General features: G+C 40.4%; 61 protein-coding genes, 3 pseudogenes and 2 riboswitches (2 of these 66 running past the window's edge). Of the genes and pseudogenes, 17 read left to right on the plus strand and 47 right to left on the minus strand.

Features of this window, described 5'->3' with window-relative positions; translation table 11 throughout:
- The 8 genes from ACFX4I_RS00560 to ACFX4I_RS00595 all read right to left on the minus strand — a co-directional run.
- Positions 1–959, minus strand: partial view of a M42 family metallopeptidase gene (locus ACFX4I_RS00560; RefSeq protein ID WP_283932717.1) — the 5' portion only. 88 nt of this gene lie to the left of the window's left edge; 959 of the gene's 1047 nt are visible here — the first part of the coding sequence; its start codon is at positions 957–959; its stop codon lies beyond the left edge, outside the window.
- Positions 960–1051: 92 nt separating this feature from the next.
- Entirely contained in the window at positions 1052–1189 is a 138-nt protein-coding gene (locus ACFX4I_RS00565) for a hypothetical protein (protein WP_230303918.1), read from the minus strand.
- A gap of 30 nt (positions 1190–1219) precedes the next feature.
- Positions 1220–1408: a hypothetical protein gene (locus ACFX4I_RS00570; RefSeq protein ID WP_309519218.1), complete on the minus strand. Its 189-nt coding sequence runs from the start codon at positions 1406–1408 to the stop codon at positions 1220–1222.
- Positions 1409–1517: 109 nt separating this feature from the next.
- Entirely contained in the window at positions 1518–3281 is a 1764-nt protein-coding gene (gene opp4A, locus ACFX4I_RS00575; protein ID WP_309519217.1) for an oligopeptide ABC transporter substrate-binding protein, read from the minus strand.
- 19 nt (positions 3282–3300) lie between these two features.
- The gene (locus tag ACFX4I_RS00580) at positions 3301–4200 is read right to left on the minus strand and encodes an ABC transporter permease (RefSeq protein WP_370028930.1); all 900 of its coding nucleotides are present in this window, start codon (positions 4198–4200) and stop codon (positions 3301–3303) included.
- A gap of 22 nt (positions 4201–4222) precedes the next feature.
- Positions 4223–5188 (minus strand): oligopeptide ABC transporter permease, encoded by a 966-nt coding sequence (opp4B, locus tag ACFX4I_RS00585; RefSeq protein ID WP_230303920.1) that lies wholly within the window; start codon positions 5186–5188, stop codon positions 4223–4225.
- A 15-nt stretch (positions 5189–5203) separates the two neighbouring features.
- Entirely contained in the window at positions 5204–6130 is a 927-nt protein-coding gene (locus tag ACFX4I_RS00590; RefSeq protein ID WP_053534228.1) for an ABC transporter ATP-binding protein, read from the minus strand.
- The gene (locus ACFX4I_RS00595; protein ID WP_309519216.1) at positions 6108–7133 is read right to left on the minus strand and encodes an ABC transporter ATP-binding protein; all 1026 of its coding nucleotides are present in this window, start codon (positions 7131–7133) and stop codon (positions 6108–6110) included. The genes ACFX4I_RS00590 and ACFX4I_RS00595 overlap by 23 nt, the downstream gene beginning before the upstream one ends.
- 493 nt (positions 7134–7626) lie before the next feature.
- Here ACFX4I_RS00595 and ACFX4I_RS00600 point away from each other — a divergent pair, with 493 nt between their 5' ends.
- Entirely contained in the window at positions 7627–8262 is a 636-nt protein-coding gene (locus ACFX4I_RS00600; protein ID WP_377418348.1) for a Bax inhibitor-1/YccA family protein, read from the plus strand.
- A gap of 208 nt (positions 8263–8470) precedes the next feature.
- Here ACFX4I_RS00600 and ACFX4I_RS00605 read toward each other — a convergent pair whose 3' ends face one another.
- From ACFX4I_RS00605 to ACFX4I_RS00615, 3 genes are all read right to left on the minus strand, one after another.
- On the minus strand, positions 8471–9013 hold the full coding sequence (locus tag ACFX4I_RS00605) for an acyl-CoA thioesterase (RefSeq protein ID WP_283932716.1): 543 nt from the start codon (positions 9011–9013) through the stop codon (positions 8471–8473).
- Between the two features lie 133 nt (positions 9014–9146).
- Positions 9147–9635 (minus strand): M15 family metallopeptidase, encoded by a 489-nt coding sequence (locus tag ACFX4I_RS00610; RefSeq protein WP_377418724.1) that lies wholly within the window; start codon positions 9633–9635, stop codon positions 9147–9149.
- A gap of 125 nt (positions 9636–9760) precedes the next feature.
- Positions 9761–10252 (minus strand): DinB family protein, encoded by a 492-nt coding sequence (locus ACFX4I_RS00615; RefSeq protein WP_377418351.1) that lies wholly within the window; start codon positions 10250–10252, stop codon positions 9761–9763.
- A gap of 273 nt (positions 10253–10525) precedes the next feature.
- Here ACFX4I_RS00615 and ACFX4I_RS00620 point away from each other — a divergent pair, with 273 nt between their 5' ends.
- Positions 10526–12262 carry an ABC transporter ATP-binding protein gene (locus ACFX4I_RS00620; protein WP_377418727.1) on the plus strand — a complete coding sequence of 579 codons (1737 nt, stop codon included), beginning with the start codon at positions 10526–10528 and terminating at the stop codon, positions 12260–12262.
- A gap of 50 nt (positions 12263–12312) precedes the next feature.
- On the opposite strand, the gene ACFX4I_RS00625 is transcribed toward ACFX4I_RS00620, so the two are convergent.
- Entirely contained in the window at positions 12313–13014 is a 702-nt protein-coding gene (locus tag ACFX4I_RS00625; RefSeq protein ID WP_230302298.1) for a GDSL-type esterase/lipase family protein, read from the minus strand.
- 217 nt (positions 13015–13231) lie between these two features.
- Between ACFX4I_RS00625 and ACFX4I_RS00630 the strand changes: the two genes are divergently transcribed.
- Positions 13232–13738, plus strand: a complete 507-nt coding sequence (locus ACFX4I_RS00630; protein WP_230302297.1) for a GNAT family N-acetyltransferase — start codon at positions 13232–13234, stop codon at positions 13736–13738.
- A gap of 55 nt (positions 13739–13793) precedes the next feature.
- Here the strand turns inward: ACFX4I_RS00630 and ACFX4I_RS00635 are convergent, their stop codons facing one another.
- Entirely contained in the window at positions 13794–13991 is a 198-nt protein-coding gene (locus tag ACFX4I_RS00635; RefSeq protein WP_230302296.1) for an aspartyl-phosphate phosphatase Spo0E family protein, read from the minus strand.
- Between the two features lie 254 nt (positions 13992–14245).
- The gene (locus tag ACFX4I_RS00640) at positions 14246–14434 is read right to left on the minus strand and encodes a Fur-regulated basic protein FbpA (protein ID WP_076366955.1); all 189 of its coding nucleotides are present in this window, start codon (positions 14432–14434) and stop codon (positions 14246–14248) included.
- A 175-nt stretch (positions 14435–14609) separates the two neighbouring features.
- A riboswitch (SAM riboswitch) is annotated at positions 14610–14714 on the minus strand.
- A 158-nt stretch (positions 14715–14872) separates the two neighbouring features.
- Positions 14873–14978, plus strand: a riboswitch (TPP riboswitch).
- 88 nt (positions 14979–15066) lie between these two features.
- On the opposite strand from ACFX4I_RS00640, the gene tenA reads away from it, so the two are divergent.
- From tenA to thiE, 5 genes are read left to right on the plus strand one after another with little or no spacing between them, the layout of a single operon-like run.
- On the plus strand, positions 15067–15756 hold the full coding sequence (tenA, locus tag ACFX4I_RS00645; RefSeq protein ID WP_230302295.1) for a thiaminase II: 690 nt from the start codon (positions 15067–15069) through the stop codon (positions 15754–15756).
- Between the two features lie 15 nt (positions 15757–15771).
- Positions 15772–16293 (plus strand): energy coupling factor transporter S component ThiW, encoded by a 522-nt coding sequence (gene thiW / locus ACFX4I_RS00650; protein WP_063232144.1) that lies wholly within the window; start codon positions 15772–15774, stop codon positions 16291–16293.
- Complete coding sequence (gene thiD, locus ACFX4I_RS00655; RefSeq protein ID WP_377418355.1) at positions 16262–17062, plus strand: bifunctional hydroxymethylpyrimidine kinase/phosphomethylpyrimidine kinase; 801 nt, start codon at positions 16262–16264, stop codon at positions 17060–17062. Before thiW ends, thiD begins: the two co-directional genes overlap by 32 nt.
- 1 nt (position 17063) lies before the next feature.
- Positions 17064–17879, plus strand: a complete 816-nt coding sequence (gene thiM / locus ACFX4I_RS00660; protein ID WP_230302293.1) for a hydroxyethylthiazole kinase — start codon at positions 17064–17066, stop codon at positions 17877–17879.
- A complete protein-coding gene (gene thiE, locus ACFX4I_RS00665) occupies positions 17860–18492 on the plus strand; it encodes a thiamine phosphate synthase (protein ID WP_377418358.1) in 633 nt (210 codons plus the stop codon). Before thiM ends, thiE begins: the two co-directional genes overlap by 20 nt.
- A gap of 38 nt (positions 18493–18530) precedes the next feature.
- Here the strand turns inward: thiE and ACFX4I_RS00670 are convergent, their stop codons facing one another.
- Positions 18531–19736, minus strand: coding sequence for an MFS transporter (locus ACFX4I_RS00670; protein ID WP_377418361.1), 1206 nt, complete (start codon positions 19734–19736; stop codon positions 18531–18533).
- Positions 19737–20008: 272 nt separating this feature from the next.
- Here ACFX4I_RS00670 and ACFX4I_RS00675 point away from each other — a divergent pair, with 272 nt between their 5' ends.
- Both ACFX4I_RS00675 and ACFX4I_RS00680 read left to right on the plus strand, forming a co-directional pair.
- Positions 20009–21496, plus strand: a complete 1488-nt coding sequence (locus tag ACFX4I_RS00675) for an aldehyde dehydrogenase family protein (protein WP_230302290.1) — start codon at positions 20009–20011, stop codon at positions 21494–21496.
- Positions 21497–21855: 359 nt separating this feature from the next.
- Complete coding sequence (locus ACFX4I_RS00680; protein WP_283933052.1) at positions 21856–23088, plus strand: aminopeptidase; 1233 nt, start codon at positions 21856–21858, stop codon at positions 23086–23088.
- Positions 23089–23148: 60 nt separating this feature from the next.
- Here ACFX4I_RS00680 and ACFX4I_RS00685 read toward each other — a convergent pair whose 3' ends face one another.
- Genes ACFX4I_RS00685 through ACFX4I_RS00695 form a run of 3 tightly spaced genes read right to left on the minus strand, consistent with a single transcriptional unit; the run spans position 23149 to position 24337 of the window.
- On the minus strand, positions 23149–23892 hold the full coding sequence (locus tag ACFX4I_RS00685) for a tyrosine-type recombinase/integrase (protein WP_377418364.1): 744 nt from the start codon (positions 23890–23892) through the stop codon (positions 23149–23151).
- A 23-nt stretch (positions 23893–23915) separates the two neighbouring features.
- Complete coding sequence (locus ACFX4I_RS00690) at positions 23916–24161, minus strand: hypothetical protein (RefSeq protein WP_377418367.1); 246 nt, start codon at positions 24159–24161, stop codon at positions 23916–23918.
- The gene (locus ACFX4I_RS00695) at positions 24158–24337 is read right to left on the minus strand and encodes a recombinase family protein (protein WP_377418370.1); all 180 of its coding nucleotides are present in this window, start codon (positions 24335–24337) and stop codon (positions 24158–24160) included. The genes ACFX4I_RS00690 and ACFX4I_RS00695 overlap by 4 nt, the downstream gene beginning before the upstream one ends.
- Before the next feature lie 495 nt (positions 24338–24832).
- Between ACFX4I_RS00695 and ACFX4I_RS00700 the strand changes: the two genes are divergently transcribed.
- Complete coding sequence (locus tag ACFX4I_RS00700; RefSeq protein WP_377418373.1) at positions 24833–25033, plus strand: hypothetical protein; 201 nt, start codon at positions 24833–24835, stop codon at positions 25031–25033.
- Positions 25034–25037: 4 nt separating this feature from the next.
- On the opposite strand, the gene ACFX4I_RS00705 is transcribed toward ACFX4I_RS00700, so the two are convergent.
- Entirely contained in the window at positions 25038–25289 is a 252-nt protein-coding gene (locus ACFX4I_RS00705) for a hypothetical protein (RefSeq protein ID WP_057278949.1), read from the minus strand.
- Positions 25290–25873: 584 nt separating this feature from the next.
- Here ACFX4I_RS00705 and ACFX4I_RS00710 point away from each other — a divergent pair.
- Positions 25874–26041, plus strand: a complete 168-nt coding sequence (locus tag ACFX4I_RS00710) for a hypothetical protein (RefSeq protein WP_179086028.1) — start codon at positions 25874–25876, stop codon at positions 26039–26041.
- 122 nt (positions 26042–26163) lie between these two features.
- On the opposite strand, the gene cspC is transcribed toward ACFX4I_RS00710, so the two are convergent.
- Positions 26164–26364, minus strand: coding sequence for a cold shock protein CspC (cspC, locus tag ACFX4I_RS00715; RefSeq protein ID WP_010331195.1), 201 nt, complete (start codon positions 26362–26364; stop codon positions 26164–26166).
- A 300-nt stretch (positions 26365–26664) separates the two neighbouring features.
- Here cspC and ACFX4I_RS00720 point away from each other — a divergent pair, with 300 nt between their 5' ends.
- Positions 26665–26925, plus strand: a complete 261-nt coding sequence (locus tag ACFX4I_RS00720; protein ID WP_377418376.1) for a hypothetical protein — start codon at positions 26665–26667, stop codon at positions 26923–26925.
- Between the two features lie 41 nt (positions 26926–26966).
- On the opposite strand, the gene ACFX4I_RS00725 is transcribed toward ACFX4I_RS00720, so the two are convergent.
- The 3 genes from ACFX4I_RS00725 to ACFX4I_RS00735 form a co-directional block, all read right to left on the minus strand.
- On the minus strand, positions 26967–27581 hold the full coding sequence (locus ACFX4I_RS00725; protein WP_377418379.1) for a YdcF family protein: 615 nt from the start codon (positions 27579–27581) through the stop codon (positions 26967–26969).
- 90 nt (positions 27582–27671) lie between these two features.
- On the minus strand, positions 27672–28457 hold the full coding sequence (locus tag ACFX4I_RS00730) for a serine hydrolase (RefSeq protein ID WP_377418381.1): 786 nt from the start codon (positions 28455–28457) through the stop codon (positions 27672–27674).
- A 169-nt stretch (positions 28458–28626) separates the two neighbouring features.
- Complete coding sequence (locus ACFX4I_RS00735) at positions 28627–28794, minus strand: YezD family protein (protein ID WP_230302283.1); 168 nt, start codon at positions 28792–28794, stop codon at positions 28627–28629.
- Positions 28795–29314: 520 nt separating this feature from the next.
- On the opposite strand from ACFX4I_RS00735, the gene ACFX4I_RS00740 reads away from it, so the two are divergent.
- Positions 29315–30703 carry an amino acid permease gene (locus ACFX4I_RS00740; RefSeq protein ID WP_283932710.1) on the plus strand — a complete coding sequence of 463 codons (1389 nt, stop codon included), beginning with the start codon at positions 29315–29317 and terminating at the stop codon, positions 30701–30703.
- A gap of 40 nt (positions 30704–30743) precedes the next feature.
- Here the strand turns inward: ACFX4I_RS00740 and ACFX4I_RS00745 are convergent, their stop codons facing one another.
- The 16 genes and pseudogenes from ACFX4I_RS00745 to ACFX4I_RS00820 form a co-directional block, all read right to left on the minus strand.
- Complete coding sequence (locus ACFX4I_RS00745) at positions 30744–31718, minus strand: aldose 1-epimerase (protein WP_309519211.1); 975 nt, start codon at positions 31716–31718, stop codon at positions 30744–30746.
- A 220-nt stretch (positions 31719–31938) separates the two neighbouring features.
- Entirely contained in the window at positions 31939–32238 is a 300-nt protein-coding gene (locus ACFX4I_RS00750; protein WP_098371236.1) for a YxcD family protein, read from the minus strand.
- On the minus strand, positions 32226–32666 hold the full coding sequence (locus ACFX4I_RS00755) for a hypothetical protein (RefSeq protein ID WP_283933050.1): 441 nt from the start codon (positions 32664–32666) through the stop codon (positions 32226–32228). The genes ACFX4I_RS00750 and ACFX4I_RS00755 overlap by 13 nt, the downstream gene beginning before the upstream one ends.
- Before the next feature lie 210 nt (positions 32667–32876).
- Positions 32877–34280: a C40 family peptidase gene (locus ACFX4I_RS00760; RefSeq protein ID WP_377418384.1), complete on the minus strand. Its 1404-nt coding sequence runs from the start codon at positions 34278–34280 to the stop codon at positions 32877–32879.
- 524 nt (positions 34281–34804) lie between these two features.
- The gene (locus tag ACFX4I_RS00765) at positions 34805–35869 is read right to left on the minus strand and encodes a sulfate/molybdate ABC transporter ATP-binding protein (RefSeq protein ID WP_230302279.1); all 1065 of its coding nucleotides are present in this window, start codon (positions 35867–35869) and stop codon (positions 34805–34807) included.
- Positions 35870–35879: 10 nt separating this feature from the next.
- Positions 35880–36764 carry a sulfate ABC transporter permease subunit CysW gene (gene cysW, locus ACFX4I_RS00770; RefSeq protein ID WP_230302302.1) on the minus strand — a complete coding sequence of 295 codons (885 nt, stop codon included), beginning with the start codon at positions 36762–36764 and terminating at the stop codon, positions 35880–35882.
- An 11-nt stretch (positions 36765–36775) separates the two neighbouring features.
- The gene (gene cysT, locus ACFX4I_RS00775; protein ID WP_230302278.1) at positions 36776–37615 is read right to left on the minus strand and encodes a sulfate ABC transporter permease subunit CysT; all 840 of its coding nucleotides are present in this window, start codon (positions 37613–37615) and stop codon (positions 36776–36778) included.
- A gap of 70 nt (positions 37616–37685) precedes the next feature.
- On the minus strand, positions 37686–38714 hold the full coding sequence (locus ACFX4I_RS00780; protein WP_377418389.1) for a sulfate ABC transporter substrate-binding protein: 1029 nt from the start codon (positions 38712–38714) through the stop codon (positions 37686–37688).
- Between the two features lie 264 nt (positions 38715–38978).
- Positions 38979–39632: a nicotinate (nicotinamide) nucleotide adenylyltransferase gene (gene nadD / locus ACFX4I_RS00785; protein ID WP_377418392.1), complete on the minus strand. Its 654-nt coding sequence runs from the start codon at positions 39630–39632 to the stop codon at positions 38979–38981.
- Between the two features lie 67 nt (positions 39633–39699).
- Positions 39700–40029, minus strand: a complete 330-nt coding sequence (locus tag ACFX4I_RS00790) for a cyclase family protein (protein ID WP_377418395.1) — start codon at positions 40027–40029, stop codon at positions 39700–39702.
- Between the two features lie 72 nt (positions 40030–40101).
- The gene (kynA, locus tag ACFX4I_RS00795; protein WP_377418398.1) at positions 40102–40947 is read right to left on the minus strand and encodes a tryptophan 2,3-dioxygenase; all 846 of its coding nucleotides are present in this window, start codon (positions 40945–40947) and stop codon (positions 40102–40104) included.
- A 17-nt stretch (positions 40948–40964) separates the two neighbouring features.
- Positions 40965–42314 (minus strand): amino acid permease, encoded by a 1350-nt coding sequence (locus tag ACFX4I_RS00800; protein ID WP_377418401.1) that lies wholly within the window; start codon positions 42312–42314, stop codon positions 40965–40967.
- A gap of 69 nt (positions 42315–42383) precedes the next feature.
- Positions 42384–42599, minus strand: a pseudogene (locus ACFX4I_RS00805) (kynureninase); the annotation flags it as partial.
- A gap of 32 nt (positions 42600–42631) precedes the next feature.
- The gene (locus ACFX4I_RS00810; protein WP_377418404.1) at positions 42632–44146 is read right to left on the minus strand and encodes a carboxylesterase/lipase family protein; all 1515 of its coding nucleotides are present in this window, start codon (positions 44144–44146) and stop codon (positions 42632–42634) included.
- Between the two features lie 236 nt (positions 44147–44382).
- A complete protein-coding gene (locus ACFX4I_RS00815; protein ID WP_230302270.1) occupies positions 44383–44796 on the minus strand; it encodes a MerR family transcriptional regulator in 414 nt (137 codons plus the stop codon).
- Positions 44797–44880: 84 nt separating this feature from the next.
- Complete coding sequence (locus ACFX4I_RS00820; RefSeq protein ID WP_377418730.1) at positions 44881–46521, minus strand: SulP family inorganic anion transporter; 1641 nt, start codon at positions 46519–46521, stop codon at positions 44881–44883.
- A 547-nt stretch (positions 46522–47068) separates the two neighbouring features.
- On the opposite strand from ACFX4I_RS00820, the gene ACFX4I_RS00825 reads away from it, so the two are divergent.
- Positions 47069–47914 carry a nucleotidyltransferase gene (locus ACFX4I_RS00825; RefSeq protein WP_230302269.1) on the plus strand — a complete coding sequence of 282 codons (846 nt, stop codon included), beginning with the start codon at positions 47069–47071 and terminating at the stop codon, positions 47912–47914.
- A 169-nt stretch (positions 47915–48083) separates the two neighbouring features.
- Here ACFX4I_RS00825 and ACFX4I_RS00830 read toward each other — a convergent pair.
- From ACFX4I_RS00830 to ACFX4I_RS00855, 6 genes and pseudogenes are all read right to left on the minus strand, one after another.
- Positions 48084–48235, minus strand: a pseudogene (locus ACFX4I_RS00830) (IS1595-like element ISSpps1 family transposase); the annotation flags it as partial.
- Between the two features lie 9 nt (positions 48236–48244).
- Positions 48245–48396: pseudogene (locus ACFX4I_RS00835) on the minus strand (DUF6176 family protein); the annotation flags it as partial.
- Positions 48397–48897: 501 nt separating this feature from the next.
- Positions 48898–50307: a GH1 family beta-glucosidase gene (locus tag ACFX4I_RS00840; RefSeq protein ID WP_283932702.1), complete on the minus strand. Its 1410-nt coding sequence runs from the start codon at positions 50305–50307 to the stop codon at positions 48898–48900.
- A gap of 321 nt (positions 50308–50628) precedes the next feature.
- Complete coding sequence (locus ACFX4I_RS00845; protein ID WP_377418407.1) at positions 50629–51750, minus strand: NADH-dependent flavin oxidoreductase; 1122 nt, start codon at positions 51748–51750, stop codon at positions 50629–50631.
- A 21-nt stretch (positions 51751–51771) separates the two neighbouring features.
- A complete protein-coding gene (locus ACFX4I_RS00850) occupies positions 51772–52080 on the minus strand; it encodes an iron-sulfur cluster assembly accessory protein (RefSeq protein WP_230303648.1) in 309 nt (102 codons plus the stop codon).
- A gap of 109 nt (positions 52081–52189) precedes the next feature.
- The gene (locus ACFX4I_RS00855) at positions 52190–53176 is read right to left on the minus strand and encodes a Gfo/Idh/MocA family protein (protein ID WP_377418410.1); all 987 of its coding nucleotides are present in this window, start codon (positions 53174–53176) and stop codon (positions 52190–52192) included.
- Between the two features lie 205 nt (positions 53177–53381).
- On the opposite strand from ACFX4I_RS00855, the gene ACFX4I_RS00860 reads away from it, so the two are divergent.
- The gene (locus ACFX4I_RS00860; protein ID WP_283932700.1) at positions 53382–54167 is read left to right on the plus strand and encodes an SDR family oxidoreductase; all 786 of its coding nucleotides are present in this window, start codon (positions 53382–53384) and stop codon (positions 54165–54167) included.
- A 63-nt stretch (positions 54168–54230) separates the two neighbouring features.
- On the opposite strand, the gene ACFX4I_RS00865 is transcribed toward ACFX4I_RS00860, so the two are convergent.
- Both ACFX4I_RS00865 and ACFX4I_RS00870 read right to left on the minus strand, forming a co-directional pair.
- A complete protein-coding gene (locus ACFX4I_RS00865) occupies positions 54231–55451 on the minus strand; it encodes a multidrug effflux MFS transporter (protein WP_377418733.1) in 1221 nt (406 codons plus the stop codon).
- 261 nt (positions 55452–55712) lie between these two features.
- Positions 55713–56690 carry a 2-hydroxyacid dehydrogenase gene (locus tag ACFX4I_RS00870; RefSeq protein WP_377418414.1) on the minus strand — a complete coding sequence of 326 codons (978 nt, stop codon included), beginning with the start codon at positions 56688–56690 and terminating at the stop codon, positions 55713–55715.
- Between the two features lie 326 nt (positions 56691–57016).
- On the opposite strand from ACFX4I_RS00870, the gene ACFX4I_RS00875 reads away from it, so the two are divergent.
- Positions 57017–57335: the beginning of an MBL fold metallo-hydrolase gene (locus ACFX4I_RS00875; protein ID WP_377418417.1), read on the plus strand. The gene runs 647 nt beyond the window's last position; the window shows 319 of its 966 coding nt (coding positions 1–319); its start codon is at positions 57017–57019; its stop codon lies beyond the right edge, outside the window.

A 57335-nucleotide genomic window follows, 5' to 3' on the forward strand; every position in this document is an offset into this window, starting at 1 on the left:
GCATCGATTCCCGGTCCGATCAGACCATGTACGACATCATATCCTGCCCGGATCGCAGCGGAAGCATCCGAACCATAATATGGATAAATATCGACGCGGTAGTCGACAGCATTTGCTTTGGCAAGGGCGACTAGATGCTGACGCAGTTTATAATGATAAGGACCTGAGGAGTCTTTTGCGCAAATGGAAACGCTGAATTCATCCGTCGATTGTCCATCACCGATCGCTCCCATATCGACAGCTAAATATTCGACTGTTTTCTCAGGGATATTGGAATTACCGCCATAGCCGATTTCTTCATTGTTTGAAATCAGGAAATGGGTCGTATATGCCAATTTTATCTTTCCTGCGGAAATGAGGTCAATGATATGAAGCAGGATGCCGACGCTTGCTTTATCATCCAAATGCCTTGATTTCAAAAAGCCTGTATCCGTAACTTCCACTCTCGGTTCAAAGGAGACAAAATCTCCAACAGAAATGCCAATGGCTTCGGTTTCCGCTTTTGTTTTCACGACAGCATCTATCCGGACCTCAATTGTCTCATCATCACGCTTGGCATCCCCGGCATTTTTATATACGTGGACAGAGGTCTGATTGATTAAAATGGTTCCGGTGATAACGGCCCCGTCAGCTGTGTGGATTTTACAATACTCACCTTCCACTGAGTTCCAGCGAAAACCGCCGATCATCGTCAATTTAAGGCGGCCATTTGCCTTGATTTCCTTTACCATGGCTCCCAGAGTATCGACATGGGCAGTCAGCAATCGATGTTTGCCATCATCTTCGCCTTTCAATGAAGCAAGCAATGCCCCTTTATTCGTGATCTTGTAAGGAACCTTCCTCTGCTCCATGAAATCGGCCGCGTATTTAATGGCTTGATCTGTATAGCCGGAAGGGCTAGGTATGGACACCAATTCTTTTATGTATGATACGATCTCTTCTTCTTTGATCAAACTCATTCATATCTCTCCTTTCCTCTTTGTTCATTATATCTTTTCATGGCAACTTTTAACATATTAAAAGACCGCCAAAAGACGGTCCTTTAATCGATTTAACTCATATGGGCCAGGACAGGCAAGATGGCCATAACTAATGATGAAATGCCATATAACGCTAAATTTTCCATATTTACCTTTCTTTTCCACTTATCTCGCCATACTTTGTATCTGTCCATATCTTCGTTCCTCATAAAAAACCTCCTTCATGATGAAAGTTCAACTTACTTCAACTGTCTTTGTTTGTTGGACATTTCCTTCATATATTCCAAGAAGGCAATTCTCTTTTGGTCTGGATAGGCTACAATGTCTGCAATGATTTCCTCTTCAAGAGGTTTCAGTAACCGGCCAACCGATTCAGTAAAAAATATTTCTAACTCTCTCTTTGTTTCATTAGGATTTCTCACTTGCATCAATATCACCCTTCCAATTACTTACTATTATCTAGATAACCTTTATCCAATTCATTGAAACGCAAAAAAATCGACCGCCCATAAAGGCAGCCGATAGTCATCAATTAAATTATTTCGTTACCCCCACATTATGCCACTGATATTGGCGGCCTGCGAGATAATCATAACCTGTAACTCGTTCATTCACTCCTGTCAATTGATAACGGAATAATGTCGGAATGACCGGAACCTCTTCATGGATCAATTCTTGCCACTCATTATACGTATCAATCCGATATTGATCATCAAAGGCTTCCTCTGAAATCCCTTTAGCAAGAAGCTCATCATTTTTTTCATTCACCCAGCGGGTATAGTTAAATTCTGCAGACCTTGACCATATTCCTGATGGATCCGGATCGGAAGCGACTCCCCATGCAGCTGAATAAACATCAACTTGATCATTATCCTTTTTCAATAGGTCATAGAATGAATTGAACTCATGCAGCCTACCATCCTGCAATTCAACGTCCAAACCTACTTGTTCCCATTGTTGGATATAATACCTTGCGAGAGGCTCGGAAACATCGGAACCGCTCATGGAAGCAAAATTGATCTTGAACTCTTTTCCATCAGCATCTTCACGAATGCCATCCTTATTCGTATCTACAAATCCTGCTTCATCCAAAAGTTTTTTTGCTTTTTCAGGATTATATTCATATGGTTTTACATCTTTATTATTATATTTAAAGTTCGGTGTAATGACAGAGTTGGCAGGGAAGCGAAGGCCCTTGTACATCTTTTCGCCAACTTCTTCATTATTGATGGCATATGCCATCGCCTGACGAAGGCGTTTGTCTCCGAATTTAGGATTCTCATCCATAATATTTTCTTCTTTTTCTTTATCATAGTAGCCGAAATTGAAACCAATATAGGAATAAGCCAATTCAACTTTCCCCAATAATTCGACATTATCCAATTCCTTGGCTTGATCATATTGCTCAGCCAAGACCTCCGCTACATCGAGGTCACCATTTTCAAGTGACTTGACGACAATAGACGGATTCACGACTTTCAATGTGATACTGTCCAATTTAGGTGCACCGCGGTAATAATCTTTATTCGCTTCGAATTCGACCGCTTCCCCTTGAACGATTTTCTTCACTTTGAATGGTCCAAAACCAATCGGGTTTTTACGGATTTTATCCGAAGATTCCAACTCTGCAATCGGAACATCTTTTAAGTATTCTTTATGAAGCGGGTATGTCCATAATCCGGTCGTGACGGAAGGATTCGCTTTTTTGAAAGTGAAAGTGATTTTCTTGCCGTCGACTTTAATGCCTGAAATCTTATCCGCTTTCCCTTCATGATACTCTTCCATACCCTCGATCAAAGCCATTTGTTCATCATAGCGTACACCTTTGTAATCTTTGCTTCCCATGACAAGATATGCATATTCTAAATCGGCACCTAGCACAGGTTTTCCATCTTGCCAATTTACATTATCCTTAATCGTCAGCGTAACCGTTTTATGATCGTCTGAAATCTCATAGGAAGCGGCACCTTCATTCGTATATACATAGTTTTCATCTGTATCCAATAAATCTTCATCAAAGAATGTGATAACTTGATTATCGGGTTCGCCTTGATAGAAAACTTTGTTTAATATCCCTTCAAACGGGGTATCGGATACCAAACCATATGTCAAATGGCCGCCTTTAATCGGCTCCCCTTGATTCGTCGTCTTTGTCGGGAATTTAGAGGTATCGACCTGTTCGACATCTTTCCCTTTTTTCTCTTTCGTTGACGATTTCTCCGTATCATTCGAACATGCAGCAAGCAGTAGAGACGAAATGGCCAATGCACTTAATACCTTACTGTAGCTTTTGATTTTCATATCCTACACTCCCCTTTTTTTATCCTCTTCTTTGTCTTGCATCGGCGGCGCGTTTTAACGCTTGACCAACGAAATTTATACTCAGCATCAACACTAGAATCATGAGTGATGCGGGTACCCATATCCACCACTTGTTTTCCAGAACATCTGGATTTCGAGCATAACTGATGAGCGTCCCTAAACTAGGTGTGCTCTCTGGAAGACCGAACCCTAAGAAAGTCAAACTGGATTCTAAGCCAATATTGCCTGCAAGATTCAAAATGAAGTTGACGATGATCAATGAACTGACATTGGGCAGAAGCTGAAACAGGATGATTTTCCAATGTGGTGTCCCAAGTGTCTGTGAGGCGTGGATATAATCCAGCTCACGCTCAGACAAAGCCTTAGAACGAATCAGCCGTGCCTTTCCTGTCCATAAAAACATCGTCATGATTAAAATGAAAACATATACATTGAAGATCGGCACAATCACGACTACAACGATGATGAACATCATTTGCGGCAGGGCAATCACGAAATCGATAATACGCATGATCACATTATCGGTTGCCCCGCCGAAGTAGCCCGCCAGAAGCCCTAATGATAAACCGATGATAGCCGTGAATAATGTAATGAATAAACTGATCGTGAATGAATTTCTGGTACCTATTATCAGTTGTCCGAATACATCCCGGCCGCCATAATCGGTTCCAAGCCAATAGTCTGAAGATGGTTCCAAATAAATGGAGAGAAAATCGACCTTGGCTATTTCCTTGGCGTCCATGAAAAACGACGCACCGTAAACAAAAAGCAATATGGCTGCTAATATAATCAATGAGCCCATGGCAAGTTTATCCTTTTTGATTTCCTGCCAGATGATCTTGATTCCTGAAGGGCTCACATCATTAACTTGTATGTTCTTTCCGGTTTCCACTTTCATTTCCATACGACTCACCCCGCTCCTATTCTATCCGTATGCGCGGATCGACCGCACTAAGTATGATGTCCGAAAGAAGAGTGCCAAGCAGAGTGGCAAATCCCGTCATCATGACGATGGCCGTGACAACGCTGAAATCCCTCAGACTGACTGAACTAAGGAAAAGCTGCCCAAGTCCCGGATAACTGAAAATGGTCTCGATTATGACCGCACCGCCGACCAATCCAGTAATTTCATAACCTAAGAATGCTGCTATCGGCAAAAAGGAATTTCTCAGGATATGCCGTGAATATACTTTTGATTCAGGCACTCCCTTTGAACGCGCTGTCCTTACGAAATCCTTGATTTTATTATCGATGATTTCATTTCGCAAATATTGGATCGTACTTGTTGTTGCAATTAAAGCCGTACTTAAAGCTGGTAAAATCAAATGATTGATCTTGCTTACAACATAGGCGAATGTTCCTTCATCCACCTTTGAATCGACACTGCCACCAGACGGGAACCAATCCAGGGCAAATCCGAAAACGAATAACATGATTAAAGCAAAAATGAAAATCGGCGTGCCAAACCCTACATAGCTATAACCTGTAACGGTTTTATCCACCCAGGTATCGTTATACCTTCCGCTAAGTATGCCTAATGGAATTGCAAGCATATATGTAAAGATCAGCGTGACTAACGCCAGGAACACCGTGTTCCAAAGCCTGTCTTCGATCACATCCATAACGGGCGTCTTATGTGTATAGGAAATACCGAAATCCCCCTGTACTGCATTGGATGCCCACCTTAAATATTGTTCGTACCAAGGGTCATTCAAACCCAGTTCTTCCCTGATCCTATCAAGCTCGGCCGGGTTTGCCCTAGGATTGATTTCCTGACCTGACAAAGCATCTCCCGGCATTGCTTTTGCCATCATGAAAACGATGATGCTCAATAAAAAGAGCTGCGGGATCATAACTAATAAACGTCTTAGGATAAACTTCCACATATTCCTTCCACCTCCTTATTGTAATGCGACTCTATGTGTCGATGAGATTGGCTTCAAATCGTAAGCACGTCCATTCTCATCGAAATATTTTGAGTAGGTAGACTCATATTCTGAGGTGAGTTTTTTTCTAAGCTGCACTTTATCTTCGCGAACTTCCGGCTCTAAATCCGGAATGGCGGCAATCAGGCGCTTCGTGTATATATGTTGAGGATTTTCATAGATTTCCTCACTTTTTCCTTCCTCTACCAATCTACCGCGATACATAACGCCCATCCGGTCACACATATGCCGGATTACACCTAAATCATGCCCGACAAATAAATAAGTCAAATTGAACTCCTGTTGGAGATCCTGAAGAAAATTCAATACCTGTGCCTGAACGGAAACATCCAATGCTGACACCGGTTCATCCGCAATAATCAGTTTTGGTTTCAATGTCAATGATCGGGCAATCCCAATCCGCTGGCGCTGCCCTCCTGAAAATTCATGAGGGTACTTGTGAATCGATTCAGGACTCAGTCCGACTTTGTCCAAGAAGTCCTGTACGATTTTCTTTTCCTCTGAAGGGGATAACCGTTCGAAGTTCCTCAGCGGTTCGGCAATGATGTCCAGTACCCTCTTCTTCGGATTCAATGATGAATACGGATCTTGGAAAATCATCTGGATATCTTTTCTGAATGGTTTAATTTCTCTTCTACTTAGAGATGCTAAATCCCTGCCTTCAAACAGGATTTGTCCGGATGTCACCTCATTCAGTTTGACCACTGCCTTGCCTGTCGTGGACTTGCCGCTTCCGGATTCGCCGACCAAACCATATGTTTCCCCTTGCTGCAACTCAAAGGAAACACCGTCCACGGCCTTTACGTGATCGACCACCCTTCGAAAAAAACCGCCCCTTATCGGAAAATGCACTTTGAGATTATCTAATTTGAGTAATGTCATTGGCCGATGCATCTCCTTTAGCTTGAAAATAAAATTCTTTATAGCAGGTACAGCGCACAAAATGATCGTTGCCCACATCGTGAAGCCGGGGTGTCTCTTCATGCGCATGTTTAGGTATCCAAGGAATCCTCTCTTTGAAGCGACATCCTATCCGTTCCATTTTCGCTATCGATGGAACGATTCCCTCGATAACGTGCAAACGATTTTTCTCGTTTGCAGCAGAAGGAATCGAATTTAATAACGATCTCGTATATGGATGCAGCGGATTGTTGAATATCTCTTTAACACTTCCCGTTTCCACCACCTGACCTGCATACATGACAACGATCCTGTCTGCAACCTCTGCTACGACGCTCAGATCATGTGTAATTAAGATGATCCCCATTTTTGTCCTGCTCTGGATATCTTTCAGCAGATCAAGTATTTGCGCTTGAATCGTAACATCCAGTGCCGTCGTGGGTTCATCGGCGATGACCAGTGCAGGGTTGCAAGCAATGGCAATCGAAATCATTGCCCTTTGGCGCATTCCGCCCGAGAGCTCATGCGGATATTGCTTGTACGTCCGTTCAGGGTATGGAATTCCCACTTGTGTCAAAAGTTCGATCGTCCTGTTCTTTTTTTCAGCACTGGAGAGCTCAGTATGGTAATCAAGATTCTCCTCGATCTGTTTTCCGATGGTCATGAGCGGGTTCAAAGCCGTTAAAGGTTCCTGAAATATCATACCCAACTCTTTACCGCGGACTTTATTCATTTGTACATCATTCAACTTTAGTAGATTTTGACCTTTATAATTGATGTTTCCTTCGGATTTCGTTCTCTGCTTATTATGTAATTGCATGATAGATAAGGCCAATGCACTCTTTCCACAACCTGATTCTCCAACAACTGCTACAATTTCATTTTCATTCACCGTGAACGAAACATCATCCACCGCTGCATGATATTTGTTACCGATTCGAAATGAGGTAGTTAGGTTTTCTATTTGCAAAATAGCTTTCTTCATCCTTGCTCCCCCTAAACTATTTTATCGGGAAAATAATTAATCTTCTGATAATTATTTAAAATTTTAATCAATTTTTTACATTTATACAATAGTTTTCATAGAAAATAATCACATTTTTTTCATATTTTATAACTTTAGGAATAATTTTCTGCAATAAAAAATCGTTTCCTTTATAACTGTTATACAGTAAAGTTTTGAAGTCCGATTAATTGTAAAGAACCAATAACTTTAAATTTATTATTCCGAGATAACTAATTTACAGTTCACACCTATTTATTTACCTTGTCGTTTTACGTACCAAAGAATGGTTTCGATTGATTTTTTTTGATATTTCAGAAAAGTTAGTATATTTGTAAGAATATCATAAAATAGGTAATTATTTCATATATATTTCAATACCAAAAAAAAAGCACTTTATTTTCATTAAATGCCATGAAACCTTTTTAAAACAGATCCGTAGAAAACGGTAGAAGATAAATGATGAGGTGATTGAATGTATTCACAAACTGTACAAACATATATGCCGTCCGTCATGCGGACGTTCGCTTTATCACTTGCCGTTTCCGTCTTTGGGATGGCTCTCGGCACTCTTGTTCCGCCATCCTTGTTTCTTCCCTTAGCGATACTTGAGATCGCGATGTTGATTGGAGCATTCATATTGCGGAGGAAAAAAGCCATCGGTTATACATTTTTGCATAGTTTCACATTGATTTCAGGAATTACGACATATCCGATCATTGCACACTACCTAGCAGCTGCAGGGGCAAATGTGGTGATCCTGGCAGGTGTTACGACGACAGTCGTATTTGGAGGACTGGCGGTTTATGCCACAACCACCAAAAGGGACCTTTCTTTCTTGGGAGGAATGTTATTTGCGGCCTTGCTAGCTTTAGTGGTCATTAGCATTTTCAACATTTTCTCTCCATTAAGCTCTACAGCCATGCTGGTCTTTTCCTTTATTGGGATTTTAGTTTTCAGTGGTTATATTTTATATGATTTCAATCGAATGAAGCATTACGGGGTAACAGCCGAAGAAGTACCGCTCATGGCCTTGAATCTATATCTTGATTTCATTAACCTATTCATTAACATTTTGCGCTTCTTTGGTATTTTAGCAAGCGATGATTGAAAAGCGGATTTGATCAAACCTAACAAGGTAACATAAAAAAGACGCTTGGACTTATCCAAGCGTCTTTTCACGTTTCTCCCAAATGGATAATATCATCTCTGTAAGATGAGAGTACTGATTTTCCCAAAACCAATGGCGATTAATAAAAGACCAAATCACAATGAATTTGGTCTCAATCATCAATAAGGAGGCAAAAGGGATGCGTATCTTATTTATATAATCCTGGCTTCGATTGATCGGTCCATGGCAGTTTCACACCGAAAGTACTTGCAATGAACTGTGTATCTTCCCTTCTTTTTTTCCTTATTTGGGCCCGTTGTTTTGCTGATTCATTTAAATTCTTTTCCATCTCTGTTTCAGGAACCAAACGCGGGACAGGAATTGGTTTACCTTCTTCATTAATGGCAACAAATGTCAAGAAAGATATGACGCATAAATTCCGATCTCCTGTAACTAAATCCTCTGCAATCACCTTTACGATGATTTCCATTGATGTTCTGCCCGTATAAGTCACGAAGCTTTCAAGGCAAACTGCATTTCCTTCGTGAATAGGGTGCAGGAAATCGACAGAATCAGTTGATGCCGTAACGACGTTACTTCGCGCATGACGCATGGCTGATATAGCCGCTACATCATCAATGTATGCCATTAATTTGCCTCCGAACATCGTACCAATATTATTTGTATCCGGCGGGAGGACAAGGCTTGTTTTTATGACCAAAGAGTCCCGGCAATGTTTTGTTTCTTCCATGGTGACTGCACTCCTTTATGTCTGATTTCTCACTATTCCACTTTATCGAATTCTTATCTGTAAAGCAATTCACATGCTTATTTTCCTGCTTTTAGTCAAAATTTATGCGGCATATAATGAAGCCACCCACTTTTCACTGCCCTTTTGGCCGCTTGCCTTGTTGCAGCTCACGCAGGCTCAAGCCAAATGTCATTTGTAAATGCGGATAATCCTTGAACCCTGCCCAATCCCCTCCCCAATCAAAACCTAACCCTTTAGCGATGGTTACAACTTCCATCCAATCCGACTTTCCATTATCGTTGCCGTCATAACTCATATCCCAAATGGCCTCGCCTTGTTTGTTAAGTAGGGCAAAATCTATCGCCAAACCGAAATTATGCAGCGACTCGCCACCTCTTGCATTCGTTACGATGTTGCCCGAGCCTGATCTGCCCTTTTCATAGAGTTCATTTTGCTCGGCTAAAGACCGGAACCCCGCCGTAATGATAACCGGGATGCCTTTGTCATTAGCCACTTGAATGAGCTCGTCTTTTTTTTCGGCGACGATCGGATTCAGCTCGTCAGTCAGTTCGATTTCATCTAGATTAGGCGGAAGCATATACTTGAACAAAAGCCCCAGCATCAATCCGAAAAAGCCCAATACCAAACATGTCCTTATCCAAGTGGCTTTCACTGAAAAATCCTTCCTTTACGAATATCTGTCTGAAAGTGAAAAACTCAACCAAAGACGGATGAGTTTTTCTTCTATTATATCTTTGCTTTCAATTCTTCAATTTGCAATAAATGCCGTTTTTCATGGAGTCCCACGAATGGGACCCATTGCTTCAAGCTTAAATCTTTAAACAAAGGATGTGGAAAAGATTTTTGTTCGAGGTCAATTTCCATTGCATGGTCAACGACCTGTACAAAAGCTTTTCGGGATTCGGACAACTTTTCCTTAATCTCACTCAAAGTTTGGTATGATTCTGACGGAATGACAAATGGCGGGGCCTGGACCTTCTTTTCACGGTTTAAAGTAAGCTCGATCGGTTTATCCACAGCAAGAATGCTATCATCGCCTTTCAATTTATCGGAAATGCCCTTTGTTATGGCCCTGTCCATTAAATATAAATGATCCAAAACCTGGATGATGCTCCATCGTCCAGGTTCAGGATGGATGTTCAGCTGTTCATCCGATAGTCTGATGACCGCATTTAAAAGTTCTTCCCTGACTTTTTCATTTTCATTCACTTTTAGCATCTCCTCATATCAGCCTCGCTAATCTCCTTTAATTATTCCATGCCCTATAGGAAAGTGTAAAATAATAATACTTTTTGACCGAAACGAACCGATTAAAAGTTGTCTATTTTTTGAAAAGCTCTATGATAGTCATAAAGGCAAAATCCATCTAATTCAAATGACTTTCAAAACATCAAGGATAGTCTAAATAGGAGTGATCGCTATGAGTGGAGGACATATTCCATTCAGCCACAAAGGCCGCATGCAATGCCCTCAAAAGGAAGCGTATGGTTGATGCTCAAACAAATGTTCAATCGGGTCCCATCGAAGTGGAAGTTTTGCACTTTGGTTTTATGTATCATGCTTTTCATTTCATTGCTTGAGTTCTCCATCCCCCAGTTGACGCAGTTTACGATTGATACAATCATTCCCGAAAAAAGATATGACTCGTTAATCTGGATTGGTGCAGGAATTCTTTGTGCTGCCATTTTATTGGCTTTACTGAACTACTTTAACAGCTATATCGTTTCCAAGGTCGGTCAAAAGGCTATTATGGATATACGGAATAGCCTGTATGACCATATTCAAACACTGGATATGAAATTCTTTGATAAAAACCGTACTGGTGACTTAATGTCGCGGTTGACCAATGATGTCAATTTACTGCAGCAGCTCATCTCTTCAAGCATGCTTCAAGTCTTGACTGACACGGTGACTTTCATTGCCGTGGCGGTATATATGCTATTCATTAACTGGAAGCTGACCATTGTCCTTCTTGTTACATTCCCTTTCATGTTCTATATCACAAGGGTATTCGGGAAACGCATCAGGATGTCATTTAGATCTGTGCAAAGTTCCGCAGGAGATGTCAGCAACCAGTTACAGGATTCCATTTCAGGAATGCGGCTCATTCAATCTTTTACAAATGAAGAATTCGAATCAAGGAAATTTGCGGAGCGTAATCAGGAAAATATGGCTGCAAACCTTAAGTCCGTTCGGCTACGTTCCATGTTCGGCCCGATTATTGATTTATTGAACAATTTCGGTCTTGTAGCAGTCATTGTGTTCGGTGCTTGGCAAGTGATGGAAGGTGAATTCACAATAGGATTAATCGTGGCCTTTCTCGCCTATTTGAGGTTACTGCAGAGTCCCGTTCGCAATTTTAGCCGGGTCATCAGCATTGTCCAGCAATCAGCCGCCGCCTTTGAGCGGATAACTGAAATATTGGAAACCCAACCTGAAATTTGTGACAAGGGAAATGCCATTGAACTCCCTGCCATAAAAAAGCAAATTGAATTTCAATGTATTGATTTTGCTTATGATGAGAGTGTACCTGTACTCAGCAATTTAAACCTGACCATGAAAGCTGGTCAAGTAACTGCTCTGGTCGGCTCCTCTGGCGCTGGAAAATCGACCATCACGAGCCTTTTGATCCGATTTTATGATCCGCAAAATGGCACGATTAAAATGGATGGTCAAGATATCAAAGAAGTGTCACTGAAATCATTACGGAGACAAATGGGAATTGTTTCCCAGGATATCATTTTATTCAATGGTTCCATCCGTGATAACATCGTGTATGGCAAACTTGATGCTACAGATGATGAAATCATCGAATCGGCCAAAGCAGCAAATGCGCATGACTTTATCAGTGCCTTTCCTGATGGTTATGATTCTCAGATTGGAGAGCGCGGAGTCAAGCTTTCAGGCGGACAAAAACAGCGCATTGCCATTGCCAGGGCACTTTTGAAAAATCCGCAAATCATCATTCTCGATGAAGCAACGGCGGCCTTGGATACAGAATCCGAACATTATATCCAGCAAGCATTGTCACGCTTAATGAAAAACCGGACTTCAATAGTAATTGCACATCGTTTATCAACCATTCATGATGCCGACCAAATTATCGTTCTGGAAAAAGGGCAGGTTCATGAAAAAGGAACACATCAACAGTTATTGCAAAAAAACGGCAGATACAAGCAGCTCCATGACTTGCAGTTCCCTCAACTAAAAGCGACATCAAACTCCTAGCTACTTAACGGGTAAAAATGCACAGATCGCCTTCCTGTGCATTTTTGCTTTCATTTGAAATCATAACTTTCCAAAACCCGATTCGCAATGAGCTGATACCCTTTTTCATTCGGATGTAACTTATCACTGAAATACTCTGTTTTCTTTTTATCTTCAAAAAGATCATTTGTAGGAATGAATAACATCCTTTTATCTTTATCCGCTATTCCCTTTATTGACAGGTTATAATCGCGAATGTGCTTTTCAAGTTTTTGATTGCCTTTAATTGGGTTATATAGTCCTACTACCAGAATATCCGCTTTATCGTTTGCCTCTATCAATGTTGATGTAATCTTTTTCAGATGGCTGATATACTCCCGCTTACCCTCAATGATTTTTCTGTCACTTATTTTCTCCAAGTCCCCTCCGTTACTATTGATCAAGTCATTCGTTCCAATATAAACGATGAAAGTATCGGCTTCATCGAGTTTCGTTTTAATGCGGTAATCATCAAGCTGTTTCATCACCCCATCCGTCTCCTGGCCTTTTATACCGTAATTCCAAAAACTCACTTTTTGTTCCGATTGCGGATTATTCAATTCATCCTCAAGGCCTTCTATATATCCTTCCCCGTCCTTATCCCCTTTTCCATAGGTCAATGAATCTCCAAAAGCCATCACCCTTTGCACATCTTCCGACTCCGAGGCCTGAAGTTCATATGCAGCAAAACATATAACTAGTACTATAATCAATAAACCTGCCAATTTTTTCATTTGGTTCTCCTCTTGTCTCTTTATTAGAAGTATTTAATCTTTTACATACCCAAAAAATCTGCAGTCTTAACATAAAAAAATTGTCAGATAAAGATTAAAGAGTGTATGATAATATAAAACTTTCAATGGATTGGGTGTCATTCACCGTCCCTTAAACAAAAAACGGGATTACCCTTCATTCTGGAGATTGAATAAATGCTAGTTAGGAGTTTAAATCATGGAAGAGCACATAGAGTTTAGAGAGGCAGATCTTTCTGATCTACCCAGAATTGTTGAAATATATAATTCGACAATCGCTTCAAGAATGGTCACGGCAGATACGGAACCTGTATCCGTCCAATCGAGGGTTAAATGGTTTGAGGAACATCATTCAGAAAGTAGACCGCTATTTATCATTACTATAGAAGGGAAAACTGCTGGATGGATGAGCTTTCAATCCTTCTATGGCCGACCGGCCTATAATTCCACTGCCGAAATCAGCATTTATCTTGATGATTATTTCCGGGGAAAAGGAATCGGACAAATTTCGATTCAAAAGGCAATTGAATTGAGTCCAAAATTAGGTGTTAAGACTCTATTGGGTTTCATTTTCGCCCACAATACACCAAGCCTTAAGCTTTTTTCCAAATTCGGGTTTGAAGAATGGGCACATTTACCTCAAGTTGCCGAGTTGGATGGCATTGAGCGTGATTTGATCATTCTTGGTAAACGTGTCGATATTTAATATTATTCTTTAGAGCTATTGCCTTGAGCAGTAGCTTTTTCATATTAATCGAGGACTAATTTAAATACCTATATGCTTTCTGGAGGGGAAAATTTTCAGAATCTCTTTTACTTGTTAACGCATTTAATAGCGTATCCAATTCTTGACTGGCTTGAACAGTTAGCAGACTTGTTAAGCCGTAAATTGCTGCCAAGTTGATCATTTCTTTTCTCTTCTCTTCTACTTTTTCTATAGTTACCTTACGGCAAGGCATTATATAGTCACCTCCCATTTATTCAATATTTTTACACTTTCATCATAATGAAACTACTAGTAAAAATCAACTATTTTCCACAAATTAAATGTGTTATTTTAAAGATTAAATGTGACAAAATAACTATTTCATTCTAAAATTATGTATATTTTGTGTCATTTTCTATCAAACGCAAAAAAAGCATCCACTAGTGTAGACTGCGAATGCTTACATCATACCCTTATCCAAGAACCCAAAATATAGTCCATCGTTTACTATGTCATCCATTCAGAAGGTGACTCGGTATTTGGTCTATTTATAACAATCTTATATTCATCTTCAAGTACTTTTAATGGGGCATCATAAAGGTGCCTTTCATCAGAGGTTTTGTATACACCATTGGCCAATAACTCTTCAATAAGCTTTGCCTTCCTCTGTTCAATCCTCTTAAATAATTCTGCCATGTAAATGGCTCCTTTCCTAGTCATCCTAGAGCCTGCTATTAGTTAGCTAACTTTATCAACTTGTTTGATTTTCACCAAATTATATATACCTTTTCTATTATGTCACTAAACGTTATTTCCCAAAAATAAAAGCCCCTTCTAATTCAAGAAGAGGCTGACAGTGTCCGTACGGCTCTTCCTATCTTCCAAGCATATGCTTGTTGGATTTAGCACAGTTCCCAAAACGGGTCCGCTGCCGAGGTTTCTTTGGGCCAAGTCCCTCCACCTCTCTGGATAAGAAATCGATATATAAATGATGTAGAAATGATTTTATCCTAATAACCATCAAAAGTCAATTACCTGCTTCTCCCTTTTTTCCTGGACATAAAATGGTCCCTCTTTCAAATACGGGTTGCATTTTCTTGTCTTTCTGATATGATGTCAGTAATTACATACAATTCACACCACTAGGGGAGTCTTTTTTTAAGACTGAGATGGAATTAGTTCCGGACCCTTTGAACCTGAACCGGCTCATACCGGCGGAGGGAAGTGGATGATATCGTCCATTTACAGACTATATCCATCTACCCCGTTCCGTATTCAGGAACGGGGTTTTTCATTAACAAGGGATCCATTCTATAGGAGGATGAACAATGGAGAATACTAAATTAGAAACATTCAGTGATAGACTACATGCACGGTCAAAAGAGATTTGGAAAAGGAACCATTCACATCCCTTTGTCCAGGCAATTGGAAATGGTACGCTTCCTGAAAAGAAATTTGCCTATTACCTGAAGCAGGACTATATCTATCTTATGGATTATTCCAAGCTCTTTGCTTTAGGTGTCATCAAAGCTCATAACATCGAAACCATGGCAAAGTTTGCGAGTATTTTAAATGAAACCCTTCAAGTGGAAATGGATATTCATCGGCATTATGCTTCCGAATTCGGAATCAGTTCCAAGGAATTGGAAGATACAGAACCTACTCCAACCACTCTAGCCTATACAGGTTACATGCTAAATGCAGCTCAGCACGGGACTTTGGCAGACTTGATCGCCTGTCTCCTGCCCTGCGCTTGGGATTATTATGAAATCGGTTTGCTATTAAAAGAACAAAATGGAGCAGCATTGGAAAACAATCGCTACGCAGATTGGATAAGGTCCTATTCATCTCCTGAATTCGGGGAAGCACACAAATGGCTGATCGCTTTGTTGGAAGAATTGACGGAAGGCATGCCAGAAACGGAACTTCTTAGATTAGAAAAGCACTTTTTGGTTACTTCCCGATATGAATATTTATTCTGGGATATGGTTCAAAATGAGCAGGATTGGCCGCTGTAGGTCGTCGACATGATGATGAATCCTATCAAGAAACTGACGTTGACTGCCATGATCACGGCTATAACGACGCTGACCAGTTCATTTATTTTCATCCCAGCAGGATTTGCAAAGGTCTTTCCTATTCAGCATCTGGCAAATGTCCTGACGGCCGTTCTATTGGGGCCAGCTTATGCTGTGACACAAGCTTTTTTAGTTTCCATCATTAGAAACATGTCTGGTACCGGTTCAATTTTCGCCTTTCCCGGCAGCATGATCGGTGCACTTTTGGCTGCCATCCTTTATCGAAAAACACAAAGCTTAAAATTCGCCTGTTTAGGGGAAGTGATCGGTACCGGCATTCTCGGTTCCCTAGCCTGTTATCCACTTGCCATCCTCCTATTGGGAGAAAAAGCTGCTCTTTTTGGTTTTTTACCGGCTTTTATGCTCAGTTCATTCGCTGGTGCGATTTTAGCTTTCATATTACTAAAAATACTTCTAAAAAATAATTATATGAAGGGGTTTTTTTATGAAAACAGCATTAACCATCGCAGGCTCTGATTCAGGGGGCGGCGCTGGAATACAGGCGGATTTAAAAACATTTTCTGCACATGGTGTCTTTGGAATGTCTGCCATCACAGCCGTAACCGCACAAAATACAATGGAAGTCCGTTCAGTACAGCCAATTGAAACAGCTATCATATCAGATCAAATTGCAGCTATCTTTGAGGATATTCCTGTCGATGCAGTAAAAATAGGAATGCTTGGATCAAAGGAAATCGTGGAAACAGTCGCTGCGTCCCTTAAAACCTTCATGCCTGCCATCGTTATCCTTGACCCTGTCATGATTTCCAAAAGTGGCCACCATTTGCTCGACGAAAAGGCTGTCTCTGCCTTAAAAATGGATTTGCTTCCGCTTGCAACACTTGTAACCCCAAATGTACCGGAAGGGGAAGTACTTACTGGCTTGTCGATTCGAACGGAACAAGATTTCTACAAGGCATGCATTTCAATACAAGAAATGGGTCCAAAAGCCGTTTTACTTAAAGGAGGCCATGCAGCAGGAAATCCAAATGATCTTTTTTATGATGGGACTGACTTCCAATGGATCGAGGGAGAGCGCATTCATACAAAAAACACTCATGGCACGGGCTGTACCCTATCATCCGCCATTACATCAAACCTGGCAAATGGGCTGCCATTGCAAGAGTCGATCGAACTGGCCAAGACCTATATTTCTGAAGCGATACGCAATAGCTTTTCAATCGGTAAAGGTCATGGACCTGTCCATCATTTTCATTCATTTTCAAAAAAGAACGGAGTGAATTAATATGAAGGTTTCTGCAGCCGATTTATTCGTGAAGGTAAAAGAAAGAAAACCACTCATTCACCAAATCACCAACTTTGTTACGGTCAACGACTGTGCAAATGCCACCCTTGCCATCGGTGGTTCACCAGTAATGACATCGAGCCCAAGAGAAGTGGCGGATATGGTCAAATTAGCAGATGCATTGGTCCTGAATTTCGGTACCATCGATGATAAAGCCTTGGAAGCAATGGAGATTGCCGGTAAGACGGCAAATACCCTGGATATCCCGGTCATTTTGGACCCGGTGGGAGTTGGCGCCACCCCCTATCGTACAGAGCAGGCCAAAGAGCTCCTTAGTAAGGTTACTTTCCAAATCATTCGCGGGAATGCGAGTGAGATCCTTTCATTGATGGGTGGGGATACCGTTACACGCGGGGTGGATTCGGGGGAACTAGCGATTAGCAATGCAGAGCTGGCTGCACAAGCAGCAAATAAATGGAATAGTATCGTCGTGGTCAGCGGAGCTAAGGATGCGGTCAGCGATGGAAAATATACATCCATCATCGACAATGGGAACCTCCTTTTAACTAATGTTACAGGTACCGGTTGCATGTCCACCGCTCTTATCGGCACTTTTTCAGGAGTCACCGACGATTTCTATTCTGCGGCCATTGCCGGTATCTCAACCATGAGCATATCAGGGGAACTAGCTGCTGCAAACCTTCAAAAAGATGAAGGAACAGGAACCTTTCGTGTGCGATTAATCGATGCAATATCAAGAATGGATAAGGAAATCTGGATGCATGAGGTGAAAATAAATGAAGAAGTCCCAAATTGATTTAAGCCTGTATTTAGTTACGGAAGAGTCCATAGCATTAGAAGAATTGACCAAAATCATTGCAGAATCGGTTTCAGGAGGAGTCTCGATCGTACAACTTAGAGAGAAAAACAATTCCTCCCTTTCCTTTTATAAAAAAGCTGCTGCATTAAAACAGTTATTGAACGAGCTGTCCATTCCCCTTATCATCAACGACCGGGTGGATATAGCACTTGCGGTTGCAGCGGACGGAATTCATATTGGGCAAGATGACCTTCCACTGACTGTCGTCAAACAAATGGTTCCTGAAGATATGATTGTCGGTGTATCTGTCTCCACTCTTGAAGAAGCTCTCGAAGCCGAAAGAAATGGAGCAGACTATATCGGAGTCGGTTCCGTTTTCCCTACAAAGACCAAACAAGATGCAACCCTAATGGCCATTGAGGATCTGGAGGAAATTTGCCGCAGCGTATCCATTCCCGCCGTAGCCATCGGGGGTATCACTGCAGATAACATTTCCACTCTTGCTGATAGCGGGCTATCCGGTACCGCAGTCGTATCGGCCATCATGAATGCAGATAGTCCGAAGAGAGCCTCCGAATCCCTTTTAAAAATCATAAAAGACTTTAATTAATGAAGAGAGGGGACTGATTACAGTCCCCTTCCTTTTGTTTATGTCAAAACGGTATTCTTTGTTTCCTTCCCAAAAGCTACGGCAATGGCACCCACTAGAATAGCGATTGTAAAAATGGTGAAAATCGATGAAATCGGGGTGTCTGCGGCAACTAGATACCCTACAAGCAACGGTCCCAGGACACCGCCAATCCTCCCGATTCCTGCAGCTAACCCAGCACCTGTACCACGAACTGCTGTTGGATACTGCTCAGGTGTATATGCATATAGTGCACCCCATGCCCCCAGGTTGAAGAAAGATAGGAACATCCCGGAAACTATCAGCAATGCCAGCCCCTCTGACGATCCAAAGAAAAAGGCACTGACGGCCGTTCCAATTAAGTATGTGATCAAAACGAATTTACGTCCCATCTTCTCTATCAGCCATGCAGCTGAAAAATAGCCCGGAAGCTGTGCAAGCGTCATGATCAAAACATATTCAAAGCTTTGAATCATGCTGAAGCCTTTTAGGACCATCACACTTGGCAGCCATAAAAACATCCCATAATAAGAAAAGACCACGCAAAACCATAGAATCCACAATACAAGGGTCTGACGGGAGTATTCCTTTTTCCAGACACTTTTCATATTGCTTAATACAGACGGTCTCTGCTTTTTTTCTAGTTCCGTATACTTTGGTGAATCCGGCAGTTTCAAGCGCAGATACAGCGCATATAAAGCTGGAACTGCGCTCAATAACAATGCAACACGCCAACCATAAGCCGGAATGATGAAATAGGATATGAGTGCTGCCAAAATCCAGCCAACCGCCCAAAAACTTTCAAGAAGGACGACAACCCTTCCCCTTTTACTTGCTTCAACACTTTCAGAGACCAATGTCGAGGCAACCGGAAGTTCTCCTCCAAGTCCCATTCCAATTAAAAATCGCAATATCAAGAACAAGCTGAGTGTACTGACTGCTGCAGACAGGCCACTTGCGATTGAAAACAATAATAATGTAATGATAAAGACATTCTTCCGTCCGACCCTGTCGGCCATCGCACCAAAGAATACAGCTCCAACAGCCATTCCTATTGAGTTTATGCTCCCAATCCAGCCAACCTGCTCACTGGTTAAGTTCCATTCCTGTTTCAAAGCAACAATAATGAAGGAAAGCATACCGACATCAAGTGCATCGAACATCCATCCAAGACCCGCAACACCTAGTAACTTACGTTGCGATATCATTTTCGCATCATTTCCCATATATTCCTCCTGAAGAACTTTAGACCTTCTTGTTATTTTATCCTTATTCATTTTAACTATTAACTTTCATTTTTGCCATAGTATTTACACATGTCATGACAAATTATTACTTCTTTTCTTTTTATGATGAAGAAATCTTGTATATTCTGTCGAATGATATAGATTGAATATTCCTTTTTTTTCATTTATCATAAAAATTGGCATAAATCATAGCGTTAACAATAAGTCATCATGTTTTGCCCAAGATAATCATTTTATTCAGGAGGGTAATTATGACAAATCTAACGTTAGAAGTAAGTGGAAAGCTGCAAAAATTTTTAACAGGACCAAAAAAGCTCTATATTAATGGTCAGTTTGTAGAAAGTGCTTCAAAAAAAACCTTCTCCACTCCTAATCCTGCTACAGGACAAAAACTTGCCGATGTTTATGAAGCTGATAAAGAAGATATCGACTTAGCCGTCAAGGCTGCACGCAAAGCATTCGATGAGGGGCCATGGTCAAGAATGAGCGCAGCTTCACGCAGTAGGCTAATGTATAAACTTGCCGATTTAATGGAAGAAAATAAAACTGAACTTGCTCAATTGGAAACGTTGGATAATGGTAAACCAATCAGTGAAACTACCAATGCCGACATTCCTTTAGCTATAGAACATATGAGATATTTTGCTGGCTGGTCCACCAAGATTGTTGGACAGACCATTCCAGTAAGCGGAAATTACTTTAACTACACAAAACACGAGGCTGTTGGTGTTGTCGGCCAAATCATCCCATGGAACTTTCCGCTTCTTATGGCGATGTGGAAACTGGGAGCGGCACTTGCTACAGGTTGTACGGTCATATTAAAGCCTGCTGAACAAACTCCGCTTTCCGCGCTTTACCTGGCTGAATTATTGGCTGAAGCCGGTTTCCCTGATGGGGTCGTCAATATCGTTCCCGGTTTTGGTGAAACCGCTGGACAAGCACTTGTCGACCATCCGCAAGTAAATAAAATTGCATTTACCGGTTCGACCGAAGTTGGAAAATTGATCATGCGCTCCGCTTCATATTCATTGAAACGGGTCACATTGGAACTTGGAGGGAAATCGCCAAACATCATCCTGCCTGATGCGGATTTCTCAAAAGCCATCCCCGGAGCTTTGAATGGGGTCATGTTTAACCAAGGACAGGTATGCTGTGCCGGTTCAAGGGTTTATATCCAAAAGAAACATTATGATAATGTTGTTGCCGATATGGCAAGCCATGCAAAAAACATCAAACAAGGGGCAGGATTAGATCCAAGTACACAGATTGGACCGCTTGTTTCCCAGGAGCAGCAAAATCGGGTAATGGGCTATATTGAAAAAGGGAAAAACGAGGGTGCGGAAGTTCTTGTCGGCGGAAATAAACCGGGTGAACAAGGCTACTTCGTTTCTCCTACTATATTCGCTGGTGTCGAAGAGGATATGACGATAGCCAAAGAAGAGATTTTCGGGCCGGTCATAGCTGCAATGCCATTCGAGGATTTGGATGATGTCATTAACCGTGCAAATGCCAGTGAATATGGATTGGCTGCCGGCTTATGGACAAGCGATATAGCCAATGCCCATTATGTTGCAGGAAAACTCCGTGCAGGTACTGTATGGGTGAACTGTTATAACGCGTTCGACGCAGCTTCCCCGTTCGGCGGTTACAAACAATCCGGAATCGGACGTGAAATGGGATCTTATGCACTGGACAACTATTCTGAAGTGAAAAGTGTCTGGATTAATTTGGGTAAGTGATTTTTTGACTATTAAGGAAGAGGGTCTCAAAGAGGCCCTCTTTCTTTCAGTCCAATGTTCACTTTCCCAATAATTAAATTATTCAACTATTCAAACCTTTTCAATAGTCTTTCCTTTTATAATTTTGGTAGAATGCAAGATAGGCAAACCGGCTGCTGCTTGAGCTGGGTTCATACGATAATGATGGCGGGGTTTGTGCTAAAGTGAATGAACCTAAACTGATTTCATCTCCTTGCCGGTTATAATGAACTCCTTCGTCTAATAACTATAAGTTTTCACAAACGATGTAAAAAGTTTCTTTTTTATATGACAATTAAGTACAATTATAAATGTAGAAAATGGAAAAGGAGTTTTAAATGATGAGTGATTTTCAAACGAATTTAGAAAAATATGCAGAACTTGCCGTAAAAGTCGGCGTAAACATCCAACAAGATCAAACCCTTGTCGTAAACACAACATTAGAGGGTGCTGACCTTGTGCGTCTCATTGTAAAAAAGGCTTATGAGAACGGTGCGCGCAATGTCATCGTTAATTGGAATGACGATATCGTTTCACGCACTAAATATGAACTGGCTCCGGATGAGGTGTTCCACGAGTATCCAAAGTGGCGTGCAGAAGAAACGATCGAACTTGCAGAAAACGGGGCTGCTTATCTATCCGTCATTTCCTCCAGCCCCGACTTATTGAAAGGCGTAAAGCCTGAAAGGATTGCCAACTTCCAAAAAGCATCCGGGACTGCACTGAAGAAGTGGCGTCAGTATATGCAATCCGATAAAGTAAGCTGGTCCATCGTTGCCGTCCCTTCAAAGGCTTGGGCTGATAAAGTATTCCCTGAAGAGACAGAAGGAAAACGCGTTGATCTGCTATGGGAAGCCATTTTCAAAGCAGTTCGTGTTGATGTGAAGGATCCTGTGGAGGCCTGGAAAAAACACGATGATACCCTGCATGAAAAGGTTGATTATTTAAATGACAAGCATTACCAAAAATTGCATTACACAGCTCCCGGAACCGACCTGACAATCGAGTTACCCGACAAACACCTATGGGTCGGAGCAGGAAGCGTCAACGTACAAGGTCATGAATTCATGGCTAACATGCCTACCGAAGAAGTGTTTACGGTTCCATTGAAAACAGGTGTTAACGGTACGGTTTCCAGTACGAAACCCCTTAGTTATGGCGGCAACATCATTAATAATTTTTCCGTGACCTTTAAGGAAGGACGGATCATTGAAGTAAAAGCAGAGGAAGGGGAAGAAATCCTAAAACAATTGGTGGAAACGGATGAAGGTTCACACTATCTTGGTGAAGTGGCACTTGTTCCATTCAACTCACCGATTTCCCAATCGAATGTTCTATTCTTCAACACACTTTTCGATGAAAATGCATCAAACCATCTCGCTATCGGCAGCTCCTATGCTTTCTGTATTGAAGGCGGAAAAAACATGAGTCCAGAAGAGCTTGCAGAAAATGGACTGAATGAAAGCCTTACACATGTCGATTTCATGATTGGATCAGAGAAAATGAACATCGACGGCATCAAGCAGGACGGAACTTCAGAACCTGTCTTCCGTAATGGGGATTGGGCATTTTAAGTAAAGCGTTGATATGGAGGGGTTTTGAAGGTTTAAAACCTTGAGTGGTCACAAAAATGGTCACATTTCTTTAGATTTAAACAAATTATCTAGCTCATCAGCCACGTGTTTCTGCATACTAGGAAGCACGTGGCTATACTTGTCTAACGTAATTTGAATGGATGTATGTCCCACCCTCTCCGAAATGACTTTTACATTCACATTTTGTTTGATTAGCATGGTGACATGTGTATGTCTTAAATCATGAAAACGGATTGTAGGTAACCCTAGTAGCTTTATCGCTTGGGCTTTAAGTCGTTTGGAAAGAGTTGCAGAATCGAGCGGATTACCGTAGCGAGTACAAACAACTAAATCATAATCATTGAAGTTTTGACCTTGCTTAAGCTTATGTTCAATTACAATCTTTCTTTCTCTCCTCAACTGCTCTATCAACACGTCAGGGATATGAATCGAACGGACACCAGCAATCGTTTTAGCCCCAACTTTGAACTGATTTGCGTTTATATCATAGATTTGTTTGATGTAAATGATTTTTTGTTCAAAATCAATATCCTTCCAACGCAATCCAGTTATTTCACCTTTTCTCATACCAGTTAATAACGCAATTAAATAGACTGTATAAAATCGATGCTTCTTTGAATGTTGTATGAAATACTCAACCTGTTCAGTATCCCCAGCAATCATTTCAAGATTATTTCTCTTTGGCAAAGTCACATTTAATACTGGATTTTCGTTTACCAGCTTTAAACTAACAGCCTTTCTAAAAACAACCTTCAACATATCAATAATTTTCTTAATCGTCATAGTTACCCTTTCAGGAAGTCCCTTTAAATAGTCACCTGTTGATGCTCTTTAATTAATTTGTCTAGTGTTGGTCTTGATACACCTATTTCCTTTGCAAGCTGAGACATCGATAGTTCTCGAATGATATATCTTTGATATGGCTTGTCGAAGTCTGGAATCGATACTTCTTTTCGTCCTTTGTACTTTCCTGCTGCTTTAGCTATAGCAATGCCTTCACGTTGTCTTTCAAGCATATTTTCACGTTCAAAATCATTAATTGCACTAATCATCTTAACATCAATCTACCAGTTGCGGTCGAGGTATCAATATTCTCTTTAATGGATACTAATTGAACTCCTTTTGATTCTAATAGTTCGACTAGTTCTAACAAGTCTTTTGTAGATCGTGCTAATCTTGAGAAGTCTGCAACATAGATTGTATCTCCTTCTCTTGCAAAATCTAACATATTAGGTTACACCTTTGTTATCGATAATCATTGTCGAACAACATTAGGGTTTCATTATTTGTTTTATCACTTTACAGCACTAAAATACATCTAAAAGTTGTTTCGTGTCGAACATTTACCGAGTTCTTGTTTGTGGATGAGCGTGGTTTCTCTTTCACCTATTATCACCCAATATAACAGCAGGCTTACATATTGACCTCATATTCAATCCTAACTCCTATGGTGCTGAAAAAGAAATCACTTAATATGCCATTACAAGCATTAATGAGCATCTGCGGGCACTGTGTGGACAGTATCTACAACACGGTAGCGGCAGCGTGTTGTTAATGTAAGTTATATGGATTGTGGTGAAAGAATGTACTTAAGCTAACGGGGCAGTTACTACTTCAATATGAAAACCAATATGCTTCAGGTTTTAAGTGGAATAATATGTTAATACAGAGAATAGACTATACGTTTATTAGAAAGGGTCACACATAGGAGAGTGAGAGGGCGTTGAAGATACAAGAAGCAGTTGAATTGTTTAGAGAGAACACCGATGAAAAGAACAGGACATGGGGACAAGATAGACCTAAAATCAACCGATTTATAGACTTAGTTGGAGGGAATACAGATGCACAGGATGACTGGTGGGTTTTATGTATATATAAAAAGACAAAGTATTTTTATTCCAAAAATACTTTGTCCCCCAATTAATATCCTAGAATAAACGGATGAACACGGCAACTCCGGTTCGCCCGAAGTCAAGGTTCAATACTTGTACAAATCTATTTCGAAGTAAACAACGTACAGCAGCTCTGTAGGAATCACCAGGATCTAAATTGTTAGCACAAGGAGCAGCACTTCCAATCGTTGTAGCTTGTACAATTGTACGCTGAGCTAAAGGTATTAACGTAGCTCTTTCCCAAAGAATCGTAACTACATCAACAGATCTAGAACCAGAATCAGACATATAATTCACCTCTTTTCATTGTTAATATATTAAATGCAATTTCAGACAGCTTGGTTCATTCTTTTGTCACGCTATACTAAAAAGAGGCAAATCTATTATCTTATGTTCAAGAAAAATCGCAGCTACTTATTCAAAAGGAAACGAGCGATTGGAAATCCAAAATCACCTTGAAACTGCCAAGTTGTTGAAACGACAGCACAAATCATCGCGCATACGGGTTAAGCTTAACTACGAATGAAGTTTGGGAGTTCGACCTATAAGTGACTATTTGCTGATTTGGGGATTGCAATGGGGGAGCTGGAACAGATACAGCAATGGAAACAACTGATATTGTTTTAATGGCTGATAATCTTGAAAACCTCTAATTCATAGCCACGTGATTCCTGTATTACTTAGGAACATGTGGCTGTTTTTTTATGCACCGTTAAAATCACCATCAGGCTTTTAGCTTTTGTCCAGCCAAAATAATTGGGCCAGTTCCGTATGCATAGCCTGATTTTTCAAACCTAATATATCATTGGAATATCTTGAACACATCTTTCATTCGCAAATATGTTATACTATTAGTAAAGAGGGTGGCTAAATTGAGAAGCAATAAGTATAATACTGGTGAAACAGTAACTATTCAGGATACTAATGAATCAGTAACCATTAATAAATGGGCATATGTAAAAAACATGAAGAGATATTCTTACACTGTTAAAGAACATCCAACTACTTTTTTCTTTGAAGAAGAATTAAAAAAAGCTTAATGACACGTCACTAAAACCCTACTCAGCTCAGAGTGGGATTTTTTTTGCTTTTTTTTATAACAATAAAAAACAGACTCCCCATTGGGAAGTCTGTTCATATCGGTTACGATTTAATTTTAAAATTAAGCTTTTTGAACGTTAGCAGCTTGAGCTCCACGAGCACCTTGCTCAACGTCGAAAGTTACTTTTTGACCTTCGTCTAAAGATTTGAAGCCTTCGCTTTGGATAGCTGAGAAATGTACGAATACGTCGTCTCCGTTTTCACGTTCGATAAATCCAAAACCTTTTTCTGCATTAAACCATTTAACTGTACCTTGTTCCATTGTTGTTGCCTCCTAGTGCATAACACACATTGTATTACTATTTTCAATCATTTGGAAAATAATCAGTATTCTCTTCCACAATCAAAAACAATTCTTTATTAGATTAACATGAAATCATCAAGATAGCAAATTTCTAGAAATATTTTTATTAATACGGGTTTCACATTCTTTTTTACTTTCCTATTTCCTTCATTTTCTTTATTTATCCAATTGAATGATTCAGATATTGATTAACGGGTATATCAGAGTATAGGAAACAGCACCATTTTACTTATAGAATTTACAACAAGGAGGTCAATCATGAAATATTATAAGGTATCTAATAGCGGGTTTGACAGTAAGGTTATTGTAGCCTATAGCGGGTATGAGGCACTCGGATTTTATTTAATGGAAATCGATGATCAACTTGGTTTTGTTGATGATATAGATGTGGAAGAAGTGGATGCTGACGAAAAAGTCGAGATTTCCTATACCGGTTATCCCGTTTATAAGACACTTAAGGAGCTTTATCAAGAGAAAGATTTTTGGGAAGTTCCTAACGTTGTCGTGGAAGTCGAATAATGAAAGCACCCTCCCCATCTTTCGGAGAAATCGAATGGATGTTACCTCCCAATCAACTCTGTCAAATAGTATTTGGTAATAGCAAGATATTCACGGGTATATGATTTCAATAGTGATACTTTTGGCGTCTTTGCCGGCATTCCCTTGATGTCCAAGCCTTCTTTTTTTGCTATTTCAACTGACCGGTAGATATGAAAGTCATTGCTTACGACCAATCCTGAAGCTGCTGTATCAGGAATGAGCTCTTTAGAGAAAACAATATTTTCGTAAGTTGTTGTAGATTTGTCTTCCATCATGATGCGTGCTTCTTCAATTCCCTGGGCGATTAGCCCCTGTTGCATTGCTTTCGCTTCCGAAATATTTTCCCCCGCTCCTTTGCCGCCAGATACAATGGCCACTGTATGCTTATTGGCCGTTAAATATTCTGCAGCTTTATCAATCCGGTATTGTAAGGATAATGATGGAACCGAACCTTTGACCCTTGCTCCAAGAATAATGAGGTAATCGGCATTTTCGGGAATTTGCTGGTGAATGCTTTCTTGAATTTTCAAGTGTAAAAATCCAAAATACCCCAATAATATAACAACACTCATTACACCTAATTTCATCGCACTTTTCAAGGTTTTTCCCCGCTTCATTTTCCTTTCATTTAACATTCTCTCCCACTTACCCCTCTATAGCCAAGATCGAAGAGCGTGAAATCATGAAAGACTTTCCGCTCTTCCAAAAATATTCAAACTGGAAGTTTATTCTGCGACCATATCATCATATATCAATTTTCCAATTTTACTGATTACTTGACGGCTTTCTTCCTCTGATTTCATATCTTCAGTAAGAACTGCAGCATAAACTGTTTGTGTTTCTGAACGAATGATTGCACAATCATGGGCAACTCCACGAATTCCGCCCGTTTTGCTTGCGACCTTGACCCCTTTGCCCATCAGTGATGGAAGTTTATCCCTTAATTGCTGATTGTCAAATACACACAAGATTTTTTCCTGGCTTTCTTTCGTTAAAAAGTTTCCTGTATGTATCGCTTTCAAGCAGGTAATCGTATCTTCCGCCGATATGGTATTGTCGCGCCCTTCTTTTAATGCCTTAAAATCCTGCATTTTTCGTTCAAGGACAGTATTTTTCAAACCAAGTTCCTTGATGCATTGATTAATTTCCTCAAATCCCAGCAGGTTCATCATCATGTTCGTGGATGTATTGTCAGAAACAGTTATCATCAATGTCAATAAATCTTCTACAGTTAAAAATACCTTATTCGATAAGACATGCAGGACTCCAGATCCCCCTGTCACTTCATTAGGCGGGATGGTCACTGGTTGATTCAAATAGATTTTCTTTTGTTCGCTTTGGCGATAACCTTCGATGATCATCGGTATTTTGATAAGACTCGCTGATTGAAAGGATTCACTCTCGTGGTATCCAATCGTGTCCCCATGGCCATTTTCAATTTTATATGCGATTTTTCCATTAAATGTTTCAATTAATGCCAAGATATCATGTTCTATAGTTTGTAAGGTCATCTGTTCCCTGTTCCTCCCTTAAATATCATTTAAACCCTATAAAAACTCCCTTATACCCTAACTTATTCTACCATGTTAAAAGCAGTACAATCTTCTTCTAAATTCCAATTGAATAATTTTTTGTATAAAAAAGAGCCTTCATATCGAAAGCCCCGTTAATAACTATTATTCATCTAGATTTAACTGCCCTGCCCTTCCCTAATGGGAATCGTTTCTTCTCGGTTGTATCCACCTGTGTGATTTCACCATCATGTATGGTTATTATCACGGAGCCATATTGCAGATCTTCCAAGCTTGAAATGATATGCCTGATTTTCAATTCTTCTTTCTTTTCCATAATATCTCCCCTTCACTACTGGTAATAAAGCTTCGTTTCATGCCTAATGTTTAAAGCGTTCGCACGAAAAGCACACGTACGCTTCCCGCTTTCCATGTTTTCTTGAGGAACTTGGTTTACCTATCATATCCTCATCATTACTTTCCGTATAAGAATAACCAGTTAATAGGAACTCCACATTCCCCTCCCCTCACTATAAAAAATAAAAGGCACCCGCCATCTAACAGAAGTAGATGTAAGGGTGCCTTTAGTTGACTAATCGGCAATATTCGGGAGTTGCATACATTATAGAAAAATACGATTCAAAGCAAAAACCGCATTATTCTTACCAACTAACTTGGTATTTACTAATATAATCCAATTCCCTCGTTTTGTCAATATGAATTATAATTTTCTGATTAGTCTGCGTTTTACATTTTACTTATTTACCACTTTACCAAACTAAACTATTTGAGATATACTATTTTAGTATAAGTTGTCGGTATAAACACACACTGTATTTAAGAAAGGTTCGATATAAATGGTAAATAAAAAATGGGGTTTATTGATTTTGACCACATTCGTTATTGGGAATATGGTCGGCGGCGGAATTTTCATGCTCCCTGCTCAATTAGCACAGGTATCCAGTCCATTAGGGGCTACATTGGCATGGATCGTTACTGGACTGGGAGTCTTTCTAATAGCTTTGGTGTTTGGTAACCTGGCAGTCCGGAAGCCGGATTTGAAAGCTGGACCGCAAAGTTATGCTCAATCATTATTTAAATCCCCTGCTAAAGGAAGGGTTTCAGGATATAGCATGGCTTGGGGTTATTGGGCTGCGAATTGGGCTGCGACAGCTTCTGTCATCATTTCATTTGCTGGTTACCTATCAACGTTTTTCCCGGTAATGCATAGTGCGAAAGTGATTTATACAGCCGGTTCGTTTCAACTTGAACTGGGTAAAGCATTAACGTTTGCGGTATGTTCCGTTGCCCTTTGGGGGATTCAGGCAATCTTGGTAAGAAGTTTTAACAGTGCTGGGAAAATGAATCTTTTTGCTACGGTTACCAAAGTGCTTGGATTCTTATTTTTCATCATTATCACTATATTCATCTTCGATACTTCCAATCTAGGGAACGGAGCTGAATTTTATGATAAGGCGGGATCTGCAATCTCTTTAGGTGATCAAGTGAACGCTGCTGCAATTTCAACATTATGGGCCTTCATCGGTATTGAAGCTGCCGTCATGCTTTCAAACCGCGCCAAGTCACAAAATGATGTAAAGAAAGCGACGATTCTTGGTTTACTTATCGCTGTTTCCATTTATATCGGCATTACTTTATTGACGATGGGTGCCATATCACAAGACGATTTGAAAATATCACAAAAACCGCTTGTTGACGCACTGCAAACTGTAGTTGGTTCAAGCGGTACGTATTTAATGGCTGCTCTTGCCGTCATTTCCTTATTGGGATCTACAATCGGGTGGATTGTCGTTGCATCAGAGGTTCCTTATCAGGCAGCGAAATCGGACCTGTTTCCGGCCTATTTTGCGAAAGAGAACAAAAATGGCACACCCGTCCGTTCTATGACAATAACAAATATCATGACACAGATATTCTTATTCTCCACTATTTCGGGTACGATTTTGGAAGCTTATAAATTCTCGATGATCGTCGCTACACTCGCTTACTTGATCCCGTATCTTGCTTCGGTTCTGTATCAATTGAAACTAGTCATGACTGGGGAAACCTATGACATCATGAAGGGCTCGAGGGTACGTGATGGCATCATCACCATCCTGGCGTTAATTTACTCGATCTGGGTCATCAAGACAGGTACAGCTGATATGAATACATTCATACTTGGCATAGCCTTATATGTATTCGGAATCGTCCTATACCCACTATGGATGAGAAAAAAAGCATAACCTTAAACACCTTGGCATCCATAAATGCCAAGGTGTTTTTTTATATATCTTTCATAATCAATCTAGTTTTCAGCTGAACCGTTTCCCCAGAGCATAACTCCCTTAATCCAGTCATTTTTGCAGACAAATCCAAATTAGGAGCATTCGTTACCCATGTATATGGTTCAGGACAGACGAACCCCTCCTGGTTGAACAATACCCAAAACTTAAAATGTTGATCGCCATGATAGATGACCTGTATGCCAGCCTCTTGGTCAGTGAGTATGCACTCATTTTCCAGCACCCTTTCCTCATCATAGCCAAATAGATCATCAAATAGCCGGCCGTCCAAGCTAATACCGTTTTGGATTTCCAACGTATTGGCCGTTTCATGAATTGCACCTGTGGGCAATGACCTTTCATTCAACTCCCAATGTTTATTGACAGGAAGAGATATTCTGCAATCCTCCAATTTACTCCCTGGTCCAAATGGAAAATTGAATACTGTATGATAACCTGCTCCCCACGGAAAGGGTTCAATGCCCTTGTTGGTGATTTCCAATTGTATTTCCAATGTTTCTGCCTTTAAAGAGAAAGACATATTCACAGTGATATCTTGTGGAAAGCTACCTTTTAGATCAAAATCGCTGCTTGAAAATTCAGTATTAATGACGATTGCTTTCCCGTTCACTTCCTTTTTGCAGACTTGCCACGGCTTGTCATGCAAAAAACCATGAATATGATTGGATTTTTTCATTTCATTGATTGGAAACTTATACACAGTCCCCTTATATGTAAATTGACCATCTTCAATTCGATTAGGAGGAAACAGGATTGGCATTCCGTATAAAATGGGAGCTTTTTTATACTCTTCCACACTATCCGGAGTACGCAGCAACTCAATATCCTTATGCTTGTACTTCAACGAAAGCAGATTGCTTCCTAAAGATGGCGCAAGTATCGCTTCCACTTTTTCATTGCCGAACTTTATGGCCTTTTCATTTAAAAAAGTGATATCTTCAATATAACCTTTCACTTTTTCTCCTCCTTTGACTTGAACATATATCCATCCTACTTCCACGGACCATTTTTTGCAACAAATGGAAAATATATATTTCTGAGTTTAATAAAAGTGTTGGTAATCTAGGATTTTGCTTAGTTCGCTTTACTATTTTTCTTTCTCTTTTATCCTCCGCACAGATCGACTTAGGCCTTATTAAATAAAAAAAGGATGCCGTTACGGCATCCTTTTTTACTTATCTATTACTTTCACTTACTAAAGCCACTATGCCTTCTTCATCATCCAATACAAGTTCAATACCCGAGTATGGATCTTTATTCATATATTCATCCAGCCATAAGCGAAGCGCTTCTATCAAGTTGATGGTAATTAACACTTGTTTCCGGCCATCGACGAACGCTTCCGCCGAAAAGCCATAATCATCATCAAACATTAACTCCACTTCTACCTCATTGGGTTGTACCTGCTTTTTACGGGCAATGTAAACACAAACAGCATTGATGATATCTTGTTCGGAAATCTTTAGCCTCTCCATGGGTTTGTATCTTCTTTCTTCTTCTTATCTTTGAAATATGTGAATATTTTACGGATTACAACGATTAATACAACAACCGCTAACACGTTGATTAATAGACCAAGTATAGAACCAAGGGCTCCCATATTTGCGAATAGGCTACCAAAAAGTAAACCTGCCAGTCCACCTAGCATAATTCCTTTCATTAAGCCGCCTTTTGAGAATGTATTTCCACTCTTGGCTTTATTAGCAGTAGTGGCATCTGACTTCTTCGTTTCTTTATTTTGGAAATTCGAATTATTATTATTATTATTGTTGCTGTTAAAACTTCTTTTTCCGGACTTGTAACCCCTTGCATCGACTGACTCCGAATGATCTTGGAATACATAAGTGCCGACTGGCGAGAATGCTAGTGTAATTGTAAGTAATGCAGCCATAAATTTTTTCATCATGTTTTTTTGCCTCCGTTTAATAGTATGGAATGTTGTTTCATTATATCTTTTCCCAGATTAACTGAAAGTCCACATCACCTATCCTTGTTTTATCTTATAGTATTTACGTTTAATTTCAAAATAAGTTTCACTTTTTTCGATTTTTTTCAAAAAAAAAAAAAAAAAAATAAGCAAGGGCATTTACTCCCCTGCTTACTTAAAGAACGATTAGTTTACACGAACGACACGGCCGTTGAATACATCTGCCCAATATCCGCTTTCCATATTGGCGATTGCAACACCTGTTGAACTTTGGGAACCAATAAATTTGCCGCCGCCGACATAAATACCGACATGCCCATCAGTTTTATAGGTATTGAAAAATACTAAATCTCCAGGTTGTTTTTGACTACTAGATACTTGACGTCCTGCACTTTTCAATGCATCCGTACTTGCTGGAAGGTTCACACCAGCTTGTTTATAAGCCCATGCAACGAATCCTGAACAATCGAAAAGACCGTTAGCGATATCGGATGCCGTTCTTCCGCCACCAAATTTATATGTGGAGTTACCGATATATTTATAACCAGCTGTAATGGCAGAGCCTGTATTTGCACTGCTCGGCTTGCTTGATGTTTCAGTTTTACTGGCTTCAGGCTTGCTAGCTGCTGCAGGTTTATCAGCAGAACTGTTTTTAGATGAATTAGATGAATTAGATAATGATTCACCTTTAGACGAACCAGATGCTGACGATTCAGCTTTAGAAGAACTTGATGATTCTTCGCTAGAAGAGCTTGATGGTTCTTCACTAGAAGCATTTGAAGAATTCACTTCTTCAGCAGCACGGTCAAGATCTGCTTTTTCTGATGCCTTACGTTCTTCTTCTTTTTTGATATTTTCACGAATGGACGCAATTTGCGCTTCTAAACCGGCATCTTTATTTTCTAAAGATTGTTTTAGGGCCTCTGTTTCCGATTCTTTCTTTTCAATCTTAGCCTTCATATTGACAGTTTCAGCTTTTTGATCTTTAATTTGAGATTGCATGCCTTTAAGCTCTACTTCCATATCCTTAAGGCTTTGCAATTTTTTCTCAACGGTCGCTTGTTTTTTTTCTAAGTCAGCTTTATCCGCTTCCTGCTCGCTAAGAATCTGTTGGTCAGCTTCCACGATAGTGGCTACCGCTCCAACACGATTCACGAATTCACCAAAGCTTTTAGAACCTAAAACAACTTCTAGGTACTCAACGTCCCCGCCGCTTTCTTGGAATGAAAGCGCGCGCTCTTTCAAGACTTCCTCGCGTTTTGCGATTCTTTCTTCCAACGCTTTAATTTCTTTCTTTAAAGAGTCTATGTCTTTTTCGGTGTCTCTAATTTCTTGTTTAGTATCTTTGATTTTTTGGTCATTTTCTTTCATTGCCGATTCGATCTGAGCAATTTGGGCATTCATTTTCGTTTGTTCTTTTTTCAATTCCTGAATAACTTGTTCTGCCTCTGAAATATCTGATTGTAATCCTGTACGTTGTGATTGAATATCCGAGATAGATTCAGCTTTTACAGACGGTATGGCAAAAGCGCTTCCTAATCCAAGCATAATTGTCGTGTTCAATATGATAAGTTTTTTCTTCAAACTCATTTCCCCTGCTTTCCTCCCCTTGCATTTCCATCGACCCACTTCTTTTTCTCTATGAAAAATGTTTAGTCAAAATAAATTGCTGGGAACTCTTCTCTATTTTTTTTACTCTTTATGTAAGCTTCTAAGGTTGAGATAATATTAAATACATTTCTTATACTCTACTATGTTTTCATCTAAGTCGTAGTATATCATCAGATTTTGTCAAATGCGTAATAACAATATTACAATTATATTTCAATTTTAACATTAACCATAAAAATTCGACTTTTCCATGTGATAAAACATCCAATATCTTACATAATATCCTTCTTATTTTGATGCAAGACTTTTTATCTAGTGTTTAGCACCATGTGACCATAGACTATTGGCGGGTAAAAACTCACCATTTCCGAATGCAAGAAAGCCCATTTACAACAGATTGCAGCTTATTTACCTTTCGTACAGGAAGGTCCTGCTGTCAGCACCATTAAAAAAACTAAAAAAAACCGCTCTTAGCGGTTTTTCCGTCAATATTCGACCCATTCTTAAATCCCAGCCCTAAAGTCGACAAAAACTCTCAATTCTTTTGGTCGGACATATACCCTTTCCCCTTTGCTTATTCCCAGATTCAAATATTGTTCTTTCGTCAGTTCGATTTCAAGCGCTTCGTTTGTATCCTGACGAATGACTTCTATCCGGACGATGGGGCCAATTGTATGGATATGGTCAATGATGGATGCAATCGAGTCCTTTTCCGATGGTTCTCTTTCTATGATAAAGTTATGATTCCTTACATAACCAGTGCCCATTCCATCTTCAATGTCCGGGGCATTCATTTCCACATTCCCAGTTACCAATTTCCCTTTATGGACGTTGCCCTTCAATAGATTGACACTGCCGAGAAAATCATAAACAAAGGGATTTTCAGGGTGATCATATACTTCTTCCGGAGTTCCAATCTGTTCAATTTTCCCTTCATTCATGATTACGACCCGATCGGCAACATCCATCGCCTCTTCTTGATCATGCGTCACGAACACACTCGTAACATTGAATTCGTCATGAAGCCTTCTTAGCCAACGCCTAAGTTCTTTGCGAACCTTTGCATCCAATGCCCCGAATGGTTCATCAAGCAATAGGATATTCGGTTCAACCGCAAGGGCCCTTGCCAATGCGACACGCTGCCGCTGGCCGCCTGATAATTGGGATGGATAACGATCTTTATATCCTTCCAACTTGACAAGCTGAAGCAATTCGGTAACTTTTTGTTCAATAACTTTTTTACTGGGCCTTATTTTTCTAGGGCGGACCTTTAATCCATAGGCGATGTTATCAAAAATCGTCATATTACGAAAAAGGGCGTAATGCTGAAAGACGAAACCCACATTTCGATCTTTTACATGTTTATGCGTATAATTCTCTTCATTGAAGAGGATCTTTCCGTTCTCTGCTTGTTCAAGACCGGCGATGATACGCAGTAATGACGTTTTTCCCGATCCGGAAGGGCCAAGGAGGGCTACGAGTTCACCGCTCTTTATTTCCAAATTGATGTTTTGGAGTGCTTGATAGGACCCGTAATATTTTGTAACATTTTCAATGATGATACTCATTTCATTCCTCCTAACTCGCTTTGGTTGATTTAAAGTCCGTTTTCCATTCTATGAAACTTTTAATGATCAAGGTCATGATTGCAAAGATGGACATCAGGGATGCAACGGCAAAAGCAGCCGAAAATTGATATTCATTGTATAAGATTTCAATATGAAGCGGCATCGTATTGGTCATGCCCCGTATATGGCCTGATACGACCGATACAGCTCCAAACTCCCCGATTGTCCTTGCATTACAAAGGATGACTCCATATAGAAGTCCCCATTTTATATTGGGAAGCGTCACATACCAAAATGTCTTAAACCCTCCAGCACCCAGCGTGAGTGAAGCCTCTTCTTCAGACGTCCCCTGACTTTGCATGAGCGGGATCAATTCGCGTGCAATGAATGGGAAGGTGATGAAAATGGAGGCGATGACAATCCCTGGTATTGAAAAAATCACTTTAATGTCAAATGATTGCAGCAGTGGACCAAATGTTCCATGTAAGCCAAACAGAAGGACAAAAATCAACCCAGCAATGACGGGTGAAACGGAAAAAGGCAAATCTATCAGTGTTATTAAGAAGTTTTTTCCCTTGAAATCATATTTTGTTATGGTCCACGCAGCCACAACCCCGAATATGGCATTAAGTGGCAAGGTGATGAGGACAACGATCAATGTTAACTTAATCGCAGCCAAGGAATCAGGATGGACAATGGCCGCAAAATAAGCTTCTGCACCTTTTTCAAAAGCCTTTACAAAGATTGCGATTAATGGGACAACTAAAAACAAAGACAAAAATAGCAAAACAATGGAGATAAGGACCCATTGTATGGATTTAGGCTCTTTTGTTGCGTTTCTCGTAATGCTGACTGGGTGCTTCGTTTTAGCAACCACTGAATTACCATGTTCCATCATATCCCCTCCTACTTCCCTGAATATCTTTTGCCGGTCCACCATTGCAAGATATTGATGGTGAACAAAATTATAAATGTAATAATGAGCATGACGGCCGCAACAGCTGTTGCCCCTTCATAATCATATTGTTCAAGCTTTGTCATGATGATCAGCGGGGAAATCTCCGTTTTAAACGGCATATTTCCTGCAATGAAGACAACGGACCCATACTCTCCAAGTGCCCTCGCAAACGAAAGTGCAAAACCCGTCAATATCGCTGGAATCAATTCCGGGAAGATAATTTTAATGAATGTCTGCATTCGATTCGCCCCTAAAGAAGCAGACGCTTCTTCCATCCCTTTTTCGATATTTTCAAGCACCGGTTGAACCATCCGCACGACGAATGGAAGACCGATAAATATTAAGGCGATGATGATCCCGGCAGGAGTGAAAGCGATTTTAAAGCCGAAAAATTGTCCGATCCATCCGTTCGGTGAGTACAAGGTGGTCAAAGTAATTCCTGCCACGGCAGTCGGGAGGGCAAAAGGCAAATCCACCAGTCCATCGATGATCCGTTTGCCGGGAAACTCATAACGAGTAAGCACCCAGGCAATTAACACACCAAAAACTGCGTTCACAAAGGCCGCAGTTAACGCTGTCATGAAACTCAATTTATACGAAGCAACAACCCTTGGCTCAGTTATGGTCGCCCAAAAGTCCTGAAGCCCCATTGAAAATGTGTTTAGAAAAATCATGGATAACGGGATCAAAACGATGATGGAGAGATACAGCAACGTAAAACCCATCGTCAATCCAAAACCGGGTATGGTTCTCTTTTTCGTCTGTTTACCTTCTGTCACTATATTCATAGCTTCGCCTCAGCTCTTTTTCCGATTTATGAAGGAGAAGGTGATAAAGCCATCTTCTCCTTCATGCTTATTACTGTTGATAAATCTCGTCAAATGTACCGCCATCATTAAAATGTGTTTCTTGGGCCTTTTTCCAACCGCCAAACGTATCTTCAACAGTCACCATATCGATTTTTGCAAATTGGTCTTCGTATTCAGCTAGAATCTTCTCATCCCTTGGACGATAGAAGTTTTTCGCGGCAATTTCCTGACCGGCATCCGTATATAGGTATTCCAGGTAAGCTTCAGCCACTTCCTTTGTTCCTTTTTTCTCGACCACTTCATCGACAACAGCTACCGGTGGCTCTGCTAATATACTGATTGAAGGATTGACGATTTCATATTTGTCATCACCGAATTCTTCCAGTGTTAAATAGGCTTCATTCTCCCAAGCGATAAGTACGTCACCAATTCCCCTTTCTACAAAAGTGGTGGTTGCACCGCGGGCCCCTGAATCCAGGACTTCAACATTCTGATAAAGTTTTTTCATGAAACCCTTCACTTTTGTTTCGTCATTATCGAAATTCTTCTCCGCATAAGCCCAGGCAGCCAGGTAATTCCACCTTGCCCCTCCGCTAGTCTTCGGATTTGGTGTTATGACGGATACATCCTTTTTAATAAGATCATCCCAATCTTTAATGCCTTTAGGGTTATCCTTTTTCACCAAAAACACAATCGTTGATGTGTATGGTGTCGAGTTTTCCGGTAAACGTTTTTGCCAATCCTTCGCTATTAGGTTACTAGCTTCATAAATGGCATCAATATCATAAGCCAATGCCAATGTAACGACATCCGCCTCCAATCCATCAATAACGGCCCTGCCCTGTTTACCAGATCCGCCATGTGATTGTTGAATCGTTACATCCTGACCGGATTCTTCTTTCCAGTGCTTCACGAACGCTTCATTGAATTCCTGGTACAATTCCCGTGTCGGATCATATGACACATTCAAAAGCTCGACTGACTTTGATGCCCCTTCCCCTTCCGTTTTTTCCGAGTTGCATCCAGCAAGTACACCGAATGCTAATGTCAAACTTGTTAATATCATCAACTTTTTCATGGAATCCCCCCTATTTTTTTGCAACAAAAAAAGCACACTATTCCCTTTTTATTTTTATTCAAGGAGATAGTATGCCTTCAGTTCTCTGATCAGCAAATATTCTGAATTTATGTATCATTAACATAAAGCAAAGTATACCAAGTTGTCAACTGTGTTTTATTAATAATCATGTCCTTTTATTTTAACTCATTCACGAATAGTGAATTCTCCAAACAAAAGGGCTCGATCCAACGGGGAGATCGAGCCCTTTAATACGGCCAACACTTATGAACTTGATGCTTTTTGATACAGCTTATTGTCCACGATATACTTATAACACTGATCAGGCAGTAAATATCTTGGTTCCCCGCCCATCGCGAATTCATCCCTTATATATGTAGAACTGATTTCCATGGAGAGGCCTTTATCTATAAGGTGAAATGTATTGCCGTCATCATAATTCCTTAGCAATGGACTTTTGGATATGATTTTCAGCATATCTATCCCATCCCGCGCCATGACGATGAATTTATGATTGGCAATCAATTTTTCCCTGAATTTCCATCGTAAGTGTACCGGTAACTCCTGATTATCAATATCTTCAAGTAAATCTGCACCCATTATGAAAAAAACTTCGTCCTTTGGAAATCGCGATTTAAAATGTTCCATCGTATACCAAGTATATTGTTTACTCGTTCCGGCGCGTTCATTAATTTCATAATCACTAACTTCGAATAGCGGGTTGCCCCCTATTGCCAAATTTAGCATTTCCCAACGGTGTTCATTACTCGTTTTCATCTGTTTATCGATACGGCCATTTGCGCAAGGTAAAAAAATCACCTTGTCTAGCTTTGCACGATGCGCAATGGTCGAGGCTGTCCATAAATGCACATTCGTGACCGGATCGAAGGAAGATCCATAAATTCCAATTTTACCCATTTTCCATCTCTCCCCATCAGCTTTTCTTTTTCTCAGCGGCCCTGACCGGACTCCCGTCCCCGGCTTCTCATGCAACCGGCAATGCATCCAAAATTGTACAGTCCAGGTTCCAGTACGTCAATGACCAGCCCTTCCATTGACCTGTTGCCAGCAACAACCGCCGGGCGCCCTGTATGCCTTCAAAATCTTTAATGCCAATGCTTTCAGCTGCATCCACCTTTACTACAGTAGCAGTGCCAATATATAAATATGATTTCTTTCCATTTCCATCAAAATGAAAGGGGGCATCAATTTGAGTTCCTAATGGGTACTCATCCGGATTTCCCCTACATTGACAGTTGACCCTCCAGCCATTGATGAAATCAGCCGATATGAATATTGCGTATCTCCTGGCCAATATGCCGTATTTTCATTCTGGCGCTAAAAATATTTAACCACGGATCCATGTATTTCTCCCACCAGTCCATGCTTACAGTTTGGTCCTTAATGTCCAAAGCTCAGGAAAAAATGGCTGTTCGACCACTTTCTTCAGATAACTTACACCGGACGATCCGCCAGTTCCCTTTTTATTACCGATGATCCGTTCGACGGTGCTCATATGATTGAATCTCCAGAATTGTTGTTGACTTCCAATATCAACGAGCTTTTCGGCCAGCTCATACAAATCCCAGTAGTTATGCACATCACGGTAAACGGTCAGCCACGCGCTTTCAACACTTGCATTTTCCTGATAAATTACAGACCAATCCCTGTTCAATACCGATTGATCAATGGGAAGCCCCCTTGCAGCCAAAGCCCCTATAGCCGCATCATAAATACTAGGTTTATTCAAGGCTGCCATCATCGACTCATAAAGCTCGGGCTGATGACGGAAAACGGCCAATATTTGCGAATTCTTTTGACCCATCGCAAATTCTATCAACCTATTCTGAAATGATTGAAACCCTGAAGAGTTTCCTAGTTTCTCCCGGAATTCCATATAATCGGATGGCGTCAAGGTCGAAAGCACATTCCAGGATTGAACTAGTTGCTGCTGGATCCTGGCCACTCTGGATAGCATCTTAAAGGAAGGCTCCAAACGTCCTGCCTCAATAAGGGCTGTTGCTGCAGTCAATTCATGGAGGATCAATTTCATCCATAATTCACTTGTTTGGTGAATGATGATGAACAACATTTCATCGTGATGACCGGAAAGCCGATGCTGACTTGATAATATTTGATTTAAATGAAGGTAGTCCCCATAGGACATATCTTTTTCAAAATCAGTTACCATACTTTCTTCCAAACGATGTTCATCTCTTGGACCCTTATCCATCCTATCCCTCTTTCCCTTTACATTCTTTTGATTTTCGACATCAATACATAAACGATGCAAAGAAAGATCAGCCAAGGAACACCGAACTGGAGCACAATTTTAAACGGGCCAGTGAACCAGGTAGATACCGTCAAAGCAAACAAAAGAAATGCACCAAGAATCGTTAGATATGGAAATCCATACATTTTAACCGGTAATTTGCGTCCCCCTGATTTCTCCCACCTCTTCCTGAAAAACAAGTGGGAAATGAACACCATGAACCAGGTAAAAATGGCTCCGAACATAGATATCCCCATCATGAATGCATATGAAGTATCAGGAAGCAGGACCTTTACTCCTGCAGCAAGAAATATGCCCAAGGTGGATATGAGAAGGGCCCTTACCGGGACTCCTTTATTGCTCACTTTTTGAAATAGGGCTGGAGCCTGCTTCTGCTCGGATAATGAAAATATCATTCTGGTGGAGGCATATAATTGACTGTTCATTGCAGATATTGCAGCGGTTAAAATAATGAAATTCATGATCCCCGATGCCCCGGGAACATTCAGGATTTCCATTACCCTAACAAATGGGCTTTTATCAATACCGGCCGATTGCCAGGGAACAATCATTAACATGATCCCGATTGTCAGTACATAAAAAGTGGCAAGCCTGAAGACTGTTGCCTTCAAAGCTTTAGGGACGGCAATATCCGGATCCTTCGCTTCTCCCGCCGTCACCGCAATCAACTCAGTTCCTAAAAAGCTGAAGAGAGAAATGAATATGGCGACCCATAGCCCCCAAAAACCGAAAGGCATAAAACCGCCATCATTGGCAAAGTTCTCTACACCGATCCCGCTTGAAGGTTCGGCGCCAATCACCACGTAGGCGCCCAGTAGTATGAATATGACAATGGCGCTGATTTTGATCATGGAAAATACATACTCAAAATTCCCGAATGTATTGACACTCGTCGCATTTACATAGATTAGCAGTGCAGCAAAAAGGAAGATCCAAACGCTCCCAGGTACATCCGGGAACCAATATTTCATATAAACAGCGATGGCACTCACTTCGACACCAATGGCAAGGACATTCGCCATCCAATATGAATATCTCACAACAAAACCCGCAAATGGACTTATATATTTTTCAGCAATGGTTCCAAACGATCCCGATGTTGGATGGGCTACAGTCATTTCCGCCAAACAGCCCATCAGTAGAAGGACAATGAATGCACCAATTGCATAGCTGATCAGTACACTTGGACCTGCCGTCGAAATCGCAAGGCCGCTCCCCAAAAATAATCCGGTGCCAATTGCACACCCCATGGCAATCATTGTGATTTGACTCGATGATAATTCACGATGCAGCTTATTTTTCTCCATATGTTGCTCCCATTCTAGGCAATGATTCCCCTTTTATTTTCATAGTTTTCATATAATCTGCCGGGCGGCCCCTTCCGTCCAGCCGTCTATTCCATACCTTTTCCAATCTTCCAATGACTTCATTAAACTTTTCTCAGCCCGCTTCGATAAAAGTCCCAATGAGTTGCCATCCATATAAATCATCCCTGGGTTCAAATAGAACTCCTCTCTGTAAAAAACTAATGGATCTTCCTGATCCAAAGTTTTCGCATAATCTTTCGTTGACATGAAATTATTGATATCCATGTTCTCCCCGCTTACTTCCCATCCACTATTTTTCACTTGTAAATCCCTACCCCTTCCCATGCCAACCTTATCATTCTGTCAGGATCTTTTTCAATATAATCCTTTTTATCAAAAATCATGGTGTAGTGGTTGGTTTCATCATATTTCGGCCAAATTTCACCCTCCGGGGGATTGGGGTTTCCATGTTTCGCAAAGTTGACCCAGTGGCCCTGCATTCTATGGGAAACCTTTAGGGCAGCTGACCTTGAACTAAATGAAGTAATCCGTTTCCCAAATGCCGAGTCGAAAGTCTGGAAGGCAAAAGGGATTTCCATACCATGCGTCGCCCCTAATTTACTTATGCGCATTGCCGCCGTTTTATAATCAAAACGGTACATCCAAGTTTTTTCAAAGCGGCTGTATGCCTCCGCATACCAAACCGAGGGAATATGGAAAGTCGCATCACGGCCAATGCCAAGCACAGCTTTCTTTTCTGGGTAGTTTATATAAGCATTCGTAATTCGCTCTTTCGCCTCTGGATCTGTATTTTCGAACATTTTATGAATCATTGCCGCATTAGTTGGGATTAAAGGGGGATCCATCTGTTCGAATAATGTCGCTTCGTCCCTATTTGTTCCTATAAGCAAGGATATTCCCTTTGCTTTTCCAGATCGAATCGAATCTAGTGGATAATCGGGCAGGAAGTCACCATCTACGACAGGTCCAAATGATAGTGAGCCCGGCATGGCTTGTGAGTTTTCCCGTAAGAGTTTGTAGGAGGCCGCGACAATCTCTTGAACTGGAAGTGTTTTTAACCGATGGATTTCATTCTTTTCAATGTCCAATATCTCAAGGAACCTTTCACTGAATTGGCGCGCAAATCCTTTTCCGTAAACAGATACCGGAGCGGGACTTTCTGCAATGGCCTGTTTAAAAAGACCTCTCGCTGATGGAACAGTAAGTAAAGTCGTAACCGCATTGCCCCCAGCTGATTCACCAAATAACGTAACATTATCAGGGTCGCCGCCAAACGCTTCTATATTCTCTTTAACCCATTTAAGAGACGCAACTTGATCACGTAAACCTAAATTGGTTTCAAATATTTCCCCATCACCTGCCAATTCGGTAAAATCCAGATATCCCAGTGCCCCCAGTCTATAGTTGATGCTTACTACGACTACATCTCCATTTTTAGCCAGTAAATGTCCATTGTACATATCAATGGATCCAGCTCCCGTTATATAAGCTCCTCCAGGAATCCAGACCATGACCGGACGTTTTTTATCATCAGCTCTAGGTGACCAAATATTCAGGAACAAACAATCCTCATCCATTTTTTCATCTCCGGCCATTCCTGTTCTTACTGCCCGATCCATCGGCTGCGGGGGAATGGGACCAAAATCCACTGCATCCATGACACCGCTCCACTTATCAACTGGCTCCGGTGACCGGAAACGCAGAGCCTCAATCGGCGCTTTCGCATACCTGACTCCACGCCAAACGCATATATCGTTTTCCATAGTACCTTGAAAATGTCCTTTTACCGTCGTAACTATTGATCCAATCATTCCCTTTCACCTCTTCATATAGTAGTAGATATTTAAGTTCTTCTTTTTCCATTCCTTCATATCCTTCATCTTTATCGAAAAAAGATTATTTGGCCATTCCAACAAAGTAACACTATCTTATATAAAGTTAAGGTCATGCCTGGGATTTGAAAAGTTATTGAGGATATTACCGCATGTAAATAAAAGGACAAAAAAAAGACCCAATCAGGTCTTATTTTGGCGAACTCTGCAAAATATTAAGAGAGCATGGCAATGATGCTCAATAAAGAGCTGCCCCGAACGGAAAGCTGTTGTGCAGCATATGTTAATTGCTGTTCATCGAGCTGTTCCAGTAACGGCTTTAATTCAAGCAATTCATTCTCCAGTCCTTTAAGGTCTGTAGATATCTTGTCCACCATCAAGAGCACTTGCTCAGATTCAACAGTGGTTTCAGACAAGACTTGTAACCGTTCCTTGATTTCAGTCAATGGCATATTCTGTTCCTTATACCGATTAATCATTTGAAGACGATTTAAAGCATCTTCTGTGTAATATCGATATCTTGACCCAGTTTTTTCATAGTTCAGCATTCCTAATTGTGTGTAATAGTCAATGGTTCTTCGCGAAACATTCGCAAGTTCAGCAAGCTGGCCAATCCGATATACATTCACCCAGATAGTCACCTTCTTTTTAAATCTACTGTTAACGATACTATAACATAACTATCCTAAAAGGTGACTTCGAGGATGAATCTATTAGACTACTTTATCTGAATTGCCCTTCAACTGCTTCTTGGCAAAATACAGGGCATCTTCCTTCGATTTAAAAAAGTGCTGTTTTTCTATCTTATGATACAAACCTGTGCTGAGTAACAATTCCTTTGGTTGCTGCTGGATTCCGGAAATGATTAATTTCCCCTTATATTTACCGATGCGATTAACAATCGCCAATAGTGCAGCCTCTGCTGAAGTGTCCATATATGTTACCCGGCGCATGCTTAATACCAACACTTTCGTCTTATTATCCAAGTTCTCCAATATCGATGACTCCAAGACGTCTATCGAACCAAAGAAGAGGGGACCTTCCAAGTTATACACATTGATCTTTGAATCCGAATTATCAATTGGAACAATCTCAGTAATCTCATGACTTCTTTCCCTAACCTTTAACGTATGGCTCATTTTTGCAATGAAGGTGATGAATGCAATCAATAAGCCGATTCCCACTCCCATGATTAAATCAGTGAAGACAGTAACGAGAAAGGTGACCAGCAAAACCGCAGAATCCGCCGTCTTCGTTTTCAATACATGAGCGAATTCCTTTCTTTCACTCATATTCCAGGCAACAAACATCAATATGGGCGCCATGCTAGCCAAAGGTATATGTGCTGCATATGGAGAAAGCACCAGCAAAACCAGTAAAACGACAATACCGTGAATGACTCCGGACATCGGGGAGACTGCCCCGCTTTTTATATTGGTAGCTGTCCTGGCAATAGCACCTGTTGCAGGTATCCCGCCAAAGAATGGGGTCGCGATGTTCGCGATTCCTTGCCCAACCAATTCCTTATTGCTATCATGCTTGGTTCCCCCCATGTTATCTGCCACGGTAGCGGATAACAATGACTCGACACCGCCTAACAAGGCAATTGTAAATGCAACGGGAAGGAGTGTGATAATGACTTCCACTGAAAGCTCCGGCACTTGGAATCCCGGAAAACCTTTCGGAATCGCTCCATACGTGGAACCAATCGTAGCCACCTTATCGGGAAATAAAAAGTAGGCTGCCATTGTTGATATTAGCAGACCCAAAAGCGGTCCTGGCACTCGGGGCAGAAGTCTAGGTGCCAACAGTATGACGACAAAACATATAATCGCAACAAACACACTATATATATTGATCGTGTCTGCTTTAATCACCAGTTCCTTCATGTTATCCATGAACGCTTCATGTTTTTCCACTTTCATGCCAAAGAAGTTGGCAATTTGCCCTGAAAAGATTATTATCGCAATTCCTGTTGTAAATCCAATGATGACTGGACGGGGAATGAACTTCATTAAATTGCCCAACTTAAGAAGGCCCATCAAGACCAATATCATCCCCGCTAAAAACCCGGCAATAAGCAGACTTTCATACCCATATTGCATAACGATTCCAAATAATAAAGGAACAAACGCCCCGGTTGGTCCTCCAATTTGATACTTGGAGCCACCCAAAATCGATATGAGGATTCCAGCGATGATGGTCGTATATAACCCATATATCGGTTCGACGCCTGAAGCAATTGCAAAAGCCAATCCTAAAGGAATGGCTACAACACCTACAACCAATCCTGCCGTTACGTCTTTTTGAAAACCCTTCATATTATACCCTTGAAATCTAGAATCTTTTATCATCCTTTTCAAACTCACATCCTTAGTCGTTTTTTAAGATCGGAATCTACCATCTTCAGGAAAAATGACATTCTCTCATTTTTGAGGGAGTTGCTTGATCGAAATTAATCTAACCATTGTAGGTTTTTTCAACGGGACAAACGATGCGGGGACTTTTCAAAACTAAGAAATAATCGTCATATGTAATCTCCTTTGTTAGGTTATTTGACATGGTCTCGACCACGCTTCAACATTATACAGTAAAACGTAAAACTGTACATTGTTAGTAACGTTAACATTTGTTTACAACTTTTTGCATCTTTTTACATTTACATTACAATCCGGGACCATACTTCCAGTCTGGTTAATTTGAAGCCGGAGATTCAGACTACAAATCAGGAGGTTTGAACTTTGGACTAATTCCCCATAGGTTGATTTACTAAGTAGACAAGAAATCGACTCAAAAGATGAAGGTGGAATGAAAATGGATATTTATGTTAAAATCCATATGATATTGTGAAGTTTTCTACTTAAACTAACGGGACAGTTCAATGAATTAAGGGGGAAAACCATGACACGTATTAAGAGCATTGGACGCTTCTGTGCATCTGATAAAAATGGATATATACGCAATGATTCAAGTTTAAAGAAGGTTAAACCTGAATTTCTTATGTTAATAGAAGAAGTAGTAGAGAATTATCAAACCCATTTAGGATTAGATTTACATAGCATTTATATTAGGGGTTCGGTTCCACGCGGATTGGGCATGAAAGGTGTTTCAGACCTAGACACAATTGCCATTACGAATAAAAAAACTACTAATATAGACTTAAAATGGGTAGATATGGCTGAACAAGAATTAAACAATAAATTCAGTGCTGTAAATGGTGTTGAATTCAGTTTCTATCATATAGAAGACATTTTAGGAACTACTACATTTTCAATTATTCCATTTATGATTAAAACCCATAGTGTGTGCGTGTATGGAGAAGATTTAACAACGCAGATACCTGATTTCCGAGCAGATAAAACAGTTGGTAATGAGCATTTAATAAACTTGAAAAACCAAATAGAACAAGCAAAGAATGCCCTTGTAGATAATGATGACAATGAAGATATAATAGATTGTTGTGTTTGGATAATGAAAATTTTAGTCAGAGCAGGACTTGCTCTTGTTATAGTTGAGGAAAATCTCTATACAAGGGATTTGTATCCAGCCTATAAATTATTTGCGAAGCATTTTCCAGAGAAAGAACCCGAAATGAAGCAAGCACTTCAGTATGCTATTGAACCACCTAAGAACCCTGAAGATATATTAGTTATTTTAAATAAATTTGGTAACTGGATGATTTACGAAGCAGAAAAGTGGATACAAACTTATAATCCAAACAAAGTAAAAAACCTGGAAATTTCATAACTACACTAACAGTGTGCTCGTTCTCAAATGTTGTATTTACTTTAACAAAAAATGGACAGTAAAATAAATGAGCTTGGAGATACACTGCCAAGTTCATTTTTTATTTGAAATCATTGGGCAAATTTGTGATTTCCACTTAGAGATATACTGTAAACTTAGAAGGCAGTGTTTAATGCATTGCAGTTTCCCAAGTTCCTAGAACACTTATAGAATAAGCATCAGCTTTTTCTTACTTAAATCGTTCTCCATTTTCCTAATGTCCAGGGACTGAAACCACCCCAGATATAACTGCAAAACCTTCGTAGAAACGTCATTAATTTTCCTATATCAATGCTTTTTATCTATCCAGTGGTCTGAATGCTTTACTTCTTGACCGCCTACCCCTTGAACTGAATACCAATATAAATACTCATCATCATTTAAAAATTCTCTAAATATAGTTTCAACATACATCTTTTCACCTTCACTAGCACACCTTTCATATTTTCGTTTAAAAATCTTAACCACTCGTCATAGTGACTTGTTGATAATCCACTTCTATTTGCTCCAAGTAAGTTAAGTATGATTTAAAGCCATACAGTATGTTTATAAGGTTCTGCTCTACTTTCTCTGTTATGAAGTTATTTCATAAACTTTGCAACTGGGTCAACAGGTAAGCCATTTGCATCCAATAGTAGATATGCCTTTTTATTATCAACGGTTATTTCCTGAACTCTCATAAGAAATTCTCCTTTCACTGCTTATCCCTATTAGTATTTTTACCAATAATGAGTACTATTGTTGTTGTTTCTATAAAGTCCTCGGACCGAGGCAACGTCCCATTCCTAAAACCAACTAATATGCTTATTAATTCTATACCAATTTTCAATCATTATTTAGTTAGTCAATTATGTAAATAAAAAAGGATAGTTAGCCCTAATAGACTAACTATCTTTTGAATTTTTTATATAAATTTAATTAAAATCAAGAGGTTTTTTTTCAGTTTATAGCTCTTCTCCTCTCGTCTCGATAATATGCTTATACCAATGAAACGACAGCTTCTTTTTCCGGTTTAACCGATCATGATGATCCACGTAAATAAATCCGTATTGCTTCTTATACCCGTTTAACCAACTTAATAGATCAATGACAGACCATGCGTAATACCCTTTTAAATGGATGCCTTCTTTGATTGCACGTTTAATCACTTTTAAGTGTTCCTCAATATATTTAATACGGGGAACATCCACTATTTCACCATCGATAATCGGATCCTCATCACCAAGTCCGTTCTCTGTAACATACATTTTAATATCACCGAAACGTTCTTTTAACATATGCAGCCCATCTAAAAATCCTTGAGGTGAGATTTCCCAGCCCCATTTTGTATATGTTTTATCTTCCATTTTTACGGTCCGATAAAAGCCATCAAAAGACGGGTTTCCTGGAGCTAAAGTAGATGTTTCTCTTGAATGCTCCATGTTTGAAACGGCTTCCCGATTTTTTTCCACACGAATGGGCTGGTAATAATTGAGTCCAATAAAATCATTCTTCCCCGCATTTCTTTTTAGCGTATCCAGTTCTTCTTCAGTCCAACTTGGTGTCCAGCCTTTCTCCTTTAATTGCTCAACCACATAAGCTGGATATTCACCTTTTAAAATTGGGTCATAATACCAAAAAGTTTCATATTCATTGGCATGCCTAGCAGCTAATACATTCTCATGTTTGTCATCAATACTATAAGCTGGCAGGAATACATGGGTAATCCCAATTTCACCGTAATGATTCAGTGCCTTGTATACCTCTACCGCTTTGGCATGTGCATAAAAAACGTAATGTGTCGCTTGGAAGTATTTATTTTCATCGTTTTGGATTCCAGGCGGGTGAGCTCCTTTTAGATACCCCAAACCGCAAAACATGACCGTTTCATTAAACGTGATCCAATGTTTCACGCGGTCTCCGAATGCGCGAAAACAAATCTCCGCATACTTGACGAATGCTTCAGCTGTTCGCTTATTCGTCCATCCCCCATCTTGTTCAAGCGTCAAAGGCAAATCCCAATGATACAGCGTAACAAAAGGAACAATCCCATATTTTAAGCATTCATCAATAACATTATTATAAAATTCCAAGCCTTTTTCATTGATTTCCCCGTCACCTGTCGGCAAAATACGTGCCCATGAAATGGAAAACCGGTATGATTCAAGTCCCATCTCCGCCATTAATTTAATATCTTCTTTGTAACGATGATAATGGTCTATCGCTACATCTCCATTTGTACCTTCATATGTTTTCCCTGGAATCTTTGAAAAGACATCCCAATTCGTTATACCTTTACCATCTTCATCCCATGCTCCTTCTATTTGAAAAGAAGCAGAAGCTGCTCCGAATAAAAAATCATGTGGAAATTTCATTATAAACCCTCCATTTTCATACCTACTTATGACATTGATAATAATATATTTTATTCATTGGTACAAATATTAATATGATTATATTACTTTCATTCATATTTGACTACATAAACTTTGCATTAAAGATAGTATTTACTATGAAGAATGAATAAATCCAGAATCAATAATATACGAAAATAAATGAGATTGATTCTGCAAAATCAATCTCACTTTTTTAGTAAAAGATGAAAAACTTACATCTAGTTGTTAGTTTCATATGAACACACACAAAACCCGTCCTCCTTTGGAGGACGGGTAACATATTATTCAAGACATTAACAATCACTCCACAACCGGGAGCCAACCTTTTATCCCAATCAACTTTTCCCAAAGCGGATCTGGAATGACCAGTTCATCCTGATCTTTTTTTGAGAGGGTAGTCCGTATTTCCGCTTCTTTTCCAGACCTGATTTTTTCAATCCAATGCGGTTCCATAAGAAGCTCACGGCCAAGGGCGATAAAAGGGACACCCGTTTCCATAGCTTCTGCAACTTCTTCAGGTGTATGCAGTGATCCTACACCGACCACAGGGATACGATTACCTACTTTATCGTAAATTTTAACAATGCGCGACTTTGTCCTATCACTCTCACGGAATGAGCCATTCCAGAAGTGACCTACCGATATATGTAGATAATCCAGGTTTTGATTAGCTAGTCTGTCAACGAATTGGATCGTATCATCTAAAGTGATGCCAGGATTGCTGCCTTCCTCAGGAGAAAGGCGGTAGCCGATGATAAACGGCTTTTTCGCATGCTTGGCAACCGTTTTCTCGACTTCATTCACAATGGTAAGCGGGAAAATCAATCGTTTTCCCAATGTCCCACCCCAGTTATCCGTACGACGGTTCGAGTGTGGCGAGAAGAATTGTTGAAGCAAGTACGTATTGGCACCATGGATTTCCACACCATCAAATCCTGCTTCGATGGCCCTTCTTGTTGCTTCGCCAAATGCCTTAATAACGTCTTGTATTTCGTCTTCACTCATTTCCCGCGGTACAGGTGCTTCCTCGTTGGAAGCAATGGCACTTGCAGAAACTGGTTGGTTATCAGGCAATAATTCCGGCGGACTTTGCCGGCCTCCATGATATATTTGCAGAATCGCTTTGGACCCGTTGGACTGGATTGTTTCGGCTAGTTTTCTCAAGGATGGGATAAACGAATCGTCATCTGCACTAAGCTGGCCTGGGAATCCCTTTCCTCCAGCAGATACATAGGCACATGCCGTGACCACCGCACCTACACCAGCCGAGCGCTCAGCGTAATAGGCCAGTTCATCATCGGTTACAACGCCTTGATCATCCGAAGAATAAGTGGTCATTGGGGCCATCATGATACGATTTTTCACTTCTACCCCTGATGGAAATTTATATGGTTGAAAGATCTTTTCGTATTTTTGATTCATGCCAATCCTCCCCCTTTACTCTTAGTGGTGATGATGTCCGTGCGGTTCTTTAGAAGGGTTCGTGATTTCAAAGCCTTCTTCAGGTACATAAAAATATTTAATCCAGACACCATCCAGAAATTCTTCACGTGAATCAAGTAAAATATCGATATCTTTATCTGTTTTGACGATTTCATCATGTTCTGCCGGTGTATCTAGTTTCATGTCATAATGGGCATGATCGCCATGCATATGGGTGATATATACACGAATCATTTTCCCTTCAGCTTCTTCGGTGCTCAGCATTTTTTGTAAGACCTTTGCTGCATTACGATTAATTTTGCATTTCATGTCCATTCCCCCAACAATAAAATTATCCCTGTACTGAATTCTACCCAATTACGGGTTATCAGTAACATCCATTTTTCCCCTTCCTTATTGGCCATGTCCATTCAAATGCTTATAAGCGGTCTGAAGGAAAGACGATGCCGATTTGCTTTCTTGCTTCATCCATGATTTCCATAGTCAATAGTGAATTCGAATATGAATTTATACCGGACTCCATTTTTCCCTGCTGTATCAATTCAACAAACTCTTTCGCTTCATAATACATGGTAGGCATATCCTGTTTAACCGAAATATTTTCAGTGGTTCCATCCCGATACTGAATATCCACCGCTTGCGGTCCTGAAATTTTCTGAATGATGATGCTTCCATGTTCACCTTGAATTTCCGAAGGCAAATTGGATTCAGTGATCTTGGAGAACATGACGACTGCCTCCATTTCATCATAGGAAAGCAGAATCGTACCTTGCCCATCGACTCCTGATTCAAGCATCGTTCCTGATGCCTGTACCTTATTTGGTTTACCGAACAGAACAACAAGCGGATAGAGTACGTAAATACCAAGATCCATTAAAGAGCCACTGGAGAATTCCGGATTGAATGCATTCAGCACAGTGCCTTGTTTATACGAATCATATCGAGATGAATATTGGCAAAAGCTTCCCGAGAAACGCCGTACCTTCCCGATTTTATCCAGATTTCCCTTCATACTTTCGAAATTTGGCATGATGGTCGATTTCATCGCTTCCATCAATAGCACATCATTTTGTTTTGCAGCCTCAATCATTTCCCTTACTTCTGCCGCATTTGAAGCCATTGGTTTTTCACATAATACATGTTTTTTATTTTGTAAAAACAACACGGCTTGCCTGCAATGATGAGAATTAGGGCTTGCTATGTATACAGCGTCGATTTCATCACTGGCGGCCATTGCTTCTAAATTCGTAAAAGTCGTATGTACTTCGTATTTATTGGCAAATTCCTTGGCCTTCTCTTCTGTACGTGAGTACACGGCGGTTAACGATAAATCCTCTACATGCTTTGCAGCCTCCAAAAATCGTTCCGTGATCCAATTTGTACCTATTACCCCTAATCTTATCAACATCCTATCCCCTTTCAAGCTAACTTAATTATGTCCTCAATATACAGACATTTCACTAAAAAACAAAGTTTAATGAACACTCGCAACTGTTTAAATTGGATTTTTTAGGCAATGTTCGTTTATAATTTTTCTATAATACCACTGCCATGATGTTTCTACATACTCCCTAACGGGAAAGCAAACTTAAAAGGAGCGTGTGAAGTTTATGACAGAATTAATGAAAAACAAAGTTGCCATCATTACCGGTGGAGGATCGGGAATTGGCCGGGGTGCTGCACTGAAATTAGCTGAAAACGGCGCGAACATCATCTTTTTTGACCGTACAGTCGAAAATGCCGAAAAAGTGAAGGAAGAAGTGGAAAACCTTGGTCGAGAGGCTTTAATCATTAAAACGGATGTTTCCAAGGCTGAGCAAGTTGAACATGCCTACAAGACGGCCCATGAACATTTTGGGAAAATTGATTTTGTATTTGCAAACGCAGGCATTAACGGAGTGATTGCCCCTATAGAAGATATAAAGCCAGAAGATTGGGATCAGACACATACCATCAACCTCAAAGGCACCTTTCTCACCATCAAATACGCCATTCCTTACATGAAGGAAACGGGTGGCAGCATCGTAATCAACAGCTCCATCAATGGAAACCGATATTTCAAGAATTTTGGTTTTTCCGCTTATAGTTCATCCAAAGCTGGTCAAGTCGCTTTTGGGAAAATGGCTGCACTCGAATTGGCAAGATATAAAATCAGGGTAAATACCATTTGTCCCGGCTCCATCGATACGAACATTCACGATAACACATTCCCAGAAGATGATAACTTAAAAAAAATCACGATTCCCATTGAATATCCGCAAGGCTCTCAGCCCCTGGCGAAGAAGGCGGGGACTACCGAACAAGCTGGTGATCTCGTATTGTTTCTAGCATCAGACATGTCTTCCCATATTACGGGCACGGAAGTTTATATCGATGGAGCAGAATCACTATTATGATTCATACTTAGGCCCCTAAAGGAAAAAGCTGAAATCCACATCAGGGATTTCAGCTTTTCCTAATTAAACTCGCCTTAATCCACGACGGGCAAGGATTAAATAAGCACACATGGCGATGACATGACAACTTACCATTACAATTCCCATCGGCAAGGGTGACTCACCTGAACCTAGTCCCACCAAGGGAGCCATTAGTGATCCTAAAATGAAAGGAAGCAGGCCAATTAAAGCCGAAGCACTGCCTGCTGTTTTTTTCTGATTTTGCATCGCTAAAGAAAAACTCGTTGTACCGACAATACCGACGCTGGAGACGGAGAGGAATAAAGCGACCAAGATTCCTGCCAACCCAATTTCGAGAAGGACTGAGGCAAGAAGCAATATTCCCCCAAACAAGGCTAGACATAATCCCACTTGAAGCAGTTTTTCTTCTTTAACCTTCCCTGCCAGCTTCCCGGCAACTTGTGAAGCGATGATGATCCCAATTCCGTTTATTGCAAAAATCAGACTGAAGGTCTGTGGGGAAACGCCATAAATGTTCTGGAGAACAAAAGGCGATCCGGAAATATAAGCGAACATAGCGGCACTTATGAATCCTTGTGAAAAAGCATAGCCCATAAACACACGATCTCTCAATAAGTTCCCAAATGTCCTGATAGTATCATTTACCCCACCTGCACTTCTGAGATTAGACGTTAAAGATTCCTTTATCCCAAAAAATGCAGCCGCAACCATAATGATACTTAATACTGAAATGACAATGAAGACTCCCCGCCAAGACGTGAACTGCAAAAGCTGACCGCCAAAAACCGGAGCCAATATCGGTGCCGCCCCATTCACCAGCATTAACATGGAGAAGAACTTGGTCAAATCCGATCCTGAAAAAAAGTCACGAACTATGGCCCTTGAAATGACAATGCCTCCCGCTCCCGCAATACCTTGGATAAAACGTAATAATAAAAGCAATTCAATGGTTGGAGCAAAAGCGCATAACAGAGATGAAATGCAGTAAATGGATAAAGATATGATTAACGGTGTCCGTCTTCCTTTTGCATCACTTAGCGGCCCTAAATAAATTTGTCCTAAAGCCAATCCTAACAAGCAGGCAGTCAAGCTCAGCTGCGCTAAAGACGTACTGCTTTTCAGATCCTCCGCCAGTGTAGGGAGACCCGGTAAATACATATCAAGTGACAGTGGCCCAATCGCTGTAAAAGACCCCAGCATAAGAGCCATCAACAGCCTTTTGGATTTAGTCATTTCGTTGCCTGATGATATCGTTTCCTTCATTTCAATCATTATTACCCCTATCCCTTTCCTGAATAAAACTTGACTTTCTTTATTTTACAAAAGATCCGAACAATTTACGATAAGTATGCTTCCCTTGAATTGGATTCTTCCCTCCAGCACTCAATTAAGTAATGCTCAAAACTCAGAAATCTTCTAAAAAGGAAAAATCTTAAATCAAGAAACATATTTGAAGATCCTACGAACCTAAGCGAAAAACTAAGTTCCAAACAATTCCCCATAAAAAATGACCCCTTTTCAGGGTCATTTTGATTTATTCAGCAATACTAAATTACGCGGAGTATCACCAGATAATCCATCCATCAAGTTTTGTACCGCAAGAGCTGCCATCTTCAATCTTGTGGCAATGCTGGCACTCCCGATATGCGGCAGTGTAACGACATTGGGCAATGTTAGCAGCGGGTGATCCACAGGGACCGGCTCTTCTTCGAATACATCCAATCCAGCGGCCCAAATCTCTCGGTTTTCCAGCGCCTGGTACAACGCCTTTTCATCGATAATCCCGCCTCTTGCGGTATTTATGAGCACAGCCGTCCCTTTCATTAATTCCAGCTGCTCCTTGCCAATCATATAAGTGGTTTCCGATGTGAGCGGCAGCATGACACAAACGAAATCCGATATTTGGAGCAATTTTTCAAGGGACTGATATTCGATTCCTAATTCTTTTTCCTGTTCATATTTACGGCTTCGATTAAAATAAACCAAGTTCATATCAAATCCCTTAGCTCTTTTTGCAAGGGCTTCCCCAATCCTACCTAATCCGATTATACCAAGTGTTGCGCCGTGTACATCTTGTCCTGTCAGCTGCATCGGCGACCATGTTTCCCACCTTCCGCTCCTTAAATAATCTTCTGCCTCCATCATCCTTCTTGCCGTTGCAAGCAGTAAGCCGAAGGTTAAATCAGCTGTCGTTTCCGTTAAAACCCCCGGTGTGTTCGTGACCATGATGCCCCGTTTTGTTGCACTTCGAACATCAATATTATTATGTCCCACCGCCATATTCGCGATGATTTTCAGGTTAGGCGCCCTCTCAATCAGTGACTCATCGATTTGCTCCGTCAACAAGCAAAGCAGACCCTCGACTTCTTTCATTTCTTCTTCAAGGACTTCTCTAGGGACCGGTATATCCTCTTGATCCCACATCCTGACATCATAATTCCGACTAAGACCTTCGATGATTTGTTCCGGTAATTTTCTTGTAATATAAATTTTTGGCTTCAAACCATAACCTCCTATACCGTTTCATTCCATGTAACGCATTCTTGCACCATTTTTCACCTTCAGTTTTCATTCCCAACAATTAATTTTAAGAATATTGGCTAAATTACTAGCTTGTTTATTCAATTTTAAAATAAACTAGATAAATAGACCATCCATTTCCAATCATTCTTCTATTAATTTTCTCGTTTACAAGGTGGCTGCCGCTTGACAGTTTTAATTCATTCAACTAATCATAGAATAATAACCCTTTAAATCTATTCGATCATTAGTAATACAACAATTTTCCAGATGAAGTTTATCTCGATTTAGGAGGATATGGGACGTTCATGAAAACGAAAACAACATTTAAAATTTATCCAATCATAGCTCCAAGCGCTTTATCTTTAAAAAGTATAAACTTTTATTTAGTTAAACAGGATGAATCTTTAACATTAGTCGATGCAGGCATGAATGATGACGTCTGCTGGAATGCATTTCAGAAAACATTAAACGAAAATGGATTTACCGTTGGAGATATCACGGAAATTTTATTAACCCACCACCATGGAGACCATGTTGGTTTGGTCAACTTGATTACCGAAATCCATCCGATTCCCGTTTATGCCCATTCTAAATCCATTCCCCGTTTAAAAAGGGACCCTGACT

Source organism: Peribacillus sp. YIM B13472, assembly GCF_042788005.1.
Lineage (GTDB): Bacteria > Bacillota > Bacilli > Bacillales > DSM-1321 > Peribacillus > Peribacillus simplex_E.

Bases quoted from the DNA above. Each gene is read 5' to 3' on its own strand.
- cysW (WP_230302302.1), bottom strand. From the start codon at position 36,764: ATGGAACATGGTAATTCAGTGGTTGCTAAAACGAAGCACCCAGTCAGC.
- thiM (WP_230302293.1), top strand. From the start codon at position 17,064: ATGAAGGTTTCTGCAGCCGATTTATTCGTGAAGGTAAAAGAAAGAAAA.
- ACFX4I_RS00825 (WP_230302269.1), top strand. From the start codon at position 47,069: ATGACACGTATTAAGAGCATTGGACGCTTCTGTGCATCTGATAAAAAT.
- ACFX4I_RS00635 (WP_230302296.1), bottom strand. From the start codon at position 13,991: ATGCCTTGCCGTAAGGTAACTATAGAAAAAGTAGAAGAGAAGAGAAAA.
- ACFX4I_RS00695 (WP_377418370.1), bottom strand. From the start codon at position 24,337: ATGTTAGATTTTGCAAGAGAAGGAGATACAATCTATGTTGCAGACTTC.
- ACFX4I_RS00865 (WP_377418733.1), bottom strand. From the start codon at position 55,451: ATGAAGGAAACGATATCATCAGGCAACGAAATGACTAAATCCAAAAGG.
- thiD (WP_377418355.1), top strand. From the start codon at position 16,262: ATGAAAACAGCATTAACCATCGCAGGCTCTGATTCAGGGGGCGGCGCT.
- ACFX4I_RS00800 (WP_377418401.1), bottom strand. From the start codon at position 42,314: ATGGAGAAAAATAAGCTGCATCGTGAATTATCATCGAGTCAAATCACA.
- opp4A (WP_309519217.1), bottom strand. From the start codon at position 3,281: ATGAAAATCAAAAGCTACAGTAAGGTATTAAGTGCATTGGCCATTTCG.
- ACFX4I_RS00765 (WP_230302279.1), bottom strand. From the start codon at position 35,869: ATGAGTATCATCATTGAAAATGTTACAAAATATTACGGGTCCTATCAA.
- ACFX4I_RS00845 (WP_377418407.1), bottom strand. From the start codon at position 51,750: ATGAATCAAAAATACGAAAAGATCTTTCAACCATATAAATTTCCATCA.
- ACFX4I_RS00670 (WP_377418361.1), bottom strand. From the start codon at position 19,736: ATGGGAAATGATGCGAAAATGATATCGCAACGTAAGTTACTAGGTGTT.
- ACFX4I_RS00595 (WP_309519216.1), bottom strand. From the start codon at position 7,133: ATGAAGAAAGCTATTTTGCAAATAGAAAACCTAACTACCTCATTTCGA.
- opp4B (WP_230303920.1), bottom strand. From the start codon at position 5,188: ATGTGGAAGTTTATCCTAAGACGTTTATTAGTTATGATCCCGCAGCTC.
- ACFX4I_RS00600 (WP_377418348.1), top strand. From the start codon at position 7,627: ATGTATTCACAAACTGTACAAACATATATGCCGTCCGTCATGCGGACG.
- ACFX4I_RS00680 (WP_283933052.1), top strand. From the start codon at position 21,856: ATGAGTGATTTTCAAACGAATTTAGAAAAATATGCAGAACTTGCCGTA.
- ACFX4I_RS00570 (WP_309519218.1), bottom strand. From the start codon at position 1,408: ATGCAAGTGAGAAATCCTAATGAAACAAAGAGAGAGTTAGAAATATTT.
- ACFX4I_RS00730 (WP_377418381.1), bottom strand. From the start codon at position 28,457: ATGACCTTACAAACTATAGAACATGATATCTTGGCATTAATTGAAACA.
- thiE (WP_377418358.1), top strand. From the start codon at position 17,860: ATGAAGAAGTCCCAAATTGATTTAAGCCTGTATTTAGTTACGGAAGAG.
- ACFX4I_RS00760 (WP_377418384.1), bottom strand. From the start codon at position 34,280: ATGAGTTTGAAGAAAAAACTTATCATATTGAACACGACAATTATGCTT.
- ACFX4I_RS00810 (WP_377418404.1), bottom strand. From the start codon at position 44,146: ATGATTGGATCAATAGTTACGACGGTAAAAGGACATTTTCAAGGTACT.
- ACFX4I_RS00725 (WP_377418379.1), bottom strand. From the start codon at position 27,581: ATGTTAAATGAAAGGAAAATGAAGCGGGGAAAAACCTTGAAAAGTGCG.
- ACFX4I_RS00750 (WP_098371236.1), bottom strand. From the start codon at position 32,238: ATGGAGAGGCTAAAGATTTCCGAACAAGATATCATCAATGCTGTTTGT.
- ACFX4I_RS00820 (WP_377418730.1), bottom strand. From the start codon at position 46,521: ATGATAAAAGATTCTAGATTTCAAGGGTATAATATGAAGGGTTTTCAA.
- ACFX4I_RS00620 (WP_377418727.1), top strand. From the start codon at position 10,526: ATGCTCAAACAAATGTTCAATCGGGTCCCATCGAAGTGGAAGTTTTGC.
- ACFX4I_RS00780 (WP_377418389.1), bottom strand. From the start codon at position 38,714: ATGAAAAAGTTGATGATATTAACAAGTTTGACATTAGCATTCGGTGTA.
- thiW (WP_063232144.1), top strand. From the start codon at position 15,772: ATGAATCCTATCAAGAAACTGACGTTGACTGCCATGATCACGGCTATA.
- ACFX4I_RS00630 (WP_230302297.1), top strand. From the start codon at position 13,232: ATGGAAGAGCACATAGAGTTTAGAGAGGCAGATCTTTCTGATCTACCC.
- ACFX4I_RS00755 (WP_283933050.1), bottom strand. From the start codon at position 32,666: ATGAAAAAATTTATGGCTGCATTACTTACAATTACACTAGCATTCTCG.
- ACFX4I_RS00690 (WP_377418367.1), bottom strand. From the start codon at position 24,161: ATGATTAGTGCAATTAATGATTTTGAACGTGAAAATATGCTTGAAAGA.
- ACFX4I_RS00705 (WP_057278949.1), bottom strand. From the start codon at position 25,289: ATGTCTGATTCTGGTTCTAGATCTGTTGATGTAGTTACGATTCTTTGG.
- ACFX4I_RS00615 (WP_377418351.1), bottom strand. From the start codon at position 10,252: ATGCTAAAAGTGAATGAAAATGAAAAAGTCAGGGAAGAACTTTTAAAT.
- ACFX4I_RS00685 (WP_377418364.1), bottom strand. From the start codon at position 23,892: ATGACGATTAAGAAAATTATTGATATGTTGAAGGTTGTTTTTAGAAAG.
- ACFX4I_RS00605 (WP_283932716.1), bottom strand. From the start codon at position 9,013: ATGGAAGAAACAAAACATTGCCGGGACTCTTTGGTCATAAAAACAAGC.
- ACFX4I_RS00675 (WP_230302290.1), top strand. From the start codon at position 20,009: ATGACAAATCTAACGTTAGAAGTAAGTGGAAAGCTGCAAAAATTTTTA.
- cysT (WP_230302278.1), bottom strand. From the start codon at position 37,615: ATGAATATAGTGACAGAAGGTAAACAGACGAAAAAGAGAACCATACCC.
- kynA (WP_377418398.1), bottom strand. From the start codon at position 40,947: ATGGATAAGGGTCCAAGAGATGAACATCGTTTGGAAGAAAGTATGGTA.
- ACFX4I_RS00640 (WP_076366955.1), bottom strand. From the start codon at position 14,434: ATGGCAGAATTATTTAAGAGGATTGAACAGAGGAAGGCAAAGCTTATT.
- ACFX4I_RS00860 (WP_283932700.1), top strand. From the start codon at position 53,382: ATGACAGAATTAATGAAAAACAAAGTTGCCATCATTACCGGTGGAGGA.
- ACFX4I_RS00840 (WP_283932702.1), bottom strand. From the start codon at position 50,307: ATGAAATTTCCACATGATTTTTTATTCGGAGCAGCTTCTGCTTCTTTT.
- nadD (WP_377418392.1), bottom strand. From the start codon at position 39,632: ATGGGTAAAATTGGAATTTATGGATCTTCCTTCGATCCGGTCACGAAT.
- tenA (WP_230302295.1), top strand. From the start codon at position 15,067: ATGGAGAATACTAAATTAGAAACATTCAGTGATAGACTACATGCACGG.
- ACFX4I_RS00720 (WP_377418376.1), top strand. From the start codon at position 26,665: ATGAAATATTATAAGGTATCTAATAGCGGGTTTGACAGTAAGGTTATT.
- ACFX4I_RS00590 (WP_053534228.1), bottom strand. From the start codon at position 6,130: ATGACATTACTCAAATTAGATAATCTCAAAGTGCATTTTCCGATAAGG.
- ACFX4I_RS00580 (WP_370028930.1), bottom strand. From the start codon at position 4,200: ATGAAAGTGGAAACCGGAAAGAACATACAAGTTAATGATGTGAGCCCT.
- ACFX4I_RS00740 (WP_283932710.1), top strand. From the start codon at position 29,315: ATGGTAAATAAAAAATGGGGTTTATTGATTTTGACCACATTCGTTATT.
- cspC (WP_010331195.1), bottom strand. From the start codon at position 26,364: ATGGAACAAGGTACAGTTAAATGGTTTAATGCAGAAAAAGGTTTTGGA.
- ACFX4I_RS00735 (WP_230302283.1), bottom strand. From the start codon at position 28,794: ATGGAAAAGAAAGAAGAATTGAAAATCAGGCATATCATTTCAAGCTTG.
- ACFX4I_RS00610 (WP_377418724.1), bottom strand. From the start codon at position 9,635: ATGCTGGGGCTTTTGTTCAAGTATATGCTTCCGCCTAATCTAGATGAA.
- ACFX4I_RS00625 (WP_230302298.1), bottom strand. From the start codon at position 13,014: ATGAAAAAATTGGCAGGTTTATTGATTATAGTACTAGTTATATGTTTT.
- ACFX4I_RS00565 (WP_230303918.1), bottom strand. From the start codon at position 1,189: ATGAGGAACGAAGATATGGACAGATACAAAGTATGGCGAGATAAGTGG.
- ACFX4I_RS00850 (WP_230303648.1), bottom strand. From the start codon at position 52,080: ATGAAATGCAAAATTAATCGTAATGCAGCAAAGGTCTTACAAAAAATG.